The organism is Pseudogracilibacillus sp. SO10305, assembly GCF_037072005.1.
GTDB lineage: Bacteria > Bacillota > Bacilli > Bacillales > Amphibacillaceae > Pseudogracilibacillus > Pseudogracilibacillus intestinigallinarum.
Genome location: NZ_JAXHDE010000018.1, coordinates 1 through 57,671 on the forward strand (window position 1 = coordinate 1; position 57,671 = coordinate 57,671).

54 protein-coding genes and 2 riboswitches (1 of these 56 running past the window's edge) are annotated in these 57,671 nt (G+C 34.0%); of the genes, 32 read left to right on the plus strand and 22 right to left on the minus strand.

All coding sequences use genetic code 11. The features are described from left to right. Nucleotides 1-538: hypothetical protein (locus tag SPD45_RS12555; RefSeq protein WP_336268120.1), on the plus strand; the 538-nt coding region annotated here is incomplete at its 5' end. Nucleotides 539-553: 15 nt separating this feature from the next. Then, a complete protein-coding gene (locus tag SPD45_RS12560) occupies nucleotides 554-1,765 on the plus strand; it encodes an LptM family lipoprotein (protein WP_336268121.1) in 1,212 nt (403 codons plus the stop codon). A gap of 1,434 nt (nucleotides 1,766-3,199) precedes the next feature. On the opposite strand, the gene SPD45_RS12565 is transcribed toward SPD45_RS12560, so the two are convergent. After that, nucleotides 3,200-3,778 carry a hypothetical protein gene (locus tag SPD45_RS12565; protein WP_336268122.1) on the minus strand — a complete coding sequence of 193 codons (579 nt, stop codon included), beginning with the start codon at nucleotides 3,776-3,778 and terminating at the stop codon, nucleotides 3,200-3,202. Nucleotides 3,779-4,615: 837 nt separating this feature from the next. On the opposite strand from SPD45_RS12565, the gene SPD45_RS12570 reads away from it, so the two are divergent. From SPD45_RS12570 to SPD45_RS12595, 6 genes are all read left to right on the plus strand, one after another. Continuing rightward, nucleotides 4,616-5,593 carry a hypothetical protein gene (locus SPD45_RS12570; protein ID WP_336268123.1) on the plus strand — a complete coding sequence of 326 codons (978 nt, stop codon included), beginning with the start codon at nucleotides 4,616-4,618 and terminating at the stop codon, nucleotides 5,591-5,593. Between the two features lie 62 nt (nucleotides 5,594-5,655). Further along, nucleotides 5,656-7,146, plus strand: a complete 1,491-nt coding sequence (locus SPD45_RS12575; protein WP_336268124.1) for a sodium:solute symporter family protein — start codon at nucleotides 5,656-5,658, stop codon at nucleotides 7,144-7,146. After that, nucleotides 7,147-7,500 carry a hypothetical protein gene (locus SPD45_RS12580; protein ID WP_336268125.1) on the plus strand — a complete coding sequence of 118 codons (354 nt, stop codon included), beginning with the start codon at nucleotides 7,147-7,149 and terminating at the stop codon, nucleotides 7,498-7,500. 92 nt (nucleotides 7,501-7,592) lie between these two features. After that, on the plus strand, nucleotides 7,593-8,264 hold the full coding sequence (locus tag SPD45_RS12585; protein WP_336268126.1) for a GntR family transcriptional regulator: 672 nt from the start codon (nucleotides 7,593-7,595) through the stop codon (nucleotides 8,262-8,264). Between the two features lie 77 nt (nucleotides 8,265-8,341). Then, nucleotides 8,342-9,553 (plus strand): CaiB/BaiF CoA transferase family protein, encoded by a 1,212-nt coding sequence (locus SPD45_RS12590; RefSeq protein ID WP_336268127.1) that lies wholly within the window; start codon nucleotides 8,342-8,344, stop codon nucleotides 9,551-9,553. Between the two features lie 31 nt (nucleotides 9,554-9,584). Then, complete coding sequence (locus tag SPD45_RS12595; protein WP_336268128.1) at nucleotides 9,585-10,490, plus strand: hydroxymethylglutaryl-CoA lyase; 906 nt, start codon at nucleotides 9,585-9,587, stop codon at nucleotides 10,488-10,490. 1,058 nt (nucleotides 10,491-11,548) lie between these two features. Here the strand turns inward: SPD45_RS12595 and SPD45_RS12600 are convergent. The 3 genes from SPD45_RS12600 to SPD45_RS12610 all read right to left on the minus strand — a co-directional run bounded on the left by SPD45_RS12600 (nucleotide 11,549) and on the right by SPD45_RS12610 (nucleotide 15,386). After that, nucleotides 11,549-12,688 (minus strand): M20/M25/M40 family metallo-hydrolase, encoded by a 1,140-nt coding sequence (locus tag SPD45_RS12600; protein ID WP_336268129.1) that lies wholly within the window; start codon nucleotides 12,686-12,688, stop codon nucleotides 11,549-11,551. Between the two features lie 2 nt (nucleotides 12,689-12,690). Then, nucleotides 12,691-13,932, minus strand: coding sequence for a M20/M25/M40 family metallo-hydrolase (locus tag SPD45_RS12605; protein ID WP_336268130.1), 1,242 nt, complete (start codon nucleotides 13,930-13,932; stop codon nucleotides 12,691-12,693). Nucleotides 13,933-14,000: 68 nt separating this feature from the next. Continuing rightward, a complete protein-coding gene (locus tag SPD45_RS12610; RefSeq protein ID WP_336268131.1) occupies nucleotides 14,001-15,386 on the minus strand; it encodes a YfcC family protein in 1,386 nt (461 codons plus the stop codon). A 466-nt stretch (nucleotides 15,387-15,852) separates the two neighbouring features. On the opposite strand from SPD45_RS12610, the gene SPD45_RS12615 reads away from it, so the two are divergent. Together SPD45_RS12615 and SPD45_RS12620 are read left to right on the plus strand one after the other, a co-directional pair. Then, a complete protein-coding gene (locus tag SPD45_RS12615; RefSeq protein WP_336268132.1) occupies nucleotides 15,853-17,163 on the plus strand; it encodes a hypothetical protein in 1,311 nt (436 codons plus the stop codon). 170 nt (nucleotides 17,164-17,333) lie between these two features. Next, complete coding sequence (locus SPD45_RS12620; RefSeq protein WP_336268133.1) at nucleotides 17,334-17,525, plus strand: hypothetical protein; 192 nt, start codon at nucleotides 17,334-17,336, stop codon at nucleotides 17,523-17,525. Between the two features lie 142 nt (nucleotides 17,526-17,667). Here SPD45_RS12620 and SPD45_RS12625 read toward each other — a convergent pair whose 3' ends face one another. Next, nucleotides 17,668-17,958 carry a hypothetical protein gene (locus SPD45_RS12625; protein ID WP_336268134.1) on the minus strand — a complete coding sequence of 97 codons (291 nt, stop codon included), beginning with the start codon at nucleotides 17,956-17,958 and terminating at the stop codon, nucleotides 17,668-17,670. Nucleotides 17,959-18,285: 327 nt separating this feature from the next. Further along, entirely contained in the window at nucleotides 18,286-18,597 is a 312-nt protein-coding gene (locus tag SPD45_RS12630) for a hypothetical protein (RefSeq protein WP_336268135.1), read from the minus strand. A 457-nt stretch (nucleotides 18,598-19,054) separates the two neighbouring features. Here SPD45_RS12630 and SPD45_RS12635 point away from each other — a divergent pair, with 457 nt between their 5' ends. The 8 genes from SPD45_RS12635 to SPD45_RS12670 all read left to right on the plus strand — a co-directional run bounded on the left by SPD45_RS12635 (nucleotide 19,055) and on the right by SPD45_RS12670 (nucleotide 27,732). Continuing rightward, the gene (locus SPD45_RS12635; RefSeq protein ID WP_336268136.1) at nucleotides 19,055-19,858 is read left to right on the plus strand and encodes an ABC transporter ATP-binding protein; all 804 of its coding nucleotides are present in this window, start codon (nucleotides 19,055-19,057) and stop codon (nucleotides 19,856-19,858) included. Nucleotides 19,859-19,933: 75 nt separating this feature from the next. Beyond that, the gene (locus SPD45_RS12640; RefSeq protein ID WP_336268137.1) at nucleotides 19,934-20,965 is read left to right on the plus strand and encodes a FecCD family ABC transporter permease; all 1,032 of its coding nucleotides are present in this window, start codon (nucleotides 19,934-19,936) and stop codon (nucleotides 20,963-20,965) included. A gap of 53 nt (nucleotides 20,966-21,018) precedes the next feature. Next, nucleotides 21,019-21,993: a FecCD family ABC transporter permease gene (locus SPD45_RS12645; protein WP_442962034.1), complete on the plus strand. Its 975-nt coding sequence runs from the start codon at nucleotides 21,019-21,021 to the stop codon at nucleotides 21,991-21,993. Between the two features lie 24 nt (nucleotides 21,994-22,017). Then, nucleotides 22,018-22,974: an iron-hydroxamate ABC transporter substrate-binding protein gene (locus SPD45_RS12650; protein WP_336268139.1), complete on the plus strand. Its 957-nt coding sequence runs from the start codon at nucleotides 22,018-22,020 to the stop codon at nucleotides 22,972-22,974. A 14-nt stretch (nucleotides 22,975-22,988) separates the two neighbouring features. Then, a complete protein-coding gene (locus tag SPD45_RS12655; RefSeq protein WP_336268140.1) occupies nucleotides 22,989-23,774 on the plus strand; it encodes an ABC transporter substrate-binding protein in 786 nt (261 codons plus the stop codon). 65 nt (nucleotides 23,775-23,839) lie between these two features. Further along, nucleotides 23,840-24,898, plus strand: coding sequence for an NAD(P)/FAD-dependent oxidoreductase (locus SPD45_RS12660; RefSeq protein ID WP_336268141.1), 1,059 nt, complete (start codon nucleotides 23,840-23,842; stop codon nucleotides 24,896-24,898). A gap of 124 nt (nucleotides 24,899-25,022) precedes the next feature. Continuing rightward, nucleotides 25,023-25,769: an amidohydrolase family protein gene (locus SPD45_RS12665; protein ID WP_336268142.1), complete on the plus strand. Its 747-nt coding sequence runs from the start codon at nucleotides 25,023-25,025 to the stop codon at nucleotides 25,767-25,769. A gap of 82 nt (nucleotides 25,770-25,851) precedes the next feature. Further along, nucleotides 25,852-27,732 carry an ABC-F family ATP-binding cassette domain-containing protein gene (locus SPD45_RS12670; RefSeq protein WP_336268143.1) on the plus strand — a complete coding sequence of 627 codons (1,881 nt, stop codon included), beginning with the start codon at nucleotides 25,852-25,854 and terminating at the stop codon, nucleotides 27,730-27,732. 67 nt (nucleotides 27,733-27,799) lie between these two features. Here SPD45_RS12670 and SPD45_RS12675 read toward each other — a convergent pair whose 3' ends face one another. From SPD45_RS12675 to SPD45_RS12695, 5 genes are all read right to left on the minus strand, one after another. After that, complete coding sequence (locus SPD45_RS12675; RefSeq protein WP_336268144.1) at nucleotides 27,800-27,943, minus strand: hypothetical protein; 144 nt, start codon at nucleotides 27,941-27,943, stop codon at nucleotides 27,800-27,802. Nucleotides 27,944-28,132: 189 nt separating this feature from the next. Then, entirely contained in the window at nucleotides 28,133-29,095 is a 963-nt protein-coding gene (locus SPD45_RS12680) for an aromatic acid exporter family protein (protein WP_336268145.1), read from the minus strand. A 344-nt stretch (nucleotides 29,096-29,439) separates the two neighbouring features. Then, nucleotides 29,440-29,754 (minus strand): DMT family transporter, encoded by a 315-nt coding sequence (locus SPD45_RS12685; protein WP_336268146.1) that lies wholly within the window; start codon nucleotides 29,752-29,754, stop codon nucleotides 29,440-29,442. Continuing rightward, nucleotides 29,754-30,095: a DMT family transporter gene (locus SPD45_RS12690; protein ID WP_336268147.1), complete on the minus strand. Its 342-nt coding sequence runs from the start codon at nucleotides 30,093-30,095 to the stop codon at nucleotides 29,754-29,756. Before SPD45_RS12690 ends, SPD45_RS12685 begins: the two co-directional genes overlap by 1 nt. 67 nt (nucleotides 30,096-30,162) lie before the next feature. Next, nucleotides 30,163-30,261, minus strand: a riboswitch (guanidine-I (ykkC/yxkD leader). 109 nt (nucleotides 30,262-30,370) lie between these two features. Continuing rightward, on the minus strand, nucleotides 30,371-31,303 hold the full coding sequence (locus tag SPD45_RS12695; protein ID WP_336268148.1) for a prenyltransferase: 933 nt from the start codon (nucleotides 31,301-31,303) through the stop codon (nucleotides 30,371-30,373). 380 nt (nucleotides 31,304-31,683) lie between these two features. On the opposite strand from SPD45_RS12695, the gene SPD45_RS12700 reads away from it, so the two are divergent. The 3 genes from SPD45_RS12700 to SPD45_RS12710 all read left to right on the plus strand — a co-directional run bounded on the left by SPD45_RS12700 (nucleotide 31,684) and on the right by SPD45_RS12710 (nucleotide 35,134). Next, nucleotides 31,684-32,910, plus strand: coding sequence for a DUF418 domain-containing protein (locus tag SPD45_RS12700; RefSeq protein ID WP_336268149.1), 1,227 nt, complete (start codon nucleotides 31,684-31,686; stop codon nucleotides 32,908-32,910). 51 nt (nucleotides 32,911-32,961) lie between these two features. Next, on the plus strand, nucleotides 32,962-33,327 hold the full coding sequence (locus SPD45_RS12705) for a hypothetical protein (RefSeq protein ID WP_336268150.1): 366 nt from the start codon (nucleotides 32,962-32,964) through the stop codon (nucleotides 33,325-33,327). A 67-nt stretch (nucleotides 33,328-33,394) separates the two neighbouring features. After that, a complete protein-coding gene (locus tag SPD45_RS12710; protein ID WP_442962035.1) occupies nucleotides 33,395-35,134 on the plus strand; it encodes an ABC transporter ATP-binding protein in 1,740 nt (579 codons plus the stop codon). A gap of 59 nt (nucleotides 35,135-35,193) precedes the next feature. Here the strand turns inward: SPD45_RS12710 and SPD45_RS12715 are convergent, their stop codons facing one another. After that, nucleotides 35,194-36,387: an MFS transporter gene (locus SPD45_RS12715; protein WP_336268152.1), complete on the minus strand. Its 1,194-nt coding sequence runs from the start codon at nucleotides 36,385-36,387 to the stop codon at nucleotides 35,194-35,196. Nucleotides 36,388-37,088: 701 nt separating this feature from the next. Here SPD45_RS12715 and SPD45_RS12720 point away from each other — a divergent pair. The 3 genes from SPD45_RS12720 (at nucleotide 37,089) to panF (ending at nucleotide 40,030) form a co-directional block, all read left to right on the plus strand. Next, on the plus strand, nucleotides 37,089-38,108 hold the full coding sequence (locus tag SPD45_RS12720) for a YecA family protein (protein ID WP_336268153.1): 1,020 nt from the start codon (nucleotides 37,089-37,091) through the stop codon (nucleotides 38,106-38,108). A gap of 174 nt (nucleotides 38,109-38,282) precedes the next feature. Continuing rightward, complete coding sequence (locus tag SPD45_RS12725; RefSeq protein WP_336268154.1) at nucleotides 38,283-38,570, plus strand: YhdT family protein; 288 nt, start codon at nucleotides 38,283-38,285, stop codon at nucleotides 38,568-38,570. Continuing rightward, nucleotides 38,567-40,030: a sodium/pantothenate symporter gene (gene panF, locus SPD45_RS12730; protein ID WP_336268155.1), complete on the plus strand. Its 1,464-nt coding sequence runs from the start codon at nucleotides 38,567-38,569 to the stop codon at nucleotides 40,028-40,030. Before SPD45_RS12725 ends, panF begins: the two co-directional genes overlap by 4 nt. 56 nt (nucleotides 40,031-40,086) lie before the next feature. Here the strand turns inward: panF and SPD45_RS12735 are convergent, their stop codons facing one another. The 4 genes from SPD45_RS12735 to SPD45_RS12750 form a co-directional block, all read right to left on the minus strand. Next, nucleotides 40,087-40,803, minus strand: a complete 717-nt coding sequence (locus tag SPD45_RS12735) for an FAD-dependent oxidoreductase (protein WP_336268156.1) — start codon at nucleotides 40,801-40,803, stop codon at nucleotides 40,087-40,089. 143 nt (nucleotides 40,804-40,946) lie between these two features. Further along, nucleotides 40,947-41,723 carry a sulfite exporter TauE/SafE family protein gene (locus SPD45_RS12740; protein WP_336268157.1) on the minus strand — a complete coding sequence of 259 codons (777 nt, stop codon included), beginning with the start codon at nucleotides 41,721-41,723 and terminating at the stop codon, nucleotides 40,947-40,949. Next, nucleotides 41,723-43,084: an MBL fold metallo-hydrolase gene (locus SPD45_RS12745; RefSeq protein ID WP_336268158.1), complete on the minus strand. Its 1,362-nt coding sequence runs from the start codon at nucleotides 43,082-43,084 to the stop codon at nucleotides 41,723-41,725. Before SPD45_RS12745 ends, SPD45_RS12740 begins: the two co-directional genes overlap by 1 nt. 20 nt (nucleotides 43,085-43,104) lie before the next feature. Further along, the gene (locus SPD45_RS12750; RefSeq protein ID WP_336268159.1) at nucleotides 43,105-44,160 is read right to left on the minus strand and encodes a DsrE/DsrF/DrsH-like family protein; all 1,056 of its coding nucleotides are present in this window, start codon (nucleotides 44,158-44,160) and stop codon (nucleotides 43,105-43,107) included. Nucleotides 44,161-44,366: 206 nt separating this feature from the next. On the opposite strand from SPD45_RS12750, the gene pdxK reads away from it, so the two are divergent. The 3 genes from pdxK (at nucleotide 44,367) to SPD45_RS12765 (ending at nucleotide 46,241) form a co-directional block, all read left to right on the plus strand. Continuing rightward, nucleotides 44,367-45,185, plus strand: coding sequence for a pyridoxine/pyridoxal/pyridoxamine kinase (gene pdxK, locus SPD45_RS12755; RefSeq protein WP_336268160.1), 819 nt, complete (start codon nucleotides 44,367-44,369; stop codon nucleotides 45,183-45,185). A 209-nt stretch (nucleotides 45,186-45,394) separates the two neighbouring features. Beyond that, nucleotides 45,395-45,715: a PadR family transcriptional regulator gene (locus SPD45_RS12760; protein WP_336268161.1), complete on the plus strand. Its 321-nt coding sequence runs from the start codon at nucleotides 45,395-45,397 to the stop codon at nucleotides 45,713-45,715. After that, nucleotides 45,702-46,241: a DUF2812 domain-containing protein gene (locus SPD45_RS12765; RefSeq protein ID WP_336268162.1), complete on the plus strand. Its 540-nt coding sequence runs from the start codon at nucleotides 45,702-45,704 to the stop codon at nucleotides 46,239-46,241. Before SPD45_RS12760 ends, SPD45_RS12765 begins: the two co-directional genes overlap by 14 nt. Before the next feature lie 41 nt (nucleotides 46,242-46,282). Here the strand turns inward: SPD45_RS12765 and SPD45_RS12770 are convergent, their stop codons facing one another. The 3 genes from SPD45_RS12770 to fdhF form a co-directional block, all read right to left on the minus strand. Further along, nucleotides 46,283-46,762 (minus strand): GAF domain-containing protein, encoded by a 480-nt coding sequence (locus SPD45_RS12770; RefSeq protein ID WP_336268163.1) that lies wholly within the window; start codon nucleotides 46,760-46,762, stop codon nucleotides 46,283-46,285. Nucleotides 46,763-47,017: 255 nt separating this feature from the next. Further along, nucleotides 47,018-47,497, minus strand: a complete 480-nt coding sequence (locus SPD45_RS12775) for a DUF1641 domain-containing protein (protein ID WP_336268164.1) — start codon at nucleotides 47,495-47,497, stop codon at nucleotides 47,018-47,020. A 15-nt stretch (nucleotides 47,498-47,512) separates the two neighbouring features. Further along, nucleotides 47,513-50,452, minus strand: coding sequence for a formate dehydrogenase subunit alpha (gene fdhF / locus SPD45_RS12780; RefSeq protein ID WP_336268165.1), 2,940 nt, complete (start codon nucleotides 50,450-50,452; stop codon nucleotides 47,513-47,515). Nucleotides 50,453-50,662: 210 nt separating this feature from the next. Here fdhF and SPD45_RS12785 point away from each other — a divergent pair, with 210 nt between their 5' ends. Then, nucleotides 50,663-51,028, plus strand: coding sequence for a hypothetical protein (locus SPD45_RS12785; RefSeq protein ID WP_336268166.1), 366 nt, complete (start codon nucleotides 50,663-50,665; stop codon nucleotides 51,026-51,028). A 36-nt stretch (nucleotides 51,029-51,064) separates the two neighbouring features. Here SPD45_RS12785 and SPD45_RS12790 read toward each other — a convergent pair whose 3' ends face one another. From SPD45_RS12790 to SPD45_RS12800, 3 genes are read right to left on the minus strand one after another with little or no spacing between them, the layout of a single operon-like run. Then, the gene (locus SPD45_RS12790) at nucleotides 51,065-51,901 is read right to left on the minus strand and encodes a MetQ/NlpA family ABC transporter substrate-binding protein (RefSeq protein ID WP_336268167.1); all 837 of its coding nucleotides are present in this window, start codon (nucleotides 51,899-51,901) and stop codon (nucleotides 51,065-51,067) included. Nucleotides 51,902-51,919: 18 nt separating this feature from the next. Continuing rightward, nucleotides 51,920-52,591, minus strand: coding sequence for a methionine ABC transporter permease (locus tag SPD45_RS12795; protein WP_336268173.1), 672 nt, complete (start codon nucleotides 52,589-52,591; stop codon nucleotides 51,920-51,922). Continuing rightward, nucleotides 52,581-53,594, minus strand: coding sequence for a methionine ABC transporter ATP-binding protein (locus tag SPD45_RS12800; RefSeq protein WP_336268168.1), 1,014 nt, complete (start codon nucleotides 53,592-53,594; stop codon nucleotides 52,581-52,583). Before SPD45_RS12800 ends, SPD45_RS12795 begins: the two co-directional genes overlap by 11 nt. Before the next feature lie 70 nt (nucleotides 53,595-53,664). Then, nucleotides 53,665-53,768: riboswitch (SAM riboswitch) on the minus strand. Between the two features lie 163 nt (nucleotides 53,769-53,931). Here SPD45_RS12800 and SPD45_RS12805 point away from each other — a divergent pair. The 4 genes from SPD45_RS12805 to SPD45_RS12820 form a co-directional block, all read left to right on the plus strand. Further along, nucleotides 53,932-55,095 (plus strand): pyridoxal phosphate-dependent aminotransferase, encoded by a 1,164-nt coding sequence (locus SPD45_RS12805; RefSeq protein ID WP_336268169.1) that lies wholly within the window; start codon nucleotides 53,932-53,934, stop codon nucleotides 55,093-55,095. Nucleotides 55,096-55,149: 54 nt separating this feature from the next. After that, nucleotides 55,150-55,665, plus strand: a complete 516-nt coding sequence (locus SPD45_RS12810) for a cyclase family protein (RefSeq protein WP_336268170.1) — start codon at nucleotides 55,150-55,152, stop codon at nucleotides 55,663-55,665. A 222-nt stretch (nucleotides 55,666-55,887) separates the two neighbouring features. After that, nucleotides 55,888-56,391 carry a sigma-70 family RNA polymerase sigma factor gene (locus SPD45_RS12815; RefSeq protein WP_336268171.1) on the plus strand — a complete coding sequence of 168 codons (504 nt, stop codon included), beginning with the start codon at nucleotides 55,888-55,890 and terminating at the stop codon, nucleotides 56,389-56,391. Further along, on the plus strand, nucleotides 56,392-57,671 hold the 5' portion of the coding sequence (locus tag SPD45_RS12820; RefSeq protein WP_336268172.1) for a DUF4179 domain-containing protein. 43 nt of this gene lie beyond the right edge of the window; only the first 1,280 of its 1,323 coding nucleotides appear in the window; it begins with the start codon at nucleotides 56,392-56,394; its stop codon lies off the right edge, out of view. It begins immediately after the preceding gene.

Sequence of the window (57,671 nt, forward strand, 5' to 3'; positions counted from 1 at the left end):
TGATAGTTCGGATGAAAAAGAAACGGATACTTCTAATGAGAAAACTGAAACAGAAGAGACTTCAAGTGGTTCTGATCAAGATCAAGGTACTGAAAATGAAGATGCGGTATATGAGATTGGTGAAACTGTCGATGTAGAAAGTTATGAATGGGAAGTTCCTTACCAAGTGACGGTTAAATCAGTAGATGTTACTAGAGAGTACAATGGTGAAGATATTACTGAATATGTTGCAAATGCACAAGATACGAATAATTTTTTTGTAGCGGATACTGTTATAAAGAATACAAGCGATGAACCAATTGTACCTGGAGAGTACATTACTCCAAGACTTGGGGTTGATATGAATGGTAACGGCGAAAATTTTGTTTTTGAGTTATCTGAAGAAAAGCTTTCAAAAGAAATTGCGCCTGGTGAAGAAGTTGAATTAGATTTTGTGTTTCTAGAAAATTTAGCTCATGCTGATAGTGAAGGAAATTTCTACTTGCATTTTGAAGGATTCACGGATAACCAAAAATCTTATGTAGTACCAACTAAATAATAAGGAGTAAACATCATGAAAAAATTATTAAGCTTATTATGTGTCATGGGTTTATCATTCTTATTAGTTGCGTGTGGTGATAAAGCTGATGAGAAGTTAACTTCTTATAAGGAAGCGGTTCTAAATGAAGATTCATCAGCACTTATTTCACTAGTAGAAATGGAGGATGAAGAGCTCACAGAGGATGAAGCTGAGGCGTATTTTAAACTTATCAACGAAATGTATTCTAAGGAAGAATTTACTGAGCTTGTTGATAAGGAAATAGAACGAATGGAAGCTAAAGCAAAGTCCGGTGAAATTAAACCAGATTCTGATCTTGGATTTGAATTCTTACTAATTGAAAATGACGGTGAAGTAGAGTTAGAGATTCCGAGATATAAGATTGGTCTAGATTTACCTTCAAGCACTTATCAAATTACTGCTGGAGTAAATGACTTAACAGTAGAAAATCCACATGGTAATAACTATCAAGAAATTGGCGTGTATGTTCCTGGTATATATGAAATTAAAGGAACAGCAACAAAAGATACTGTTGAAGGAGACTACAGTATTTCTATTGACTTTACAAAACCAAAAAATGAACGTGCGTCTATAGACGGTAATATTTATAGCTTTAGAATTGATCAGGGTTATTCAAATACTACAATCAAAAAAGTATTTGTTAACGGTGAAGAAGTATCAAAAAATGAAAATGATATGTATAGTGTAAAACTAGATAATAATATGCCAACGATTAAAGCTTTAGTAGATTATCAAGGTAATGAAGTAGAGTCTGAAGAGGTAAAACAAGAACTCAAATATGTTGGTGTGAACAGTGTTCCTTTAGAAATTGATGAATCTAAAATTAAAGATTCAGAGGAAGATAATCTGGCCGAAAAAAGAGTAAATAATACAGTAACTCATTTGTTTGATAGTAGTGCAACTGTACTTTCACTCACAGAAGCTGATGCAGCTGTTAAAAAAGCGTTAATTAAGAATGATTTTGCGGATAATGATGTACATGCAGAGTATGAGAAGTTGATAGATAAGTATGCAGAAAAAGGTGCGAAGTTTGAATTCTCAGTACCAAAGTCTACGAAAGTAGGAAATGATAAGGATGATTTCACATATGAAGTGGAATCTGAATTAACGAAAGATGGTAAAACTGTCGATACTCTGAAATTTGAAATGGAATTTGTGAAAAAGAATGATAAGATGTTAATTAAATCTGTAAAAGAATTAAATTAATGAAAAATAAGCAGGTAGTTCAAATGTTCGATAGAATTACCTGCTTATTTTTATATAAACATTAATGTTATGTTTTTAAAAATATAATCAACAAATAAAAATTAAATGCTTAGAAGGTCAAATGAAAATGACTGCTAAAGAAAAATTGATAGAAAATTACTTGGAAAAACGAATAACGACTGAAAAATATTTTGATAATTATGTGCGGATATGGCGTGAGTTATAAGAGGAGGATAGAAAATTTAATAAGGAGAAGGAACAATTTAATGATTTAGGAGAGGTTGTTGATCGATACACTCTTTTTGCGGAAGATGTGATAAAATACGATTCCGTTTATTTTAGTGGGGAAGCTGTAGGCAGAACAGCTAAGAAGGTGTATGGTATTATTTTAAAAAAACTACGCATATGATATTTAGTTTGATATTATGTAATATTGAGCCGTTTCCACAAACGCAAGCTATAGCCGACATATTTCCACATACGAGCATTTTGTTAAAATTCGCAAATACATCAATTGTATCAACTCGTCCCATGTGGAGTTGGTGGCGTTACTAACACGTATAGATGAATAAGCATATTGATATTTGCATGTTCTTACGTTAAAATGTATATAGATAGTAAAAGAGAAGCGCACAAACGCTCCTTTTTGCAACCATAGCCGTACAGGCGGTGGTTGTCACAAGTTTATTTGCGGGAACCACCTTTTTGCTTGCTACAGTGCGTTAGGTGGTTTTCTCGTTTTTAAAAAGAATTTTGTGAAAAATGTACGCACTAATTGTGCGAATGAACCCTCTGAAAATATCCTTTAAAAATTCGAAGAACATTTCCATGATTATCACCTCCTTTCCTTATAGAAAAGAAAAGGTAACAAGTGACAACCATCCCCCCATATAACTTTAGCTACATCCCAATATTAACATTATTTCAGATTAAATGAACTTCTTTTTTACATCTAAATAAGGGAAATAGAAAGTGGAATATAGAGAAATAAACTAGGTAAGTTTAATTGTTATGAGTAACGCTTTATTTACAAGATGGCATGTAATTTTAATGGTCACCCTTTCGGATGCGGGCAACAGAAGAATAATAAAAAGTGAATCTGGTAATGTATAATTATTTATTTTGGGATGGTCAAAATTTAATTATATAATGATTCACTTTTCATTTGCGAAATATAATCATTCTCATTCTATAGGATACAAATTATATTCCCATTGATGTATGCATTCTTCTAGCATGTAATACGCTCGTTTGTAATTTGGAAGAATACGGAACACTGCTGTGTGGGAGCTTCTTCAACACTTTCATTCATTACGTCCATCCATATTTGATCTGCTTTGGGATCATAACGTTTTGTCAGTAGATTTCCATTTATAGTGATTATTTGATTTTTTCTGAATTCTTTTCCTCATTCATGAACGTTTTAATAGATTCTTACTTATTTTCTAATTTAAATAATGATTGTAACGGATTTAAATGTATATCTTTTGGCCCTTCCCGAGTAAAGAAACGGACGGTGTTTGCAGAAAGCCATTCCTCATTTCCTAAACCGAAAACACCTTCAGCATCGTTACTAGACAAATAATCTCGAACCATGATTGTAATTGATTGGTCGTTAAGTCTCTTGCCAATAAAACCGAACTTTGTTTTATAAACATTGTAAAAATAAGTTGTTTCCCCTAATGTAGCATGTCGATACTCGATTACTACTGATTGTTTTCTATAAGGATTATCAATTTCAGTATAACTATAATCTTGTAACAGTAAGATAAAACTATAGAACAACATGACAGGTATACTAATGAATAAAATAGAAGCTATCACAATAACTGTCCATACTTTAGAAAGTTTTGATTTAATGAGGATTATAATAATCATTACAATATTTATAACCAAAGGGAGTATATATCCTGTAGGTTTTAAAAATAGTAGAACATACCCTGTCAAATGCATGATGACAAGGATGAAGTTCATGATCCCTAAAGTGACGAGCATCCATTTTTCTTTTATCATAAGGTTCTCCATTCCCATTAATCTTTGTGAAATAATTTAATCATTTCTTCAACAACAATTGACCTGCTTGTTGTGTAAATTAATTTCATTATAAATGAAAGCTCAGTTACACATCAATCTTTATTACAAATTGCTAAAAAGATTGAACGCTTATTTTTCGTAATTAGTAAAATGTTTATAAAAGGGATTCTCAAATGTAAGTGAAACAAATATTGCCTAATAATATACTACTATAAATCTTATAGCAAAAGAAAGACAGTGCAAGATATTCATTGAAATAAATGTCGAATGAAAACTTGGTTGACAGAAAACTTTGCATAAGCGATTTAGCTGTTTCTAAATCAGAAACAGAAGTTGTTTAATGGAAAACAAAGTAAGCTTAAATCAATTGCATTAATAGTTAACATAAACGGCGAATTTATAAAATATTAATTTAGGAATTTTTTTGAGAATGAAAAAGCCGACTTCATTAAGGTTTATTAACTTCATATCAGTAATAGTATTACTACCGTTTTTTATATCAGGTGTGTTGTTAATATAATAGTTTTTTAAGTGACTTTATCAATAACTGTAATATTTTAAATTTTCGAAATATATTGACAATCATACCACTTCAAAGTATACTTTAATTCTGATAACTGTTAACAGTAAACATAATGAAATCAGATAATTCAGTCAAATTATATTGAGCTTAATTTATGGAATGGAGGAGTTTTAGTGCAATAAATTTTTATTCTATAGGAGGAGACAAAATCCTATAGACTCTACTTTAACTATTAAAATATTTATTTTTAAAGGGGAGTCGATAATAGTGAAAATCTGAGAGGAAGTGAATAGTTGAAAAAGGAAAATGATATGAATGTAATTAAATTACAAGATATGGGTTCCTTTTATATAGGAGGTCAAAAAATTACATTTACTGATAAAGAAGTAAGAGAAGTAATAATGACACCAGGTGGAGAACCGGTGAAGTTTGATTTAAACAATTCCTTTCATGTAGGTAATATGTATGTTCAATATTATATACCTTTGGAAATATGTAGTAAGTTTCCTTTATTACTTTGGCATGGCGGGGGATTGACTGGAGCTGTTTATGAGTCTACTCCAGATGGACGGAAAGGATGGCTTTCTTATTTTCTTACAAAAGGATGGATGGTTTACAATTCTGATGCAGTAGAACGAGGAAGGGCTGGATGGCTTCCATATCATTCAATTTTTTCTAAAGAACCATTACTTTTTCCAGAGTATTATCCATATAAGCTTTGGAGAATAGGTGAAGATGATTATGACAATGGGAATTGTACGCCTTATAAACATAGTAAATTTCCAATTGAACATTATGATAATTTAATCAAACAATTAGTCCCATCATGGATTGATTCTCATGAATCATCAATTAATGCTTATAAGGAATTAATCAAAAGAAATAATAGTAGTATCATTATTGCACATTCTCAAGGAGCTACATACGCATTTAAGGTAGCCGAGGAACTTCCTGATCAAATTAAAGCGATTATTGCTATTGAGCCAGGTATGGGAGGGGATCTTAAAAATGCAAAAAAATTAAAAAATATACCAATTCTAGCATTGTACGGAGATAATATTAAAAAAAGTGAACGATGGACAAAAATACTAAATCGTACAAAGGAATACTATGATGCTATTGAAAAGTCGGGTGGGAGTGTAGATGTTGTCATGTTACCGGACGAAGGTTTTAGAGGTAACTCTCATTTGATGATGATGGATAAGAATAATATGGAGATTGCAGAATATATTCAAAAATGGATTGAAAATCAATCCTTTATTAGTCAATAATCAGATAATGTAAAAAAAGAAACATGAGAAAACTATTATAAAATACAGTAAGGAGAAAGAGTATGAGTAGCATTATTTTAATTGTAACAGCCATCTATTTTCTTTTAATGTTAATTATTGGATTTTGGGCACAAAAAAAGACAACTTCATCTAAGGAATTTCTTGTAGCTGGTCAATCTTTGGGTTTTTTCGTTATGGCAATTGCAACATTTTCTTCAATTCAGAGTGGATGGGGAATGTTTGGCACAACCGGGACCGTATATGGATGGGGAATTCAAGCAATATTAACAGCTGCAATTTTAGCACCTCTTGGTTTTTTGTTAGCATGGGTCTTACTAGGTACAAAACTTCGAAAAATTGCAGACAAGCATCAAATTTATTCTGTACCGGATATTATTCGAGTTCGCTATGGTAATCGTGCTGCGCATATTACTGTTTCAATTGCAATGTTTATTGGTGCTGTTGGATATATGACGACACAGGTAGCAGCAACAGGGTTAATTATGTCGTTATTATTTGATATTTCTTTTAATGCTGGAGCTTGGATAGGAGCGGGCATTGTAGCTATATATACAATTGCAGGTGGGATGATAGCTGCAATATGGACAGATATGATTCAAGGTGTAATGATGATCGTAATGTCTATTGTTGTTTTCTTTATTGCCATGTCTAATGTAGGAGGTTGGGGAAATATGCTCAACACTTTATATACACATGATCCTGCCTTAGTATCTGTAATGGGTGTTATGCCATTAACTTGGGTGTTTAGTAATACTATTATGATAACATTTGGAATTGCTGGTCAACCACAAATGATCACTAAATTTCTTATGTTAAAAGATGTAAAAGAACTACGTTGGGGAGCTCTTGTAACAGGTATTGCATATTCAATTACGACTTTTTTTGCACTTGGTGTTGGTCTGTCTATGAGAGCTATGGTAATTGATGGAAAATTTGCAGAACTTCCAGATTATGATTCTGCTACCACTGCGTTTTTTGGGTCAGCAGATATTATTGCTCCTGTTGCAGCTGGCTTGGCCCTTGTTACTTTATTAGCAGCAATCATGTCTAGTGCTAGTAGTTTTATAACTATTGGTGCTTCTGCAATTATGAGAGATTTAGCTTCAGGATTAAATATCACAGTGAAGCGGGAGTTATTGTGGGGACGATTTTATTCTGCAATTGTTGTATTATGTTCACTTTTATTTGCGCTATATTTGGATCAAATAATATATCTTATGGGAGCATTTGGGTGGGCCGCTTTTGCTGCCGCTACATTTGGCCCAATTATATTAGGGATTTATTGGAGACGAGCAACAGGAATTGCTGCATTTTTGTCAATGTTTTTTGGGCTTTTATTTAACTTCATTTTGACAGTGATGACTTCTAAAGGATACATTACTACTCCAGATTATTTCTTTACGGGAGGAATAACGTTTGTTATAGGGGTATTAGTATTTATCATTGTATCTTATATGACTGAATCAAAAAAAGATCAGGAAAAGTTCGATAATCTTTATTTTGCGGAAAAAAATACAAAGGAGGCCCCTTAATTGAAGTTTAATAAAATAGATATATATATAAATATAATTGCTTTAATTTTTATTATGATGTTAATAGGTATGTTATTCAATATTTGGCAGTTAGTATTTTATACTATACCCTTACTTTCTATAGTTTTAATGTATCTTGGGGAAACCGATGAAATAAAACGTTTATTCTCGATGATCACATTACTAAGTTTCTCAGTCATTACAATGACAGTATTTATATGGGCTGGGAGTGGAATGACCCGTTTAGATGCAACATTTGGTGGCTTTTCGGTTGGTTCAGGTGTATTTATTTATATAATATGGCCTTTAATGACAGTTAGTGGAATTGTATACGCAATCATTCGGAAAGCATAATAATAAAATACAAGAATTGAGGTAAGTCTAATTGCATTTATACCTGATTGACGATATTATAATGCTAAATGGATAAATAAGGATGACAAATAATGAGGATTGTAAAATCAGAACCTTTATATAATCAGGTATATGAAGTTATTCGCCAAGATATTTTAAGTGGTAAAATTGGATATGGGGAACGTATTAATGAAGTGAAAATATCACAAGATTTAAGTGTGAGCCGAGGACCGGTTAGAGAAGCGGTGAGTAGATTAGAGCAAGAAGGATTACTCGAAAGGGACGAAAAAAATTATCTACATGTTTATAAGCCTAATGTACAAGACTTGGCTGATATTTATCAGTGTAGAATGATATTAGAGTCTTTTGCTGCAAAATTAGCCGCGAAAAATATGATGGAGAAAGATTTAAAACTTTTACGTAAACTATTAGAAAAATCAAGTGAATTAATTAATATTGAAACAACGAATGATAGTATTACAGCGCAGTTTTTAGATATAAATAGTGAATTTCATCATATTATAGTACATGCCAGCATGAATAGAAGACTCATAGGTCAGATTGATCAGTTAAGAAGTTTAATAAGACTGTACCGTAAATTTAATATTCATAATCAAGAAAGGCGTGAAATTGCACATAATCAACATTTAGAAATATACAGTGCATTAAAAGAGAGAAACGCATTACTTGTTTGTGAACTAATGAAAAAACATATTATATATGATATGGAAAGTTTAAAAAGAATGTTTCTAAAAGAAAATTAATCATATTTATTTAAAATATTATGTATATTTTTTAGTGTTAACAGTTGACAGTTGACTTTTAATGAGGAGGCGTGTAAATGTTTAATGAACATACAAAAGAATTATTACAAGGATTAAAGGTATTAGAGTTAGGTACTTTAATCGCCGGCCCGTTTGCAGGAAGAATATTCTCTGACTTTGGGGCGGAAGTAATTAAGGTAGAAAACCCCAATACAGGTGATCCAATTAGAAAATGGCGGCTTATGCATGAAAACACTTCATTGTGGTGGTATGTACAGGCTAGAAATAAGAAATCTATTACTTTAAATTTAAAGACTAAAGAAGGACAAGAAATTATTAAAGAATTGGCCAAAGAAACAGATATTATTATTGAAAATTTTAGACCTGGAAAATTAGAAGAGTGGGGAATTGGATATGAGGATCTTAAAGCATTTAATCCAAAAATTATAATGGTCAGAATTTCAGGTTATGGACAAGATGGTCCTTATAGTAAAAAACCAGGTTTTGGAAGTATAGGGGAATCTTTTGGAGGGATAAGAGAAATCACTGGATATCCGGATCGACCACCAACACGAGTTGGAATCAGTTTAGGGGATTCTGTGACGTCCCTATACGCGGTAATTAGTTCTATGATGGCAATCTATCATCGAGATGTTATTGGAACAAATAAAGGTCAATTGATTGACTGTGCTTTATATGAGGCTGTTTTTAGTTTAATGGAGAGCATCGTTCCAGAATACGATTATTATAAACATATAAGGACAAGAACTGGAAGTACATTACCTGGAATAGTTCCTTCTAATACGTATCAATGTAGAGACGGGAAGTATATTGTTATTGGTGGAAATGGAGACAGTATATTTAAACGATTAATGAATGCAATTGGTTATCCACAAATTGCAGAAGATTCGAATTATGCAACAAATGACCTACGAGCTTCAAAAGCTGAATATCTCGATGGTATTATAAATGATTGGACACTACAACATAGTTTAAAAGAAGCTAATGAAATATTAGATCAATTTGATGTTCCAAACGGACCAATTTATAATATAGCTGATATTATGAATGATGTTCATTATCAAGCAAGAGAAATGATTGAAAATGTTAGAATAGATGGATTAGGATCATTAAAAATGCCTGGTATAATGCCTAAATTTTCTGAAACTCCTGGAAGAATTAAATGGGCTGGTCCGAAATTAGGACAACACAATCAAGAGATTTATCAAGATATACTCCAGTACTCTGATGAAAAAATAAAACAATTAAAAGAAACTGGTATTATTTAATTGGGAAAATATAAAAGGAGGTAAAAGATAAATGACCATTAAAATTCAGGAAGTTATTACGCGAGACGGTTTTCAAATGGAGAAGAAGTTTATTCCAACAGAAACAAAGATTAAGTTAATTGATGAGTTAAGTGAATGTGGTTTCTCAAAAATTGAAATTACATCCTTTGTTTCACCAAAAGTAGTGCCACAGCTTAGTGATGCGGATATAGTGGCTCAGGCTATTAAACGAAATAAAGATGTGAGTTATGTTGCTTTAGTTGCTAACTTAAAAGGGGCGGAACGTGCAATTGATGCAAATATAGATGAAATTAACCTTGTCATGTCAGCAAGTGCTACACATAATATGAAAAATGTTAATCAATTACATGAACAATCACTTGATGGGTTTAGGAATATTATGAAATTGATAAAAGGTTCAGCGATAAAAGTTAACGGGTCTATTGCAACTAGTTTTGGTTGTCCATTTGAAGGCTCTATCTCGGAAGAATTAATTTTAAGAATTATTGATGATTATTTGGAAATGGGTATGAATAGTATCACTCTAGCAGATACAACTGGAATGGCAAATCCTGTTCAAGTTAAAAGGCTTGTAAATAAAGTAAAATTGGAAATTGATGAAATTCCATTATCACTCCATTTTCACAATACCCGTGGAATGGGGCTTGCAAATGTGTTAGCAGCAATAGAGGCAGGAGCTTCACAATTTGATAGTTCATTAGGAGGTTTGGGCGGTTGTCCATTTGCTCCAGGAGCAACCGGTAATATTTGTACAGAAGATTTAGTTCATATGCTTGATCAAATGGGTATAAATAATAGTGCGAACCTTGATCGTCTTATTAATATATCAAAAAAGTTACCTAATATTGTTGGAAGAAACGATTTACCAGGTCAGGTTGTAAAGTCCGGAAAAATAACAGATTTGCATGAATTTTAAAGTATAGAATAAACGTTAATATAAATCATCCCACTGCCACTATTTTATGATTGAAAATGAAAACAAGTGAATTTCCTTTTGAAAAATCATTCGAGATCCATTTAGATTTATAGATTTTACTATCTCTCAGCATTTAAAACAAATCGATTCAGAAAAAGTATAAGTCTATTGCTCTTATTGTCAAGAATTTAAAGTTTTTGAAAGACATTTTCTGCCCACTTATGTGTTGTTGCAATAACAAACATTTTATTGGAAAGAGTTTTTGAATTAGTTGGCAATGAAAATATCTCGATGATACGAATAACAGTGTTTTTTCAAAGATGAGAAACGAAAAAGTCATATGATCAAAACATTCATAATTAAGAAGTGATGATATAATGTAATCCAATTGATTATTATAGCATTTCATCGGAAAAGAGTTCATAACTAATTGTTTGTATACTTACCGTTTCATGCAGTTGAGCATGAAGCAATAATGAAACAAAAAGGGATATAAACAATTTCTTCGTTTAATAGTCTGGTGGAGAATGTTAAATAAATGATGAATTATCGGAATAACCATTGTAAAAATGTATTATTTTGGATTTGGATGGTTCACTACTTACTCATCCGTTATAAAGGAATTTTTATTATTCTAAAATTAAATACGAATTACTTTGAAAATGATTAATATTCACACTTAATTAATGTAACGCTAATGGTTCGATTTATAATTTTATCTAAATTTCTTGAATACTAATTGTCGAGCACTAGTTACGAATATAATTTCACATTTATAAATTAAAAGAGAAATTGCTTAGTGTGAAGGTAATTGAATTGTGACTTCACACTAAGCAAAATTTACAATTTGTCATATGTCTGTTATCCCGTTAAAATAATGATAGCAGTTAGGATAGTAACAAGACAATGTATTATATAGATAGTAGTAATGATGAATACACTAAGGTTTTACAGTTCCTGTAGAAATTGCAAAAATCGAGTTAATAATGGAATTACTTTTGATATATAATATTATCCTAGCATTAATATTTTAGTTTTCATCATTTAAAGGATTATTTCTATTCTTCCACGACATATTGTAATAATAAGGATAATGCTATACTCATTCCATTAGGAATACTATTGAGATCTACCCATTCTTCCCTTGTATGTGCACCGGATCCGATAATTGTTCCAATAGTATTTGCTAATATTCCTCGTGATAAAGGAATGTTAGCATCTGTTGAAAAGGGGCGTTGATCTATTGGACCATCATAATACCTTTTAATAATATCAATATTTTTTTCTGTCCATTGTTTAAAATTCTTTTCGTCAAACTCTCCTTTACCAGGTCTAATTCCCAATGTATCTATAGAAATCTTTTTACCTCTTTTTTCAAAGTTAGAGATTATTTGGTGAAATTTCTCTTCCATGATAGATAAACATTTTTGGCTAGAGGAGCGATATTCATAAAGTATTGTAGCTTTTTCAGCAATAGAATTTACGGTACTTCCTCCTTGGATATGACCTACATTAAATGTTGTTTTTTCTTCAGTTGGAACTGTAATATTATATAAATCTTGTATAAGTGATACCATCGTATAAATTGCATTGTCTTTACCAAAATCTAAATAAGAATGTCCTCCATCTTCATGAACAGATATTTTATAACGATAAGATCCAACTGGAACACTAGTACACTGGGACATATAACCATCGAATGAATAAAACTCATTAATTCTGTCTCCAAAGTTTTTAAAAATTGTTTTACAGCCCTCTAAATTACCAAGACCTTCTTCACAAGAATTAGCAATAATAAGTATGCCTTTGTTTAATTGGGGTCTATTTTGTAAAATAAATTTCGCAGACATCATTAGATTAACTAAATTAGCAGTATCGTCTCCGATTCCAGGGGCATAAAGTATATTATCTTCTCTTCTCATTGGTAATTCATCACTATCATCGAATACTATATCAGTATGAGCCATAAAGCAAACTATTTCTTTATGTTTATCACAATCAATAGCACAAATTGTATTTTTAGCTTCGTCTATCCAAACATCATTTCCACCTTGTTTAATAAACCATTGCTTACAAAATTCTGCTCGTTTTTCCTCATGATAGCTTGGTGCAGGTATTTTACCTAATTCCTCCAAAAGAGAAATAGCTTCTTGTTTATGTTCATCCACAAAATTTTTGATTATTTGTTCTTGTATCATTATTAATCACCTATCTCATTTTTTAACTTTTTGTTATCCGTATTTATCATTGGTTCTATATAATTTTCTAATCCCGCCAATCCCAGTATTAAAATTAAATCCCTTTGTGGGGCAAGAAATGCATTCGTAGGTTTAAACCATTCATCAGTTGTATGAACCTTTCCTTCCTCTCCTCCACGACCTATTGTAATTGCAGGAATACCCATGTTAATTGGTATATTGGCATCCGTACTACTTTCATTTCTAAGCTCCGGCTCAATACCAATAACATTCGCCGCTTCCCATGCAGCTTTTACGATGATAGAATCTTGCGATTGTGTTCCAGCTGGACGATTTCCTTTCATTTCAATTTCAGCAATTACTTCTTCTTTACTATCCCATTTTTTATTTTCATTTTTAACTTCTTGTTTCACTGCATTTTTCAATTCATTAGTTAAGCGGGTTAATTCCTCCTCGCAATCGGAACGTATATCAACCAACATCGAGGCTGATTCAGAAATAGTGTTAACAGATGTCCCACCTTCAATTATCCCGACATTGAATGTTGTCTTAGGGATTTTTGGTACTTGAAATTGAGAAATCGTATTAATAACACGACCCATTGCATGTATTGGGTTCGGTAAACCAAAGTCGGCGAAACTATGTCCCCCTGGACCTTTAAACGTTATTTGATATCGGTGACTACCAGTTGCAGTATAAACAATCCCTCCAGGTACTGGATTATCAATTGAAATGAATGCATCTATCGAATGATTTGAATTTCCAAATATATATTTAACTCCTTTTAAATCACCTAGACCTTCTTCACATACGTTTGCGCAAAAAATAATATTCCCTATAGGTTGAATATTCAGTTTTTTCATAGTTCTTGCAATAGTGATTAATTCAGCAACCCCTCTAGTATCATCATTAATTCCAGGACAATAATACACGTCGTCTTTTTTCTTTATTGTTAAATCAGTTTCAATAGGAAACACCGTATCTGTGTGAGCTGCGATCATAATTGTGGGACCATTTCCACTTCCTGGAATTGTCCCCATAACATTCGATACTTTATCAATTTTCACATTTTCTAAACCAATCTCTTCAAACTTTTCTTTGACATAATAAGCACGTTTTTCTTCATGATGAGAAGGTGCTGGAATTTCACAGAGTTCTAATTGTTCTTGCAGAGTTTTGTTGTCTTGCTCTTTTATAAATTGAAGTGCATTTATAATGTTTTCATTATTTAATAATTTTTTCATGTTTAATTTCCTTTCTATTATGAAGTAAACCCCTTAGACTTGATGTTATGGAACGAATTTGTGATTATTTAATATCCAATCATATGTGCAATGATGAGTATGATAGAAGCAATCGCGTACCATATCAATACTAATTTCCAAATAAATTTTAGCCATATTTGATAAGGAACTTTTGATAATACTAAAAATGCCATTAATGCTGCAGAATGTGGAAATATAAGATTTGTAAATCCATCTCCATAATTAAGGGCTAATATAGCCGTTTCAGGAGACATTCCAACAATATCGGCTACTGGAAGCATTACTGGCATTGTAACAACTGCCTGTCCACTACCAGAAGTGATAAAAAAGTTAATTACAGTGTGCATTAATAACATACCTGGTGCCTGTAAAAATGTTGGGATATAATTCATGCCTGATGATACAAAATGTACAACTGTATCTAAAATATTACCATTAGTAAGAATGATAGAAATAGTCCTAGCAAGGGATATTAAAATAATTGCTCGAACTACTAATTTACCTCCATCAATAAAATGATTACACATTTCGTTTAAACTCATTCCATAGATAATTGCGCCAAGTAGACCCAATACTAAAAAGAATGCTGACATTTCTTGGAATCCCCAACTAAGTTTAGTAGCTCCATAAACTAAAATTATTAATGATACAGTAAAAACAGATAAAACAGCTATATGTCGTTTTGTTAATTTCTCTTCATGATCTTGAATATCCTCTGAAGTCACACTTGGTTTTATTCCATAAACGTAACTGTAAGTTGGATCTGCTTTTACTTTTTTCGCATAGCTTAATAAATATGCGATTGTTGCAGCCGTAATGGCAAAAAATCCAATTAATCGAAAGCCAAAACCGTGAAATAATGGAAGTCCCGCTAATTCGTTAGCTATACCCGTAGTAGATGGATTTAACATACCAGCGATTGGCCCCATTGATGCTGCTAAACATACCATAGCCACACCAACTATTTCGTCATACCCTAATTGATAAGATAATAGTAGAGCTACTGGTACAAATGCAATAAATGGGTTATATCCCATTGGAGAACTGAGAACAGCAATAACAAACATAATTAATGCTACCGCCATCGATTGTCGCTTACCAAATTTTCTTATAACTGTACTTGTTAAAGCACGTAATGAACCAGTAGCCATAATGATTTGCATAGATCCAGTAAAAATAAGTATCGCGAATACTAAATTACTTGAATCATAAAAACCTTGTACTAGTAGCATTGGTATTTCCCAGAATGGTACTGGGGAACCTTGTACATAATTAAAGATATCTGGGTTAACAACCTCGATACCACTTTCTGTATTCGTTCGATCATATTCTCCAGCTGGAATAATGTAGGTTAGAATACAAGCTATTACCGCCATTGTGACTATAATTATAAATTCATGAGGAAATGACCATTTTTTCTTTTTTTCTAACATATTTTATCCTCCTTAGTGTATAAATAATTGAATGAAACTTTTTTGTTAGTCTTATTTCCTCACCACTCCTTTTTAAAATAATCTTAGCGATACTTTGTAAGCGCTTAATTTTTGTTTGTTAATTTGCTTTGTGGTTTTCGTATAATAGTAATCCCACATTACAATTAACTTTATAAAAAACAAACGATTACCTTTGATAAGAAGATAAAGGTCAATCCCTTAAGTATCATATCAATATATCAATTGCATTTAAGACTAACATAAAGACATGTCGTTTATGTAGAATAACATATGATTTGTTCTAATTCAACAACTTTCTGAATATTTCCTTATTTTCCCTATTACAATATAGATCGGCCAAGTATCTTCATAATTCTATCAAGGTAAAATTTTCAGTTTTATATTATAATAAAGTTAACTTCTTTTTTTGTATTACATTAATGAAGAATAAAAGGGAGGGGATTTTTTGTACAGGATTGGAATAATTTATGGGGCTAATTCTATTAAGTGGATAAAGAAAATCAAATATATAATGGATAATTGTGAATTAATTTTTTTACCTTTTAAACAATATAGTGAGCTAGAAAAACTTTATATGAAACACACGGCTCTTTTAGATGGCGTGATGTTTAGTGGTCCTACACCTTATTTATTATTAAAAAACAAACTTGGATATTTTCATATTCCAACTGATTATTTTGTTTTAGAAGAACACAATTTTTATAAAAGATTAACTAGTATTCTAATCAATGATAAAACTTTCCGTTTAAACAGAACTTTTTGTGATATTACAACTGAGGAAAACAAATTCATGGGTCTTGGAGATATTCTTACAGAGGATGAATTCCCATACGTATTCAAAAATAGATTGGAGAACATGGGACAAGAGGATCTTTATGAGAAAATACTAGCACATATTAAATATTTGTTGCATACAGACAAAATAGATTTAATCATTACAGGGTCTAACAACCTGGCAAAGTTACTTGATGAGGAAGAAATCAAACACATCACTATCCACCCTTCAGCTGATAGCATGGTCCGACAACTTGATTTATTAATACAAAACATTAAATTACATCAACTGGAGGAAAGACAGTTGGCTGTAGGTAAAGTTAAATTAGTTGATGAATTAAACAATAATCATTTTAATTATATATCGCTAAATAATGCCCTTCTAGAGTTTAATCAGCAATTTAATAACTTATTATTAATTAACCCGGATAAATTTGATTTTGAGATTCTGATAACTATTCAATCATTACGAGATATAACAAATAATTTCACAAGCTGTCAGTTATCTAGTTATCTAAAGAATGAACTTCCTTTCAACGTGAAAGTTAGTTGGGGAGTTAATTCTGAATTAAACTACTCAAGAATGGACGCTTTAGATGCAATGAAACGTGTTATGGAAAATAATAATGAAGAGAATGTAATACTGAAATACTTTGGGGAATACATTGCCCTTAATGAAATACCAACAACAAATTCACCTGATTTTATTAGTAATAAAGTCTATCAACTTAGTGACTTTTTAGGAGTTTCTTCAGAACAATTTAAAGAAATTTTGTCTATTAAGCAAAATATAATTACTGCTAAAATTATAGCTGAAAAGTTAAATCTTACAACAAGAAGTGCTAATAGACTCCTAAATAAGTTAGCGAGAAAAAAAGCAGTTGTTGAAATAACTAATGAAAACTATACAGTTGGAAGACCTGAAAGGAAATTCCAATTAACAATTGAAAATCTAATTAGGGAAATCGATAAGATAAATTGAAATTCATACGTATAGTAGATGTAATAATATACGAGGTTACAATTAACTAGATAGATTTATTAAGGTTATATACATTTGATACAACTCTCGAGCAATACGAATTAACATTAGATAAAGCTGAGCTCATTGAAGGGGAATTAGAAGGTGAGAAAAGTACGAGAAATGGATATATGTTACTGGATGTCACAGTGAAAAACACCACAGATGAAACTTTGGATGTAGAGGAACTTATGTATTCGATGAAAGTAACAGATGATTTAGATTATACCGGTTTTCAAGATCATTTGGATGTATATGATACGGTGGAAGTTTTTGTTCGTTATACAGAATTATGGTTATATTACATAGGTAGCACGAAATAAATCCATTTATTCTCGCATGTTTGGATGTAAGAACGGACATTGTGAGTAGAAGCAGGAAAGACGGTTGTCACAATTAAACGTCATGTGATAACCGTTTTTCTTTTTTACTAAGCTAGCTTAAAAACATTTTCTAAGGCACATATTACAGCGCTTTATTTCTTTTCCATTCAAGTAGTAAAGGACTTATGTTAAGAATGATTGAGAGGATGGTTATTATCCATAATGTTTTTTCCATTGTCGGTACTACATCTTCTAATGCGGCCCAATCTCCTGTTTTTACCCAATCAGAGACCATTTTATACTGTGCAATAACTGTTAAAACAGTAAAAGATAAAGCTGTTGCCATTGCCACTCGGTAATTTTTACTTGTAGCATACATAAAGAGATTAATAAAAGTTGCTATTATAGTAATAAATCCGAACGTAAGCCACATATGTATTGCTCCTTTCAAGTAATTTTAATAATGAATTGTTTAACTATGTCTTTTGCTTTTCCAATATTCAACTGAAAGTACCTTGGTGAACAAAAGCGGAAAAACGAATAGGATGATAGATGTAACAAAGGCTTCGTAACTATATAGTATGTAAAATGATTTTTAAAGTTAAGGAAATTAATATAAAAAGATAAGAAAAAATTGTATTGATCAACGATTCCTATCAATTTATTTTGAAACTAGTATATAAACTTTTGGATAAAATACAAGAGTATTTTGTAACATGAATGCCTCCTTAGAAATCGTAAATTCTACACAATAATGATACTATCCCCACCACATTGCTAATACAAATAAAGACCAAAAAGTAACGAAAAAGCCGATAAAAACATTGGTAAGCAATAAAATGGTATATATTTTTGGATTTACTTTTTGTTTGGCTAATAGAATAGTATTTAGTACAAATGAAATAATAAACAAACTAATACTTATGATTGTTACGACGATTAGCGTTTTAAATGGATCTTTATAAAATAAGTGATCAGAAAAATAGTAAGCAATATCTTGCGCAAACCAACCTAAAAAGGTTGCTAATAATATAATAACAATGAGAATGAGCGACATGATATTTCTTTTCATAAATTTCCCCCCCAACGTATGCATCAAAAAGGTTTCGATTGTTATAAAATTGTACTTCTCAGATGAAAATATCATCATACAAATTCCATATATGACGAAACAATTTGTTTCCCAAAATCATATACGTTAAAAGGGCTGTATGTCAATGTATAAAAATATCATCATATATGTTTACATACAGAAAAACTTCTAAAGGCTTTTCTTCATCGTTTATTAAAACTTTTAGAACATTACTGACATTTAGTTCCTATTGACAAATATATAAGATAATTTTATGATTGAATTTACTGAGAATGATTCTCAATATTATTTAAATTATCATGTACTAGGTCTATTAATGGGATAGATTTATTTTCAACACTTTAAAAAATACCATTACATTATAAACAAGAAGATAGTTCGTTCATTCGAAATACTTTTTGAATTTCAACTGTTTTAAAAATAAAGGAGTGTCCGTATGGGAGCATTTAATGTGGAACAAGTGGCGGTAGGCTACTCAAATATGTTAATTATTGATGAATTAAGTGTGACGATTCCAAAGGGAGAGATTACGACGATTATTGGACCAAATGGTTGTGGTAAATCGACGTTACTAAAGGCTATCTCGAGAATTCTTAAAATGAAAAATGGTTCAGTCTTTTTAGATGGAAAAGATATTCATCGATTAGGAACGAAGGAAGTGGCAAAAAAATTAGCTATTTTACCACAAACGGCCGAAGCACCTGGTGGCTTAACAGTGTATGAACTTGTTTCATATGGTCGTTTTCCACATCAAAAAAGTTTCGTATCACTTAAACGAGAGGATTATGAATATATCAATTGGGCAATCGATGTGACAGGATTAAATGAATTGAAAGATCGGTCAATAGATGCGTTATCAGGTGGTCAAAGACAGCGGGTTTGGATTGCGATGGCACTTGCACAAGATACGGAAATTTTAATTTTGGATGAACCAACAACGTACTTAGACATGGCACATCAGCTTGATATTTTATTACTTTTACAAAAACTGAATCGTGAGGAAGGAAGAACGATTGTTATGGTACTGCATGATTTAAATCATGCGTCACGCTTTTCTCATTATTTAATTGCGATGCGTGATGGTACTTTAATTACGGAAGGAGTGCCAGAAGAAGTGATGACATGTCATCACTTACAGAAAATATTTCATATAGAGGCAAGTTTAGCTACTTGTCCATTTAGTGCAAATCCGATTTGCTTATCTTACCAATTGTGTAAGGAATCAAATGTTATGCAATAAGTTGTTGTATGTGATGGATGTGTGTGCAGTTCAACGTAGTAATAATTAACTTATTTGCTTTGAAGGAGGAAGAGAATGATTGTGTCATCACATTTGTCAGTCTCTAAACAACATCGTCCTCTAAGAGCGATGGTCATTTTAATAGTAGGTCTTGTCGGATTAATTTTAGCTATCGGATTATCGATTTCATTAGGAGCAGCAAATATCCAGTTAACTACCGTTTGGACTGCGGTATTTCATCATGATCCAACATTAACGACACATCAAATTATTTGGGAAATTCGCTTACCACGAGTATTAGGTGCTGCAATGGTAGGGGCTTGTTTTGCAGTAGCTGGTGCTTTAATGCAAGGTATGACACGGAATCCATTAGCAGACTCAGGGTTGTTAGGTATCAATGCTGGCGCTGCATGTATGCTTGCGATTTGTTTTGCTTTTTGGCCAAGTTTACCTTATATGTATTTGATTTTGTATGCATTTTTAGGTGCTGGTGTAGGTGCATTTATTGTATATGGTGTCGGTTCTATGTCGAGAAGTGGTTTAACACCAATGCGACTCGTCCTTGCTGGTGCAGCTGTAAGTGCTTTACTTGGTGCATTAAGTGAAGGAATTGCCTTATATTTTCAAATTGGTCAAGATTTAGCTTTTTGGTATGCAGGTGGTGTTTCAGGAACAACATGGATGCATCTGAAGGTGATGGCACCATGGTTGCTTGCTGCAATGGTAGGGGCGATGTTTTTATCTCGTTCAATTACATTGCTCAGTCTCGGAGAGGAAGTATCTATTGGTTTAGGCCAGCGAACGAAAACGATTAAAATAATCGGCATGTTATTCGTGCTTGTTTTAGCGGGTGCGGCAGTTTCAGTTGTTGGGGCGGTTGGATTTGTTGGATTAATTGTTCCACATGTTGCCCGTTTTTTAGTAGGTCATGATTATCGGTGGATTATTCCATGTTCCATTATTTATGGTGGACTATTAGTCGTTCTCGCTGATTTAGCTGCAAGAATGATTCATCCACCTTATGAAACTCCAATTGGTGCACTTATTGCAGTTATAGGTGTTCCTTTCTTCCTTTATCTTGCCAGAAAAGGAGGAAAAGAAATATGAAACGATACATGACAAATACGCAGAGAAAGGCCCAGCTAAGAAATAGGACTGTCATGATCAGTCTTTTTCTGTTCATTGTTTTCGTATTTGTTATTAGCATGAATACTGGATTTATTAAATTATCACCGTTAGAACTTTTTTATACACTATTCGGATTTGGAACGAGTGAGCAAGCGTTAATTTTATTTGAATTTCGTTTACCGAGAATTGTATTATCCATTCTTGTTGGGATGGGATTGGCAGTATCTGGAGCGATACTTCAAGGGATTACGAGAAATGCATTAGCAGACCCTGGAATTTTAGGAATAAATGCTGGTGCAGGGTTAATGGTAATGTTATATATTTCCTTCTTTCCTTCGATGAATAATACACCCATATTTATTTTACCAGTTTTAGCTTTTATTGGTGCGACTGCTGCAGCAGCATGCATTTACTTATTGTCTTATAAAAAAGATGAAGGTATTTCTCCTGTGCGTTTATTATTAACAGGAGTTGCAATCGCAGCAGGCATTAGTTCCATTATGATTATTTTAACTTTACGTCTTAGTCCAGAAAGTTATCAATTTGTGGCAACGTGGTTAGCTGGTAGTATTTGGGGTTCAAATTGGAAATTTGTCTTAGCATTACTACCTTGGATCGTTATTTTAATTATATTTGTCTATATAAAAGCAAATGTATTAAATATATTGAATTTAGGCGATGTAACAGCAGTAGGATTAGGAGCTTCTATTGAAAAAGAGCGTCGATTATTATTACTAGCTGCAGTTGGTTTAGCAGGGGCAAGTGTATCTGTTAGTGGTGGTATAGGTTTTGTTGGGTTAATTGGACCTCATTTAGCGCGACAATTAGTTGGAGCAAGACATCAAATACTCATCCCAACATCTGCACTTGTTGGTGGTTTATTAGTGTTAGTTGCCGATACAATTGGACGATGGATTTTACAACCTTCGGAAATTCCAGCAGGGATTATAGTGGCGATAATTGGTGCACCATATTTTCTTTATTTATTAACTCGTTTAGAAGATTAAATATAAAAATTGGAGAGAAAAACAATGCTAATTTCAAGAAAAGTACTCGTGAGTTTTTTTTCATTCTTATTTATATTAGTTGGCTGTCAGGACAATGTGTCGGAAGATGATTCGAAAGAAACTAATGATAATAAAGTAGATGAGCATGTCCTAACAGATGCAATGGGGAATGAAGTTACAATTCCAGCAAATCCTGATCGTGTCATTGCCTCTTATTTAGAAGATTATTTGCTTGCACTTGGGATAACTCCTATAGCACAGTGGGCAATTCATGATGGTGCATCTATTCAAGATTATTTACAGAAAGATTTAAAAGATGTACCGACAATCCCTTATGATTTACCTTTTGAAGTTGTTACAAGTTTTTCACCTGATTTATTAATTATGAGTAGTGCAGATATGGTAGAAGGAGAAAAATATGAACAATACTCAAAAATTGCACCGACATATGTGTTGGATTTGGAAAACAATAGTGATTGGCGTGAAAAGTTATTAAAAATTGGAGAGGTTTTCGACAAGAAAGAAGAGGCGGAACAAGTATTAGTTACTTATGATGGAAAAGTAAAAGAATCCAAAGAACTATTGAAAGAATCTATGGGGAATCCGTCAGTGGCTGCAATTTGGTTAGTGAATAATACTTTCTTTATTGTCAGTGATAAAGTATCTAGTGGTGTAGTATTATACGATGATTTAGGACTGGAAAAACCGAATGTTGTAGAAGAAATCTCTACTACTGCAACAGATAATTGGTCAGAAATTTCTTTAGAGAAATTAGCAGAGTTAGATGCAGATCATCTATTCTTAGTAAATAGTGATAAAGGAAACGGGGCAAAAATGTTAGAAGACCCAATATGGCAAGATATTCCGGCTGTAAAAAAGGACCAAATTTATGAATATGAAGCAGACTCTGCTTGGCTTTATTCAGGGCCAATTGCTAATACACAAATCATTGATGATGTAATGACATCACTGATTAAATAAGGAGATCTTATGACATGAAAAAACATATATTCATTGTATTTGCGATGTTTATTATACTTGCGGCATGTAGTAGTGCGACGACAGAAAACATAGGAAAGTCGGATGATACAACAGAAGAAACGAGAGTGTTTGAGACAGTAAATGGAGAAATTGAGATACCAAATAAACCGAAGCGGATAGTGACAGATTTTTATGGTGGAGAATTGCTTACAGTCGGAGCAAATGTGGTAGGGGTTGAACCGACTGCTTTTGATCATCCTTTTATTCAGGATAAATTAGAAGAAACGGTACAATTATTTGCCGATTTAACTGGAAACAAAGAGGAAGGGAAGGCGTTTTTAAGTAAATTTGCGGCTAAGGCAGAAGAAGGACGGGAAAAATTAAAAGAGGTCATCAATGAAAATGATACATTTGGAATTTACGAATTAACAGATAAAGGGGATATATGGATTTTTGGAGATAATGCTGGACGAGGAGGACAAGCACTATACAATGCATTACAACTGGAAATGCCCCATAAAAATGAGAACAACGACCAAACCCTTCAGTTGTCTATGGAAGTATTGCCGGAATATGCGGCTGACTATATGTTTTTAACAACTTATGACCCTGAAAATAGAGGAGAAGCATTAGAAGAATTAAAAGCTTCATCCATTTGGCAAGGGTTGGATGCTACGAAAAACGAACGGATTTTTTACAACGATTTTGATACGTTTTATAGATACGACCCAATTGCAGTATATGAACAAATCGATTTATTTGTAGAGATGATACTTGAAAGTAATCAAGTTACAGAATAAATTTCGTACATGTTTGTAGTTTATTGTGATGGATTAAAAATATAGATGATAAAGGGGCAAATATAATGGATACGGAACAATTATATGATGTGACGATTATTGGTGGTGGACCAGCAGGACTTTTTGCTGCTTTTTATAGTGGTTTAAGGGAAATGAAAACAAAGATAATTGAGTATCAACCGAACTTGGGTGGGAAGGTACATGTATATCCAGAGAAGTTGATATGGGATATAGGCGGCATACCACCAATAACTGGGAATGAATTTATTGATCATGTTGTCCAACAAGGATTAACTTTTGATCCAACAGTGTTATTAGGTGAAAAAGTGACGTCATTAGATAAAAATGAGGCAAATCATTTTGTGATCAATACGGTATCTGGTCATACACATTATTCAAAAACAGTTGTGTTAGCAATTGGTAGTGGCATTTTAACCCCGACAAAATTAGATATTGTAGGCGCAGAACGTTTTGAGGTATCAAATTTACAATATACCGTACCATCATTAGCTCGTTTTAAAGATAAGGTGGTGCTTATTTCAGGCGGTGGAAATTCTGCTGTCGATTGGGCCAATGAATTAGAACCGATAGCGAAAAAAGTTTATTTAATTTATCGTAAAGACTTATTAAAAGGACATGAAGCGGAAGTGTCAAAATTATCCGATAGTAGTGTTGAATGTTTATTAAACACATCTATTCAACAGTTAATTGCAGCAAAAGATAAGGAAACAATTGAAAAAGTAGAATTAATAAATAATGAAAATGGTCAAACAACGCTTCTTTCAGTTGATGAGGTCGTCATCAACCATGGTTTTAAAATGGATCATCATCTTATTCAAAATAGTCCATTACAAATCGACATGGCAAATGAATATGGGGTTGAAGGGTCATCGATGAGTGAAACATCAATTGAGGGATTATACGCAGTTGGCGATATATTGCATCATAACGGTAAATTACATCTCATAGCCGGAGCATTTCAAGATGCAGCAAATGCAATTAATAAAGCAAAACAATATATAACACCACATGCAAACGAACAAGCAATGGTTTCTTCACATAATGAGCGATTCAAAGAGAAAAATCGTAAATTAGTCAGATATTTACACAAACAAGCAGAATAACGGTAACTGAATTGAAAAGGATAGAAGAAATTGCAAAATTATTTATAGAAAATTCGTCATTTTAAAATGATTATTTATATTTCTGTTATATTAGTTGTATAGAACAGAAAAGGGGAGAACGTTCATGATAATATTTGATGCACATTTTCATATTATCGACTTTGACTTTCCTATAAAGGAAAATCAGGGTTATATGCCACCAAGTTATGTTGTAGAAGATTATCAAACAGAAGTGAAGGATTTGAATGTCCGTGGGGGAGCAATTGTATCCGGTTCTTTCCAAGGATTTGATCAAGGGTATTTATTAAAGGCATTAGAACAACTCGGTCCAACTTATTGTGGAGTGACACAAGTTCCTTCAACTATAACAGATGAAGAAATTATCGAACTAAATAATAAAGGTGTGAAAGCTTTACGTTTTAACATAAAACGTGGTGGTTCGGAAGATATATCAAAACTCGATTATTTTGCCAGAAGAGTATACGACTTAGTAGGCTGGCATAGCGAGCTTTATATAGATGCAAAAAACTTACCGGAAATGGTGTCAACGATTGAAAAATTACCTGACATTTCGATAGATCATTTAGGCTTATCAGAGGAAGGATTGCCACATGTATTAAAGTTAGTTGATCAAGGCGTTCGTGTAAAGGCAACAGGATTTGGTAGAGTAGAATTACATGTAAAAAATGCGTTACAGCAAATTTATGATACGAATCCCGATGCATTAATGTTTGGAACGGATTTGCCGTCTACACGAGCGAAAAGGCGATTTGAACGAGCAGATATTGAACTGATACAATCTATATTCGATGAAAAAGCAACCGATAAAATATTATATACTAATGCGCAAAATTGGTATTTTAATGAGTGAGAAATGATCTTAACAGTATATGTTTTCGAAATTTACAGGACTCCCGTATAATGGAAGTATATAACTAAAAGGATGGATCCGAATGTTAAGACTAGAAAACATTAGTAAATCACATGGAGAAAAATTACTTTTTTCCAATCTACATACAATCATTCGTGAAAATGACCGCATCGGTTTAATTGGACCAAATGGAACGGGAAAATCGACTTTATTAAAAATAATTGCTGGTCAAGAAACAGCGGATGATGGAGAACTTATTCATGCAAAAGATTTTACTGTCGCTTATTTACCACAAGAGGAACGAATGGAAGAAGATAAGACAGTAATCGATTATATTTTTCAAAGTGAAGTTCCAATGATGCGACTAATTCGATCATACGAACAAATTAGTCTCTCCTTAGAACAGAATCCTCAAGATGAGAATATCCAACAACAGCTGTTGCGTTTACAAGAACAAATGGATGCAGAAAATGCTTGGGATGCACAAACAGTCGTACAAACAGTTTTATCAAAGTTAGGGATTACATTTTATAATAAAAATGTGCAACATTTATCAGGAGGACAGAAAAAGCGAGTCGCACTAGCAAAAGCTTTAATTGAGCCGGCAGATTTGCTTATATTAGATGAACCGACAAACCATTTAGATAATGTAACAATCCAATGGTTAGAGCAATTTTTAGCGAATTATCGAGGAGCATTACTAATTGTGACACATGATCGTTATTTTTCAAATCGTGTGACGAATTATATTTATGAATTAGATCATGGTCAGTTGTATACGTATGAAGGGAATTATGAGACCTTCGTTGAAAAGAAAATGATTCGGCAAGAAGAAGAACGGATTGCAGAGCAAAAACATAAAAATCGTCTGAGAAATGAAATGGAATGGCTAAAACGCGGTGCCCGTGCTCGTTCGACGAAACAACGTGCACGTATTGAACGAATTCAACAAATGCAAGAGCGTACATTTCATAAGGGTGACGAACAGATTGAAATCCAAGTTGGTGCATCTAAATTAGGATCAAAAGTAATCGAACTGGAAAATGTGTCGAAAAAAATAAATGAAAGAACTTTATGGGAAAGCTTTTCTTTTATCGTTACACCGGATAGTAGGATCGGTATTATTGGTCCGAATGGTGCTGGGAAATCTACGTTATTAGATGTGCTTGCCGGACGATTAAAGGTTGATAGTGGTACGGTAACAATCGGTGAAACAGTTAAAATCGGTTATTACAAACAAGGAGAAGAAGAGCTTGACCCTAATATGCGAATTATTGAATATATTAAAGAAGTAGCAGAGGTTATTACGACAGTTGATGGGGTTCAAATTACGGCTGAGCAAATGTTAGAACGATTTCTCTTTTCTCGTTACCAACAATGGGGCTATATAAAAAGCTTATCTGGTGGAGAGCGAAGAAGACTCTATTTATTAAAGATTTTAATGACCGAACCGAATGTGTTACTTCTCGATGAGCCGACAAATGACTTAGATATTCAAACATTAACTATTTTAGAAGAATATATCGAACAGTTTCCAGGCGTCGTGATGACGGTATCTCATGATCGTTTTTTTCTAGATAGAATTGCTGATATGCTATTAGTTGTAGATGGAAAAGGCGCAATCGATATTGTGTATGGAAATTACACAGATTATATGGAGAAGACGGTCGAAGAAACGCGTGAATTAAAACAGAAACAGAAGGAGCAGAAAGAGAAAACTCCAATACCAAAAAAGAAAAAACTATCCTATTTGGAACAAAAAGAATGGGAAAGTATAGAAGATGAAATTGCGGCACTTGAAGCTGAAGCAGAAGCAATTGAAGCGGCGATTAATGAGGCTGGGAATGACATTGAAAAAGTGCAACAATTATATGAAGCCCAACAGGAAAAAGAGCAAGAGATGGAAGAGAAAATGGAACGTTGGGAAGAATTATCCTTGCTTGTTGAAGCATTAGAAGAATAGACAATATTATACGTTTTATCTAGACGTATAGATGAAAAAACATCTCTATATAATGGGAGATGTTTTTTTATTGTACTTGTTTATTTTCTAATAAGAAAAATTCAAATCTTTGTTCACGTAAAATAAGTATCGCTTCATTTACGCCTTCAGCTGTTTCATTTGTTGGTTGATTTATATTTAATAAGGCAATAGAGTCTAGTTCTGCTTGCAATAAAGCAGGTATTACTTGTTCTGATGAATAGGTTGCCCACCATCACCAAGAATATTATAATGGACGACCGTATATTCTAATGTTTCTTCTTATGACTGTGTAAACAAAATAAAAAGCAAAGACTTATAAATGCGTACATACGACTCATCGTGACTTCTTTCCTCCAGTTGCTTATGTAAACGTCTCTACTTACGCATTTTCCTTTAATAAAGTATAAATGGAAATAGTTTCATATAAAATAATTAATTCATTTGGTAATAAAGATGAACTAAATGTTTCTTGTTCATGGTCACTTCGCCAAAAACTATTCATTAATTGATGTAGTTCTTCCATTTGTGTAATTTTGTCTATAGATGTTTCTTCTAAAAAGTAAATTGCTAATTCATTCATACCGGTTTGTACGAGTCTTTTTTGTTCAGGTGAAAAAGCGGTATGTTCCAGCGAGATTCCGGCGATATTGTGTAAATGATAGTGAATTAATTCGATATGTTCCAATGTTTCTAAGAAGTGTTTTTGTTCCACATCACTTTTTTCTATAAAAGGTCGATAATTTGCTTCATTTACTTCATATAAAATAAATTGTTTCGTTTTATCTATTAAGTTTTTAATTGAAGAGATTTGTTCGTTCATCATTGTTTTATGTTCATATGCTTGTAATGCATGTCCAATCGATTTGTATATTTGTTGTAAATTTTGTTCAATAATTTTTTGATAGTTTGGTGGAAAAATGAACATATTTACAAGAGTTGAGACAATTAGACCAATGGAGGTTGTCCCTAATCGAATGAAAAATGCCATCATATAATTGTCGTGAATTACTTCAATCATTGCAACAGAAGTTATGGTTGCAACGAGTAATCCAGCATGCAAATTTAAACGATAACAAGTAATGATAGTTAAAGTTGCTGCCAGTGTGTACGTAATCGCTGTGTTTCCAAACAACGATATAAAAAGTACGGCATAAAAAGACCCTATCGCAGAAGCGGGGAAACGGATGATACCTTTTTGAATGGAATCTTTAACGGTTGGCTCTAACGTAACGATTGCTGTTATAACGGCAAATACGGGTGGCCAATGAAGCCAAATACATATAAATGCAGTCACACATACTGCGACAGCGGTTTTTACGATGCGGTGTCCAGGTAAACGCACTACTCATTCCCACCTTTTTGTCTGTATCTATTATAATAGTAACATAAAGCATGAAGTTGAATTCTTTATTGATCATAGAATTTCCATTTTAGATGGTCATAATAACTTTCAAGGGATATAACTTATTATGTAAAAATAAGTTTCCACTTTTTCGAAATAAATTTACGACAGAAGCGTATCTATTGCTATATTATAGCAAAGCAAACATACATATATCTATCATGAGTAGGTAGATTTATTTTGTTTCATGGACACATGTTTATAAGGGGATAATATGCCCATGAAACTTAGAAACGAGCGGAAGGAATTACCATATTGACGTTTGTATATGATCGTCCTATTTTTTATGCAATTAATTTTAAACCAATCGCAGAGCCGAGTATAAGCGTGATACATAATAATCTTTTCCAATTTTTTGACTCGCCGTAAAAGAACATGCCAATGAAAGAACTACCAATAACACTAATACCTGTCCAAATGGCATAACCAGTTCCCATTGGGATTGTTTGCAGTGAATAACTAAGAAGACCGAGAGCGAAACCTAATCCAAAAATGATGAAAAAAAGTGTTCGCCAATTTCGCCTCATAGAGTATTGATTAATCATTGTGACGGCAAAAGTTTCTAAAAGCCCAGCTATCAATAAAGTGAACCAAGCCATTAATGATCACCTCCAGTTGATGTTTCATTATCTGTAATTAGTTTTATGCCGATAACGCCTACTAACAATGTGAAAATGAGGAAGATCTTCATCCATTTGAAAGCTTCCCCAAAAAATATAATTTCTGCGATGACAGTTCCACTAGCACCTAATCCTACGAAAACAGTGTATACTGTTCCTGCCGGAAGTACTTGTGCTACCTGAATCATCAAATAATTGCTAACAATAATTAAAGTAATCGTCACAATCCAAGTCCAAACATTAAAAGCATGTGCTAAACCAATGACCCATAAAACTTCTAAAAATGCAGCAATTATTAATTTAATCCAATTCGTATCCAACAGTCATTCCTCCATTCAATCATTTTTGGTAAATAAAAAAAGCCTAGGAGTAACTGATTAAACAGTTATCTCCCAGGCTTTTATCCCTCCGTGACATAGCGATTGCTATGAGTTTTCTCTCGGTCCAGGCCAAACAATCATTTGCGGAACCCTAGAAAACTTTTACATATGAAATTATGTGTAAGATGAATTCATTATATTATAGCACATATAATCATGGATGAAACTACTTAATGGAAAGAATATTGGAATATTCCATTTAGCATTATAAATTTTCATGAAACAAAAATACCGAGCCATATAGCAATAATGAAGGCAAAGAAGAGAAATAGCTTTTCGGTTTTTGTTATGTCATCTACATCATCTATGTTCATTTTTATTGTCAGATATACACTATAAATGAAAAGAATTCCTACTCCGATTCCAGCTAACGGTCTTGTAAATGCTATCCAAACGGCTAAAATCCCGATGAACATGAAATATAAAATAGCAGGTGCTTTAGCAGCTTGGCTACCGAAGATATCTTCCGACCATACGACAGATGTACGTTTGACAGGTTGTGCTTTTCGGTCGGCATGACGATCTGGAATATGATGGACCATAACCCAAGCCATACACCATATGGCGTTGACTAGAGCATTTTGCCAAGCCCATAGTGGTATGTGGTCAAGTAAAATCCAAGGTGCCGCAACCCCTAATAATAACATCGTTGGGAATAAACTAAACCATTCTCCAATAAAAGGATAATAGGCTAATTGGAATGGTTTTAATGAATAAGATACAGCACCCCATATTCCAACTAATGTAAGGATGGCAAACTTGGAATAATCGAGAAAAATGAATAAACCTGTCATAAGTAATAAAAAGATACTAACAGTAATCCCTAATTTGGTTAACGATTGTACAGACATTGTTTTTGTCTGTAGTACGCGACTTCCCCCTGAAAGAACACCGGGGCTAAGCTCGTCCGTTCCAGTATGATAATCAGTCAGATCATTTAAAGTATGTGTCAACAGCCCATGTGTTAATAACGTTCCCATTAATAAAATAAATGCAACACCGATAATAGTCATATTCGAAACAGAATAATGAAATATGAGCGGTAGGACAGTTGATAAAATTGCTGCGACACTAGAAAACACCACTGCTATGATTCTTAATAACATTGCAATTCCTTTCATACTTATTGCCTGTTGACTCGGTATCATTTTAATCATCCATTCGATTACTTATTAATTTCTTTGTTTCCATAGTATGGCTGGTATTCACATCATTTATAACGGAGGGATCTAATTTTAATGGCAAGTTTTAATTGTATAGTTCAATCAAATGCAATATTTATGTCAAAAAAATTGCAGCCAACCTATTTTAAAAATAGAATCGGAGCTTTGTAGATGTTACAATAAATGAATATTAAGATGAATCTTTATTCTTCATAAAATTGTTATGTACAGAAAACATCGATAGTTTATTATTAATCGTATTATATTCAATAAACCTTTCCTAGTAGTTGAAGGATAAGGTTTTTCGTCATAAACTTAAAAGAAAATAAATTTACACATTAATTTACGTGAAAAGGAGGAATATTTTGAAAAAATATTTGTCAGAATCATCTCCTATATCTTCAAATGAACGAATTATTTCTTTAGATATTATTAGAGGTTTTGCATTGTTTGGGATTTTATTAGTAAATATGCCGCTATTTCAAACGCCAAAATTAGTGGAAGAGTTGTATATGATTTCACCTGAATTAAGCGGTATAGATCAATTTGCAAGAATAATTTTAGATGTGTTTGTGGAGACGAAGTTTTTTGCAATTTTTTCTATATTGTTTGGAATAGGATTTTATATTTTTATGCAACGAGCTGAAGAAAAAAGCGCATTTTATTATCGGTTATATTCACGGAGATTAATTGCATTAGGTGTATTCGGCTTTTTGCATCTATTCTTTTTCTGGTATGGAGACATCTTGTTGCGGTATGCTCTAGCAGGTTTCTTTTTAATATTCTTTTATAAAAGAAAGGAAAAAACAATCTTCATTTGGATTTTGTCCTTTGTATGCTTGCTCTTTGGATTACTTTTGTTCAGTTTTTTTTCCTCAACGGAAGCGATGGAGCAACAAATAAGTATTCTGCAAATGGAAGGTGCCTCAAAGGTAGTAGAGGCAATTGATATTTATAATAATGGCAGTTATACGGAATGGTTGTCCTATCGTTTTACAGATGAAGTAATTCCTGTATTAATCAATATGCCATTTTCTATTATTACTCCATTGTTTTATTTTTTAATCGGTTTATATATAGCGAAAAAAGGAATTTTGACTGATTTTCATACGCATAAGCAGTTTGTTAAACGTGTATGGTTGATTAGTTTATTAGTAAGTATTCCATTAAGTGTAGGGATCATTCTTTTTCACTTAAACGTTATAGATGTAGGAATGCTAAACGATCAAATAGTAGAAGTTCTTTTACTTGCTAGTGGATTAAGCTTGTCATTCTTTTATATAGCAACAATTTTTTTACTACTTGAAAAAGAAAAATGGAAAAGAATATTGCATCCATTCCATTATGTCGGGAAAATGGCATTAACTAATTATATCATGCAAACATTCATAGGTGTCGGTATTTTTACGGGATTGGGGCTGTTTGGAGAATTACATGTATGGTTAGGAATAGTGATTAGTTTCCTCGTATTCCCACTTCAAATCCTTTTCAGTTACCTATGGTTGCAATATTTCAGATTTGGTCCGTTAGAATGGATATGGCGCTCCATCACTTATGGTCAATTACAATCGATAAGAATAAATAAATCATAATTATTTATTCTTATCGAATGTTAATGAGTAATGTGAAAATAAATCTATGGGTTGCAAGAATGCGGCCTGAAGTTGCAAGAATGTGGTCCAAAGTTGCAAGAATGCACCCCGAAGTTGCAAGAATACACCCCAAAGTTGCAAGAATACGGCCCAAAGTTGCAAGAATACACCCCGAAGTTGCAAGAATGCGTCCTGAAGTTGCAAGAATACGGCCCAAAGTTGCAAGAATACACCCCAAAGTTGCAAGAATACGGCCCAAAGTTGCAAGAATACGGCCCAAAGTTGCAAGAATACACCCCAAAGTTGCAAGAATACGGCCCAAAGTTGCAAGAATACACCCCAAAGTTGCAAGAATACACCCCAAAGTTGCAAGAATACGGCCCGAAGTCGCAAGAATACACCCCAAAGTTGCAATAACTAGCTAATTAATTTTATTTCGTTGATAATAAATAGTGGGAACAATCTACAAAGAAATGGAGTATGTATATTGAAAACAGATACGAAAAAATCGAATAATTTTATACAACTGATTAAAGATACGAAACCATCTATTTGGATGATTTCGATTGCAGTTTTTTTAAGTGTTATCAACACATTAGTTGGTTTAGTCATTCCTTTAGTTACGAAAACACTTGTAGATACATTATCGTTTACAAATATTGATTATCGAATAATTTTGCTATTAATTGTGGCATTTGTCGGTCAAGCAGTTGCAGGTGGTGTGTCCGTTTATTTATTAAGTGTCATCGGTCAACATATCGTCGCACAATTAAGGGTTCGATTATGGGATAAATTAATTGTGCTTCCTGTAGCGTTTTATGACAAGTTTCGGTCCAATGAAATGGTAAGTCGAATGATTAATGATACGGCTGTTTTAAAAGGACTTATTACAGATCATTTGATCAGTTTTTTCACCGGTATGATTTCTATGGTCGGTGCAATCATTATTTTATTATTCATTGATTGGCAAATGACGCTTGTTTTATTTATTGCTGTACCGCTAATGGTTTTTATTTTAATTCCTTTAGGAAGGAAAATGCGGACGATATCTCGAGAGTTACAGCATCATACAGCACAATTTACCGCTTATATTAGTCAAATATTAGGGGATATCCGATTAGTGAAAGTATCCAATGCAGAAAAGAATGAGCGTGTAAATGCAAGGGAAGAGATAGATGTTTTATTTCAATTCGGTAAAAAAGAAGGGAAAGTACAAGCATTAGTTGCACCACTCGTTTCCTTTGTCATGATGTCCTTGCTCGTTGTTATTATCGGTTATGGAGGAATGCGAGTCGCAACAGGCGATATTACACCAGGTGGGCTTGTTGCATTCATTTTATACATGTTCCAAATTATGTTGCCATTAGCACAATTCTCAAGATTCTTTACAGAGTTACAAAAAGCAAAAGGTGCAACAGAACGAATTATGATGATTTTAGAAGAACCGGTTGAATTATTAACAGATGGAAAAGAACAATTTCATATAAATCAGCCGATTACAATAAAAAATGTTTCTTTTGCTTATGAAACGACGGAAGAAATTTTACAAAATATATCCTTTACTGCACATCCTGGCACAGTGACAGCAATTGTGGGACCGAGTGGAAGTGGAAAAACAACATTATTTTCACTGTTGGAAAGGTTCTATGATCCAACGGAAGGTGATATATATTTAGGGGAGGATTCGCTTCGTACATTATCTTTAACGATATGGAGGAAGCAAATTGGTTATGTATCACAGGAAAACCCGATTATTGCAGGAACTATTTTAGAAAATATTACTTTTGGGCTTGAAGAAGTTCCATCTAAAGAAAAAATAGAAGAAGCATTACAAATGGCGTATGCAAAAGAGTTTGTCTATGAATTACCAGATGGTATCGAAACAGAAGTTGGGGAGAGAGGTATTAAGTTATCTGGTGGACAAAGACAACGAATTGGCATAGCTAGGGCACTGCTGCGTGATCCACAAATACTTATGTTAGATGAGGCGACATCAAGTTTAGATTCCAAGTCAGAAATTGAAGTTCAAAAGGCGTTAGATAATTTAATGAAAGGGCGCACGACATTTGTTATTGCCCACCGTTTATCAACCATTATGGATGCTCATCATATTATCTTTTTAGATAAAGGTGTAATTACTGGGAATGGAACACATGAAGAATTAATGAAATCACATGTATTGTATAAGGAATTTACAAAACAACAATTAAAATTAGATATGTAGATGAATTTAAATAAAAAAGAACATTTTAGTATAATTTTGTACTAAAATGTTCTTTTATTTTAATGTTTAAAAAATGCAAAGCTACCATCTTCGCTTTCGTGTTTTACCCATGTTATCAACATTAATATACCTGTCATGATGAGTAAAGAACTTGTGACAAAGAAAATAGATGCCATCCCATAAGAAGCGGCAAGTAACCCACCTAATGCAGGTCCAATCATATTTCCTAAAAAGCGCAAGCTCGTATTATATCCAAGTACTTCACCTTGCATAGATAATGGTGCTTCTAAGCGAATATACGCGATTCTTGTCGGAACAATTCCACCAATTGCAATCCCAAGAATGAATCGTAAGAAAATTAATTGATATATATTTGTTACGAATGCCCCAGGGAAATACGCGATTCCTGCAAGTAATAATAAACTTATTAATATTTTTGTATGTCCATACTTATCCCCAAGTTTTCCCCAATATCTCGCTAAAAATAAACTACCAAGACCAGCGACTGAGAAAGTTAAACCGGAATAAAATGCAATATTTTCTGGACCGTTAATTTCAATCACATATAATGATAAAATAGGTTGAATACTAAAGTGTGCAACTTGCACTAATGTAGAAGTTAACATCACTATTAACAAGACTGGATGTCCGATAATATGTTGTATCACTTCTTTTGAGGAGTAAGAACGTCTATCTTTGACGTCCGAGATTTTCAATTGTAATTCCTTTATGCCAAATTTGACGATAAAGGCAGATAAGAAGATTGATATGGAGACTAATTGAAACGTTGCTCCGTAACCGATATTATCTGCAATGACTCCACCAAATAGTGGTCCCATTAGCGTACCCGTTACACTCGCCGTTTGTAATGTACCTAAAACTTTTCCTGCTGTTTTTTTTGGTGTTTGTGTCGAAATAAACGCTTGTGACATTGGGATGAAACCTGTAAATATTCCCATGAAAAAACGTAACATAAATAATTGAAAAATCGATGTTGCAAACCCCATTAATAAGACAGATAAACCTAAACCAGTTGCCGATATAATTAAAATATTTTTACGACCATATTTATCCCCAATTTTTCCCCATATAGGTGAAAAAATAAATGCAGTCACGAATGTTACCCCAAAGATTAATCCGGACCATGTTTGCACATAACTTTCTGTAAAATTTCCAAGTGACTCAATATACAACGAAATAAACGGGAGAATCATCGTCATACTACTCGCAATAAAAAAGTTCGCAAACCACATTATTGTGACATTCCGACGTACTACATTCTCTTGATATACGATAAATAAACACTTCTCTCTTTTTTATTTTCTATATATAGTATAACGGATCTACCTTGCAATCGTAAGTTATCTGCTCATAAACATTGTTATGGCGCAGTTTTTGGAAACGCTATCCTCTATACGTAATATAGATGAAAGTGCTTCACGATGTTCATGATTTGAACATCTTTTTCTAGCCATTGCTCATACATTTCTTTTACAGACAACCCAATGTTTTCTCAATTGGTTAGTATCATATATAACATGTAATTGGAAAATGTGTATCTTACTTGTTCGCCAAATTCATTCGTATACCAGTGCATACGTACTTCCATCGAATCTACTCGTTTTGGATTTTTAGCAGATACAGTTGTAACAATCGAAGGATTAATTAATTCATTTAATTTAAATTTCATTTGTTCGCAAAATATTTGGTCCAAATCCAAATAAGGAACAGGCACTAAGTGAAGCAATAATGCCTAGACTAATGATTACTTTACTCCAACTTTTCAATTAAATCCCTCCAATCGCAATATTGTATTTTAAGACTTGAGACTGTTCCTACATCACGAATACTGGTATTATTAATAATTATAGATTATTTTACAGACAAATGTTGAGAAAATAAAAGAAATCTATCATAATAGACGAGGATATATTAGTAGTATGAGGTGATTGTAGTGAGAAAGATAGGACGTAATGAGCCATGTCCTTGTGGAAGTGGATTAAAATATAAAAAGTGCTGCTTGAAGAAAAATGTTATTCCATTCAGTCCTGAACAGTTAGATGAACAACTAATCGATCTATCTACAGAAATGATCGAGTATGGTTTAAAGTCATATAAAGATAAAATTAATGAAGCATTAACTAAATATGGAAATATGTATGGCATCGGTGAAAAAACAGAAGATAAAGATCATTTTATTGCTTTGAGCTTGCCATGGATTTTAATTCATGAACGAATGATAGACGGTCAAACGATTTATGAGCAATTTGTAAATGAAAAAATGGATACAATCAAGCATGATACGATTAAAAAAGCATTGCATAATTGGAAAGATGCTAGTTCATCTTTTTATGAAATAGTGAGTATAGAAAATAAAGAAAAAAATTATATTAGCATTCAAAACGTCTTGACAGAAAAAGAGCATACGATTCAAATTAAGGGGATTACAGAGGAAAACATCGGAAACTTTATCGTTGGAACATTGCTTCAAGCTGTAGAAGCAGATCATTTTCTATATGCATCTATTGGACTTCCAGCAGAGATGAAAGATTGGATAGGGGAACAGAAGAACGATAATAACGTAACTGGAGCACATATGAACGAGCATTATATTCGGTTAGTTGCATCGTTTATTCAACCGCCTATGGAAAAGGTAATTTGGGAAGAACCAATTTACGAAACGGTTGCAAGTGAGTTCGTATCGAATATGGAGGCGAAAGGGACGGACAAAGAAATGATTGAAAAAGTCGTTTCATTCTGGCATTATTATAGTTCCAAACATCGTCCGGTTATTCGAAAAGAAGCAGGGTACATAGCTGCACTAGATTATTTACTGCATCAAGGTTTTGCCAAAGATGATAGTGTCACACAAAAAGGACTAGCGGAAACGTATGGGGTTTCTAGTACGACGATTTCAGGACACTTCCATAAATTTGTAGCCGAAATGGAAGTATCGAGTGAAGAGAAAGTTTAAATAGCTAGGAAGCTTATTACTACCCTTTCTAAAATGATAGAAAGGGTAGTTTTTATGCTGAAATTTAAAATTATGATAGTTTCTTTCGTGAAGATTTTGTATAATGACACATATACGAAAAAATGATTCATGATTCAGTAAACTTATATTGAAAAAGTGAAAGGGGTTACTCTTGTGAATAAAGGAAAAAGACAAGACCCACGTTTTAAAATTGCCCATCGGGAGGCAATCATCGGTTGTATATTAGCGATTATAAATTTCGCTTGGTGGTATGGATTTGCATATGGGTTAGGGTCAAAACCACCTGAACAATATACGTATATATTAGGATTTCCGGCATGGATTTTTTTCAGCCTTATTTTAGGCACACTTTTAATGATTGTCCTTGTATGGATTGTCGTAAAGTACGTATTAACAGACATTCCATTAGATGATGAAGAAAATGGGGTGGACGATAAATGAACTGGATCGTTATCACGCCGTTGTTTTTATTTTTAGTTATTATATTTTTAATCGGCATTTGGTCCAACCGAAAACTAGGAAAAGCAGATTCATTTGTAAATGATTATTTTTTAGGAAGTAGAGAATTTGGTGGCTTAATGCTTGCGATGACGATGGTAGCTACATATGGTAGTGCATCTAGCTTTTTAGGTGGACCAGGAGCTGCATATACGAAAGGTTTTGGTTGGGTTTTACTTGCGATGACACAAGTGGCAACAGGTTATTTTGTGCTTTTAGTGTTAGGGAAAAAATTCGCAATCGTTGCCCGAAGGTTTCATGCTGTCACATTGATTGATTTTTTAAAAGAACGATATAAAAGCTCTGTAATTGTAATCATTTCAGCAATAAGTATTATTGTATTTTTATTCTCTGCAATGGCAGCGCAATGGGTTGGTGGAGCTTATTTAATTCAGTCGTTAACGAATTTAAGTTACATTTCAGCATTATTTATTTTTACGGTTTCTGTATTAGTATATGTCGTTGTCGGAGGATTTCGGGCAGTCGTTATAACGGATGCAGTACAAGGAATCATCATGGTCGGTGGAACTATTATGCTGCTTATAGCGGTTATTATTGCTGGTGGTGGCTTATCGAATTTATTCGCCGATTTAGTAGCAATTAACCCAAATTTAATTACTCCATTTGGAGAAGATGGAAATTTAACCTCTGCTTATGTATCTTCTTATTGGATTTTAGTAGGGGTAGGGGTAATTGGATTGCCACAAATTGCTGTTCGTGCTATGGCGTATAAAGATTCGAAAGCGATGCACCGCGCCATTTTAATCGGGACTATTGTTGTCGGGATTATCATGTTAGGGATGCATTTAATCGGAGTGTTTGCTCGTCCAGTGTTACCAGGAATTGACGTAGCAGATCAAGTTATTCCACTCGTTGCATTAGAAGTACTCCCACCATGGTTAGCTGGGGTATTACTAGCAGCACCGATGGCAGCTATTATGTCGACAGTAGATTCTTTGCTTATTTTAGTGAGTTCCTCTGTCGTGAAAGATGTATATTTAAATTACATCAAACCGAAAGCATCAGAAAAAGAAATTAAAAGAGTTAGTGTTGCGGTGACAGCAATAATAGGGATAGTTGCTTTTATTTTAGCAATTAGTCCACCAGATTTACTCATCTTTTTAAATTTATTTGCATTTGGTGGGTTAGAAGCGGCATTTATTTGGCCGATTGTATTTGGGCTGTATTGGAAATATGCGAACAAACATGGCGCAATTGCTTCTATGCTCGTTGGAATTATCTCGTATATTGCCATTTATCAATATAATAGTATGTATGGAGATTTACTAGGTGTACATGCTGTAACGATTCCAGTAGCATTATCGTTTGTTGTATTTATTGTTGTTAGTTTATTGTTTAAAACAGATGCATATGAATTTCCGTCCACAACAAATCCAAAATAAAAGAACCTCCATACGAGTGTATTTCAATAGTTACTCGTATAGAGGTTTTTTCTATCTTATAATGTTTTATTTACAGGTAAAAACTCTTCCCGAATCGATTCACGTTTGTCGAGCATAATTTGCGTTGGCTTAATTCCTTGTTCCATGAGAACATCTATATTTTGTCTTAAAAATTCGTCACTACCAACTACATAAAAAACACCATCTTTATCTTCTGCTAATTGTTTCACTGCTTCATAGTATGTTGGGCGATTATCAACGAAAGAGGCAGTGAAGTTTTTTTCCTTATTCGTTTCGAAAATAGACGGAAATAAATAATCTTTCGTCGAATCAATATTCAATGAATGAACATGTGTAATATCATCTTGTTGGTCAAAATAATGTAAGACGAGTGGTCTAAATGTTGCAAGACCGACACCAGATGAAAGTAAATAAATATTTTTATTTTCACGTCTTAATGGTACATTACAATGTGTTTTAAAAAGAGCAACTTCATCGCCGATTTTATGTTCTTTTAAAAATGCTTTGTATTCAGAACACTGTTCTTTTATTCGTGTAGTAATGCCGATGGAGTTTTCATCAGGTAATGTACTAATCGACATATGACGAACGAGTCCGCGATTCGGTTTTTCTCCTTCATTAAATCCTTTTAATCCCATATGTGTAAAGGAACCTTCTTCCCATGTAAATCCTTCAGGTAATTGTAAATAAAATGTTTTAACTTCAGGTGTCTCGTCGATGATTTTATGAATTTTTGTCCAATGTATTTGCATGGCACATTCCTCCAATATTTTAATTATCCGACTCTCTATTACTCACTATACATTAATTGATAATCATTATCAATTAAATGGTTTATATGCGGATAGAATAAAGGGAGGAAATATATAATTTTTTCAGGATTCTATTATAGATTTTATAAAATTTCTAGCCATATTTTTGTTGCAGTTGCTAGGATAAGGATGGCTAGCATCCATTCTAATATTTTTGTGTTCGTCTTTTGTCCAATTTTCGCTCCGAGTGGGGCAGCGATGAGACTAGCGATAATCATAATGAGAGCTGGTCCATATAAAATTTGTCCAGTAATAATTTTTCCAAATGTAGCACCGATAGACGAAATAAAAGTAATGGCTAAACTCGTTGCAATCGTTACACGTGTTGGAATTTTTAAGATGACGAGCATGATTGGAACTAGAATAAATGCACCTGCAGCACCGACGATCCCCGCTGCTGTACCAGTTATAAACGCTAAAGTAGCGGCTAGGGGACCATTGAATTTCAATGTACTCCCACGTACAAAAGGCACTTCCTTTTTAGGCATAAACATCATGACCACAGCAACTGTTGCTAATATAGCATAAATAATATTTATTTGAAGTTCTGTTAAAAACTTTGACCCGTAGCCACCGAGTAAACTACCTAATAAAATACCACTACCCATATAGAGAATTAGTTTTTTGTGTAAATAACCACTATTTTTATATGCGAATACACCTGCAAGCGTGGCGAAAAATACTTGAATTGCACTTATACCTGCCACTTCATGTGCAGTAAATGTCATAAGCCCAAAATAGGCTGGAATATATAATAACATCGGATACTTAATGATAGAGCCACCGATTCCAATCATTCCGGAGATGAAGGAACCGATGAATCCGATAAGAAAGATAACGACGATAAAAGAAAAAGTCATTATTTCATTACTGTACTAATGCCATTATATCCGGAAAGTACGTTGATAACATTGTTATAACCTAATTTTTTTAGTGCACTGATTGCAATCGCTGAGCGAACACCTGACTGACAGTGAACGTAAAGCGGTGTTTCTTTTGGAAATGGAATCGTGCTATTTAATAGGTGACCATAATGAATATGTGTTGCTTTTTGTACATTGGCGACTTTATGTTCTGCTGTTGTTCGAACGTCGAGTATATTTATTTCTTTGTATATTTCTTTAAATTGTTCTGGTGTAATATGTTCATATGCGTCATCGAAAATGGCTTCTGCCTCTTGGATAGGAATAATACGTTCTAATTGATCGAACCCAATCGATGCGAGGTCTTTTTGAATTTCTACTGCATCAGCAGGGTTCGCAATGACGGTCATCGGTACATCATATTGAACGAACCAACCAGCATATTGTACAAATGTATCATTGTACGGAATATTAATCGACCCGTTTTTGAATCCTTTAGCAAAATCTTCTTTCGTTCGTAAGTCTAAAATTTGTCCAGTAAATTTTTCAGGTATACCGATATCGAGTTCTTTCACTTCAAATAATGGGAGCCCAATTTTATTTACTTTTTTCATTTGTGCAAAATATAATGGTGGTTCAGGTTGGTCACTCGTTAATTCGTCTATGAATCTTTTGCGGTCTTTTATTTGGAATGCCCAGTTATTATGGCGTTCATATCCTAATGTTGATAATGGCACAGCACCGAGCGATTTCCCACATGCACTACCAGCACCATGTCCTGGCCAAATTTGTAAAAAGTCAGGAAAATCATTTAGTTTTTGAATGGAATCAAACATGGCGTTTGCACCTTCTTCTGTCGTACCTTCCATTTTCGCTGCTTCCTCTAATAAATCAGGTCGGCCAATATCCCCAACGAAAATAAAATCCCCAGTAAACATCCCCATCGGTTCGGAACTACCGCCACCATGATCCGTTAGAATAAAGGATATACTTTCCGGGGTATGTCCTGGTGTATGCATTACTTTTAGCTCGACATGCCCAATATGAATGGAGTCACCATCTTTTAAGAATACTGTGTCAGAAGGCATATTTTTATATTTCCAGTTTTCATCTCCTTCATCTGAGATGAATAATGTTGCCCCAAATCGGCGTGCGGCATCGCGTAAACCAGAAGCAAAGTCTGCATGAATATGCGTTTCTGTTGCATGTGTAATTGTAAATCCTTCACGCTTTGCTACTTCTTCATATTCATCCAGTACTCGCTTCGGGTCAATAATAATTGCTTCATTTGTTTTTTGACAACCTACCATATAAGATGTTTGTGCTAGTTTTTGATCGTAAAATTGTTGGAAAAACATTGTATCTACTCCTTTAATTTTTATATAAATAAATTTAAATTACTATGTTCTGTATCACCTAAATAAGAACCGACACCACCAATTTCTACAGATGGTAAAAGCTCATGACGATCGATCGCCATTACGTCCATACTCATCGTACATGCGACAATTTTGACTCCAAGCTCTTCTGCTTTATGAATCATTTCTGTCAATGCATCTACTTTTTTGTTTTTCATTACTTTTTGAATCATTTTTGGTCCAAGTCCGAACATATTCATTTTAGAAATCGGCAAATTTTCCGGAGAGTTCGGCATCATTTTGCTAAACACTTTATCTAAACCAGACTTCTTAATCTTTGGTGCGTGTGGATTTTTAATAATATTTAATCCCCAAAATGTAAAGAACATCGTAACTTCTTTCCCCAGCGATTTCGCACCAGTAGCGATAATAAAAGAAGCGAGTGCCTTATCTAAATCACCACTGAAAACGACCATAGTGGCACCGTCTTTCGTTTCAACAAGTGGCTGTGATGTTGATTGTTGCTGATTTTTTTGCAAAATGACGACGACTTTATCTGTTTGTTGTTCATTTTTTAGCACGGTATGGCCCGTTTTCTTAGCCCAAGCTTCAATATCAGCACAGAATCCAAAATCTGTTACCGTTATTTCCATCTGTTCGCCTATAGATAAAGTATTCATGACCTCATTTACTTTTAATAATGGGCCAGGGCATTGTAGACCACTTGCTTCAATTTTTATTCGGTTTGGATCAATTTGTGTTGACACTTCATTTTGTACGTATTTCCCTGCATAAGCTTCTATCCCGCCAGTTAAATTGATTGCATCATATCCACAGCTAGTTAAAAAGTCGGCAGCTTGTTTACTCCGATTCCCACTTCTGCAATACACATAAATCGTCTTGTTTTTCGGGATATCTTCTAATCTATCAGGAATATCATGGACCGAAATTAATGTACTATTAGCAAGATGTTTTAATTCATATTCAAAATCCTCCCTTACATCTAAAAGATAGATATTTTTTGCCATCAACGGTTCAATGTCATTGATGTGCATGTCATTTGTCGTTTTACTCATTGAATTCTCCCTTTCTATTATACCTATAGGGGTATAATAACCTACTAAGACACATTTGTCAAATACATAGGGGGGTATAATGGAGTTTGAGTTAATTTTTATAAATCGTAGTTATCCTATGGTAAATATCGAAATATACTTTATAATGAAAATATATACATTTTATAGGCGATACTTTATTGGCTATTTAGGAGGAAATAACAATCATGACAATGCAAAAGACGTTAACACTAGCTGGTTCAGATTCTAGTGGTGGAGCAGGAATTCAAGCAGATCTAAAAACATTCCAGGAGCATCATGTATATGGGATGACTGCATTAACATCTATCGTAACGATGGATCCAAATAATAATTGGGCACATGGAGTCACACCTATTGATGTACATGTTGTGGAGCAACAATTAAACACAATTTTATCAGTTGGAATCGATGCGATGAAAACAGGTATGCTCGGTTCTGTAGAAATAATTGAAGTAGGAGCAAAAAAAATAGACGAATATGAAATTGGACATGTCGTCATTGACCCTGTGATGGTATGTAAAGGGGAAGACGAAGTGTTACAACCTGAAAATACGGTTGCAATGCGTGAATTATTATTACCACGTGCTACGATCGTTACACCTAATTTATTTGAAGCTGGGCAACTCGCCGAAACAGGATCAATTCGAACGATTGATGAGATGAAAAATGCGGCAGAAAAAATTATTGCATTAGGTACACAAAATGTCGTAATTAAAGGTGGCGTTGGTGTGGAGGATGACCAAGCAGTCGACCTATTTTATGATGGGAAAGAATTTGTATTATTAACATCAGACAAACTTGATACGACGTTCAATCACGGAGCTGGTTGTACTTTTGCAGCAGCAATTACAGCAAACCTTGCAAAAGGTAAAACTGTAAAAGAATCAGTCGAACAAGCGAAACAATTCGTAACAGCAGCAATTAAGCACGGTTGGAAATTGAATGAATATGTTGGACCTGTTCGTCATGGTGCAATAAATGAATTTGAAGAAGTAGGAAAGTAAGCATAAAAATGACAGAAAAGCGATATAATTCGTTTCTCTGTCATTTTTTATTTGGAGAAAAAGCTTATATCGCATATTAACCAGACGGGTATTTGTACCATATCTAAAAAAGTGTAGAAAATTTTATTGACAACTATATCGTTTGACGATATACTTAATTTAGTGTATCGGTTGACGATATAACGTTAGATGATATAAGGGGCGATAAAGTGAAAACACCGTTAACAGAAGGGGTATACTATATTTTATTATCACTATATGAACCGAGGCATGGCTATGGCATCATGCAATATGTTTCGAACATTAGTAATGGGCGTGTCGAACTTGGGGCTGGAACATTATATGGTGCACTAAAATCCTTAGTTGAAAAAAAGTGGATTGAACAATTGGATGGAGACGGAAGAAGAAAGGAATATATCATTACCGAATTAGGCGAAAAGGCGGTCCATCTTGAAATTTCTCGTTTAGAGGAACTATATCATAATGGTCGGACGATTATAAAAGGAGGGAAAGAAAGTGACATTAGTTAAATATCGGTTTATGTTAGATTATGAGAAGGAAGAACGTTGGATTAATGAAATGAGTGCACAAGGTTGGCATTTGAAAAAGTTTTGCCTCGGTCGATTTGTTTTTGAAAGAGAAGAACAAGTAGAATATACTTATCGAAATGAGTATGTTATCGATATGAAAAAGGTAGAGAAAGAAGAATATAAATCTTTATTGGAAGATAGTGGGGCCGAAATTGTTCATGAATCTTTCGGATGGATATATGTCCGAAAATTAGCGAGTGAAGGACCATTTGAAATATTTTCAGATAGTGCATCAAAAATTACATATTACAACAAAGTCCAAAACATAATCATGACATTATTCGGGATTAATATTTTCATGTTTTTTCTAAATGCTATTTTATTTAGCCAACATGATCCATTTAATGGCCTTAATTTTACTGTTGGAATCATCAATGGTATTGTTGCGCTCGTATTATTAATTCCAATAAAGCATATTAAGCGATCCAAAAAAGAATTAGAACGAGAGCAATTATTTTATGAATAATGGAGCGCGATAGGAGGAATTCCTCCTATCACGGAAAAATTTTATATTTGTTTCATCAATGTACCGACAAATTTTTCTAAATATGTTTCATCGATTTTGTCGAATCGATTATAATTTGGGCTGTCTATATCAAGAACCCCAATGACTTCATCATTTTTAATCATTGGAATAACAATTTCTGATTTACTTTGTGGATCACATGCAATATGTCCAGGGAATTCATGAACATTTTCAATGAGCATCGTTATTTTTTGTTCAACGGCTGTACCGCAAACACCGCGTCCAGATGGAATACGGATACATGCTGGTAGTCCTTGGAAAGGTCCTAAAACTAATTCATTTTCTTTCCATAAATAAAACCCAACCCAATTAATGTCATCTAAAAATTGATTTAATAATGCAGAAGCATTCGATAAGTTCGCAATCATATCTTGTTCTCCAGTGATGAGAGCCTCTAATTGTTGAGTAACTGTTTCATAATTTTCTTCGCGCGTGCCTGTATATAAAGTTTGTGCAAACATACATCATACTCCTATCCATCTTATTTTCTTAATCATATCAAAATTGAACAAAACAATACATTGTTACGTTTGTAACTACATATAAAAAACGCCTGTATACTCCATACAGGCGTTTATCTTTGAAACTCATCTCATGGAGTTTCTCTCATTTGTGGCGAAGAATCATGTGTTCACATTCACATATCAAGCATTCTTCGACTTACACAAAGCAGCTCATCGCTCGATTATTATACCATGAAATGATAGGAATTACGATTATTCTTTTAACTCTTTTCCCATTCCTTTTAGAAAATGAAGCCCGAAACCTACTGCACGATTAATATCAGGATCATTTAAAGACCGCATTAAATCAAAGAGTTTTATCTTTTGTTCGGTGTCTACAAACTCATGGCCTTCTTTTAGTCCGGAAACAACCCCATGAACGACATTTTTTGTTTGATCTGGGTCAGCTTCCATCATTGCGCCTGTTGCTCCAATAATTGTATTTAAAAGGTTTGTAACAGGTTCCTTTGTCACTTGTTCGAGCCCAATTTTAGCGATATCTTCTTTTGCTAATAACATTGCTTTCAATGCATCTAATGCACCAATTGTCCTTAGTTCTCCAACAATATCTAATAATTGATCTAAACTTTCTTCATTATTTGCAAATTTTTCTTTTAAATTGTCTAATTTTGCATCGATTTGTTGTTCTTTCGTTAATGTAGGTCGACGAATTTCGCGAATCGGTTCTGCCATGGAAAAATACCCTCCTTAATTTTTTGTCGTTAAATGAACATAACCGGGACGATTCCATTTACGTTCTACTTCGACCCCTTTTTGTGGGTTCCGTTTTTTATTTCGATGATTCGTTTTAGGAAGTGGAGATGCTCCATTTTTCGATAATACTTCCATTTTTACTTTCGTTTGTTTATATGCAGGTGTGTTTGTTCGGCCATCATAAATTGGTCCCGTTAAAAAGTTAATGGCAGACTCTTTGCTTACAGAGTTCATTGGTAAAAATAATTCGTTCTTTTGCACGCGGTCTGTTACGAGTGCAGGTAATCGAACAGTTCCAAATGGTGATGTAAGACGGACGATTGCACCAGATGAAAATTCACGTTCCTTCGCAAGTTGTGGCGATACTTCCACAAAGATTTCAGGTACTTTTTCTTGAATTCCATCAGATTTGTTTGTTAAGTTACCTTCATGAAAATGTTCTAACATCCGGCCATTATTAATATGCAAGTCGAACTCATCTTCAAAATCATGTGGTTCTACCCAGTGTGATAATGCAAAACGTGCTTTTTTATCGGAAAAATTAAAGCCGTCTTTATATAATAACGGAGTGTGTTTTCCGTCAAGGCTTCCCCATAAAAAGCTTCCCCAATCTTCTAAAATATTATAGTTTGCTTGGGAAAAAATAGGTGAAAGTGATGCCATCTCGTCGAAAATATCACTTGGATGTGCATAGTTCCAATTTGCACCTAAATGGTTAGCAATTTCTTGTAAGATCCACCAATCTGGTTTTGCATCACCCAATGTAGGCATTACTTGATAAAGTCTTTGCACACGTCGTTCTGTATTTGTAAAGGTTCCTTCTTTTTCTAATGATGGAGCGGCAGGTAAGATAACGTCTGCGTATTGTGCTGTGCGAGAGAAAAAGACATCTTGTACGACAAAGAAATCTAGTTTTGATAATATTTTATCGACGTGATTTGCATCGGCGTCTACTAATGCCATATCTTCACCCATTAAATACATTGCATGCATTTTTCCTTCATCGATGGAGCGAAGCATTTGAATGTTGTCTAATCCAGGTTTGTCATCAATTTTCACACTGTATGCTTGCTCGAATTTTTCACGAGCATGATTTTCTGTTACATGTTGATACCCTGGTAGCCATGCTGGAAGTGTACCCATATCACATGCTCCTTGTACGTTATTATGTCCACGTAGTGGGTAAGAACCGGCACCTTCACGTCGATAGTTTCCTGTTGCAAGCAATAGATTTGAAATTGCCGCAGATGTGTCAGAACCACCTGTATTTTGTGTAACACCCATTCCCCATAAGATGCATGTGCCATCAGCATCACGGATCATTTCCGATATTTCAATTAATGTAGCCTCGGGAATGCCTGTTTGCTCTTCGGCATATTGTAATGTATATGTTTCTAGTAATTCTTTTAATTCATCAAAATAATGTACGTTTTCTTGAATAAATTCGTTGTCATGCCATCCTTGTTGTATCATATAATTCGTTATCGCCATGATCCATACTTGGTCTGTTCCTTGTTTTGGTCGAATAAAGACATCTGAACGTTCGGCCATTTCATTTTTTCTTAAATCTGATACGATCAACTTTTGACCGTGTAATTTGTTCGCACGTTTTACACGTGTCGCTAAAACAGGGTGTGCTTCTGCAGGATTCGCACCAATTATGATGACAAGACCTGCTTTTGCTATGTCTTTAATCGTTCCGGCATCGCCCCCCATCCCAACTGTTCGCATTAATCCATCTGTTGCAGGGGATTGACAATAACGAGAACAATTATCGACATTATTCGTTTCAAATAGTTGGCGGGCAAGTTTTTGCATGAGGTAGTTTTCTTCGTTTGTCACTTTGGAAGAGGAAATAAAACCAACACCATCTTTTCCGTGTTTTTCTTTCACTTCACGAAGCTTTTTGGCAACGAGAGATAATGCTTCCTCCCAGCTCGCTTCTTCAAAGGCACCGTTTTTCCGAATGAGTGGGGTAGTAATTCTTTCTTCTGAGTTCACAAAATCCCATCCAAATTTTCCTTTTACACATGTAGATACCGCATTTACTGGTCCTTCACTTGGCTGTACTTTTAAAATTTCTCTTCCTTTTGTCCATACTTCAAACGTACATCCCACTCCGCAAAACGTACATACTGTTTTCGTTTTCTTCGTACGTGTTTCCCGCATTTTCGCTTCTGCATCTGATACGGCCATAATGCTACTATATCCTGGTTCCACATCTTTCACGAGGTCGATCATCGGATTTAGCATATCTGGTTTTAAACCAGTCATAAAACCAGCATTACCGAGCATTGATTTTTCCATTAAAGCATTACAAGGACAGACAGACACACATTGTCCACAGCTAACGCAAGATGATTCGTTGATTGACACACCTTCATCCCATATGACACGGGGACGATCTGCTTCCCAATCAATAGATAGTGTCTCATTTACTTGTAAACTTTGACATACTTCTACACAACGTCCACAAGCAATACATTGGTTTGGATCATATCGATAGAAAGGGTGTGACATGTCTACTTCGCTTTCATCGACTTTTGGTGTGTAAGGATATTTTTGATGTTCAATTCCCATTTCCTTTACCGTATTATGTAATGTACAATCCCCATTGTTATTGTCACAAACCGTACAATATAATGAATGGTTTTCTAAAATACGATCCATCGCTTCTGTTTGCGCAACTTTAGCACTGTTTGATTGTAATTGTATGTTCATATTTTTCGTTAATGGGGTAGAACATGCTCGTACAAGCTCTCCATCCACTTCGACGATACATGTATCACAAGTTTGTACAGGATCTACTAATGGATTATAACAAACTTGTGGGTGAGCAATTTTTTCTTTGTTTAATAGTTGAATTATCGTTTTTTCATCAGTTACTTCATAAGTTTGATCGTTTATTTTTACCGAAAAAGCAGTTTCTGACATGGTGTAGCCTCCTTTTATAATGAAAAAATCCACTACAAAATTATCCTTCCTCGAAAGCATTCAAATGGATAAAGGTGTAGTGGAGTAGTTTTAGAGCAGGTCGTGTTTTTAATTACAGTTCATATGACTGACAGTGTAAACTATCAACCATCTTTCTCATATTTTACCATGCTCAATCAGAAGATTCAATATGATAAAACGGGTTAGAAGTTGCAAGAATCCGGGTCAAAGTTGCAAGAATACAGGTCAAAGTTGCAAGAATACGTGCCAAAGTTGCAAGAATACGTGCCGAAGTTGCAAGAATGCAGGTCAAAGTTGCAAGAATACGTGCCGAAGTTGCAAGAATGCAGGCCGAAGTTGCAAGAATGCAGGCCGAAGTTGCAAGAATGCAGGCCGAAGTTGCAAGAATGCAGGTCAAAGTTGCAAGAATCCGGGTCAAAGTTGCAAGAATACGTGCTGAAGTTGCAAGAATACGTGCCGAAGTTGCAAGAATCCACCCGAAAGTCGCAAACCCCCCCAAAGCTCCCCAACCAAATCCAAAAGAACATCAAAAAAACGATCAGAACGACTATGTAGTTTTTAGCATAGTGTTCCTGATCGTTTGTAGTTTAATTATTTATCTAGCATCCATGCAGGTTTACCGAAGCCTTCGAACTCTTCGTCGATAACAGCTTCAAATTCATCTGACTCGATTACATCAATGATATCAAGTGCAAATTGTTTATTCGCATCTTCTGCCTTTACTGCAACAATATTTCTAAATTGGTCCGGCATATCTTCTAACGCAATCGCGTCCATTAAATCCATATTTGCTGCAATCGCAAAGTTTCCTGGAACTGCTGCTATATCAGCATCATCGACAGAACGTGGTAATTGACCGGCTTCAATTGGTAAAAACTCTAAATTTTTGTCGTTTTTTGTAATATCTTTTTCAGAAGCTTTTAATGGTTCAACATCTCCATCAATTTCAATTAACCCTAAATCTTCAAATGTAATTAATGTTCTTGCAGCATTAACTGGATCGTTCGGAATTGTAACAGTTGCACCATCTTCAATGTCTTCTACTGATTCATATTTGTTCGAGAAAAGTCCTAATGGAGCAGTCGGTACAACGATTAAATCTTTTAAATCCATATCATTTTCTTCCGCGAAGTTTTCTAAGTAAATTACATGTTGGAATAGGTTTGCATCAATTGATCCGTCATTTAACGCATTGTTCGGTTGTACATAATCACTAAACTCTGTTAATTTCACTTCATACCCTTTTTCTTCTAGGCCAGGAATAATCGCTTTTGTTAACATATCACTGTAAGGACCAGCTGTTGCACCGAAGTGTAATTCCTTTGTTTCATCTACATTGGAAGATCCATTTCCGTCATTATTGCTACCACATGCAGCTAAAATAGCGACGATACTTACTAAAACAATTGTAAAAATCCACTTTTTCATTTTATTTCCCCCTAATAATTAACTTTTATCCACTGCTTTTGCAGCTTTATCTCCAATCCATTGGAAAATTTGTACTAATAGTAATAAAATTACGACCGTTAAAATCATAATCGTATTATCATATCGATAGTAACCAAATCGAATTGCTAAATCACCGATACCTCCACCACCAACGAAACCAGCCATTGCAGAATAAGCAACTAAACTAATTACGGTTAATGTGATACCTTGGATAATACTAGATTTTGCTTCTGGAATTAATACATCTTTAATAATCATCCAAGGTGTTGCACCAACTGCGATTGCTGCTTCAATTACTCCCTTATCAATTTCACGAAGCGATGTTTCCACAATACGTGCAAAGAATGGGATCGCTGCAACAGATAAAGCGACACTTGCAGCAGTAGGCCCAATCGAGTTACCGACGACTAACTTTGTAAATGGTGTGATAGCTACCATTAAAATAATGAACGGGATGGAACGAATGACGTTTACAACAAACCCGAGGACGGACTTTATCGGTTTATTTTCGAGAAATAGTCCTTTATCCGTGACGAATAAAATAATCCCTAATGGTAATCCGATGATGAGCGCAACGAGTAGGGCAATTCCTATCATATAAATCGTTTCTCCAAATGCTTGCGTCATTTCGGGTAACAATTCCATGATGCGATCCATATCAAATAGCATCACGAATCACCTCCACATCTACTAGTTGTGATGACATATAATCGATTGCTTTACCAATTTCAGTATTGTCACCTTTCATTTCCATAACGAACATTCCAAGTGGACGTTCTTGAATATATTCAATTAATCCGTGTAAGAAATTACCTTTTACATCAAATGTTTGAATCATATCAGAAATGACGCTTTCCCCAGCAACTTCTCCACGGAACGTAATTTTAACAATTTGTCCAGTACATTTTTGTAACATTTCTTCTGGTACGTCGATATTTACGACATCTTTAATGAATGTTTTCGTTAATTCATTTTTCGGTGTAGAAAAAATGTCATATACGTTTCCGGATTCAACAACTGATCCATCTTGCATAATCGCCATACGGTCACAAATTTCTTTCACGACATTCATTTCATGAGTAATTAATACGATCGTTATATTTAACTCACGGTTTATTTTTTTTAGTAATTTTAAAATGGATGACGTCGTATTCGGATCGAGAGCAGAAGTAGCTTCGTCACAAAGTAATACAGATGGATCATTCGCCAGTGCACGAGCAATACCGACACGTTGTTTTTGACCACCACTTAGTTGTGCAGGGAAGACATCCTTTTTATCTGCTAAATCTACCATATTTAAAAGTTCTTCGACACGTTTATCAATATCTTTTGCTGGTGTGGCTGCTGCCCGTAGAGCGAATGAGATGTTTTCGGCAACTGTTTTTTGGCTAATTAAATGGAAATGTTGGAAAATCATGCCGATTTTTAAACGTGCTTTACGTAAGTTGTTTGCATCCAAAGACATTAAATCAAGCCCGTCAACTAATATTCGTCCGTCTGTAGGTCTTTCTAGTAAGTTAATGCAGCGTAATAAAGAACTTTTACCTGCCCCAGAATATCCGACAATACCGAAGATTTCTCCTTCGTTAATCGTTAAAGATACATTGTCGACCCCAATGACATCTCTATCCTTCGTTTGATACACTTTTGTTAAATTTTCAATTTGAATCATTGCTAGTCTCCTTTTGCAAAAACATAAAAAAACTTCTTTCACAAATATGAAAGAAGAACTGTTAATTTTCAGCTTATCTTTCAGAAATTTGTACGTTCTGAAGGAATTGGCACCTTCCATAATGGGGTTGCCGGACGTCATAGGGCCTTGTCCCTCGGTCACTCTTGATAAGTTATCGACTTATATAATTGTGAAATTTCATATCATTCAAACTAACATATCTAATGATAGCTACTTTCATTTACTTTGTCAATAATTACTGAAAATTTCTTTCTTTTCGAATTTATATTCTTTATACTTATTGTAGAATGATAGAAATGAAATGAGGAATATTAATATGAAATTATCGAATCGATTACAGAATTTGCCAGCACATTTTTTCTCGCAATTAACAAGAAATGTTCAACAAGCTGTTAGTGAAGGGAGAGATGTTATTAATTTAGGTAGAGGAAATCCTGATAAACCAACTCCGCCACATATCGTAAAGGCATTACAAGATGCAGTAGAAGATCCAGAAACACATGGCTATGCACCATTTCGAGGTACGACGGAATTAAAAGAAGCGATAGCGATATTTTATAAACGTGAATATGGGGTAAATCTAGATCCGGAAACAGAGGTTGCCATTTTATTCGGTTCGAAAGCGGGAGTTGTTGAATTACCATTGGCGATCATGGATTCGGGAGAAGTTCTCTTACTTCCAGACCCAGGTTATCCAGATTATTTATCTGGTGTTGGTCTGGCAGATATACGGTTCGAAACGATGCCATTATTAGAAGAAAATAACTATTATCCTAACTATGATGAAATAGCTGACGATATTAAACGAGATGCAACATTAATGTATTTAAATTATCCAAGTAATCCGACGAGTGCGATAGCTGATGAGCCATTTTTTAATGAGACAGTTCAATTCGCGAAAAAAAATAATATTGCGGTTATGCATGATTTTGCTTATGGTGGGATCGGATTTGATGGAAAAAAACCGGTAAGTTTTTTACAAGCAGAAGGGGCGAAAGATGTCGGAGTGGAAATGTATACGATGTCGAAAACATTCAATATGGCTGGATGGCGTGTCGGATTTGCTTTAGGAAATAAAGAGATTGTCGGTGCAATTAATTTATTACAAGATCATATGTTTATTAATCAATTCCCAGCTGTTCAACGTGCAGCTGCAAAGGCATTATTAGGGGAGCAAACGGCGGCGAAAGACATAGTCGCATTATATGAACATCGTCGTAATGTGTTTATCGAAGCTTGTAAAAAGATCGGGTGGAAAGTCGAAGCACCAAAAGCGTCTTTTTTCGCTTGGTTAAAGGTTCCAAATGGACATACGAGTGAATCATTTACGGATTTGTTGTTGAATGAAGCAAATATTGCTGTTGCTCCAGGTATTGCTTTTGGGGCACATGGAGAAGGGTATGTACGAATTGGGTTATTGGAGGAAGAAAATCGTTTACGTGAAGCGGTAGAACGGATAGGGAAACTGGACTTATTTTAATATAGGTCCAGTTTTTCTACGGATAAAATTCATTTGAAAGAGAGGGGGAGCGGTATGAAAGTAATTGATTTAACAGTGACATTGAACGAAAAAATGGACGTTTATCCTGGAGATCCAGCAGTTACGATTGAAAAAGTCCATACATATGGCAAAAATGGCTGGGAATTAAGGAAGTTAACATTAGGTACGCATACTGGCACACATGTCGATGCGTTTTCGCATATGCATAAAGGAAAAGCAAATTTAGATGAAATGCCGATCGAACGATTTTTTGGAGAAGCACAAGTAGTTCAAATAGATGCACAATGGCCGAGGGAGATAGGCTTATTCTTTACTGCACCATTGGACGAAACATATATAGATAAATTATTGCACGCAAAACCTTCCTTTGTCGGTGGAGAAATGACGGAACGATTAGAAAGAATGTTATTAGCGAACGATATTATTACCTATACAGACCTAATCAATTTAGAAAAAATTCCATTCCATCAAACATTTACATTTTATGGACTACCTTTAAAAATAGAAAAAGGGGACGGATCACCAGTCCGCGCGATCGCTATATTATAAAGGCAATCATTAGCATAGCCGGAGAAGACGGGGAGGATCATTCCTCGTCTTTTTTTATCATTTTTCTTGCTTCAACTTACAAATTGGAACAAATAGAGAAATTTATACAATATAAAGTTAAATAATGGATGATCTAAAAGAGAATTTTTAATGATGTATGAAAAAAATCAAACTTTTTATATAAGTGATCGTCTAATATATAGCAGGTGAAGGGGGAGTCCATTGGAGAAAATTACAAAAAAAGCTATTGCCGGAGATAAAGAGGCATTTATATTGCTTATTGATACAGTAAAAGCTGATATTTATCGCACAGCATTTAGTTACATGAAAACAGAAGAGCTTGCATTAGAAGTAGTACAAGAAGTTACATATCGCGCATTGATTAATATCCATTCAATACGACAACCTGCCTATATTAAAACGTGGTTTATTCGAATTACGATTAATTATTGTAATGATTTAATACGGGAACGAAAAAAAGTGCTGCAATTAGAAGAAACGATGATACCATCAGCTTATGAGAAAGACTTTCTATTATTAGAGATGGAAGAACTATTAGAAAAATTATCTAATCAAGAAAGAGAATGGATAGTTTTAAAATATATTCACGGCATATCTTTTAAAGAAATGGCTGAAGTGTTTCGTACGAATGAAAATACGATGAAAACAAGAGTATATAAAACTTTAGATAAACTACGTCATTTGGCAAAGAAAGGGGAAGTGTAAATGAAACATGAAGATGTAGAAAAGCAACTCGAAAATTATAAAAACAAAATAGAAAACATTTCCATCCCCGAGAAATTGTTAGATGAAGCGATAGAAAAAGGTATGAAGCAACATAAGGAGAGCAAAGTTTCTAAGAAAAAACGCCGTTATTATTTACCAAAATGGACATGGGCAGCTATCATTATTCTTCTTGCTGGATGCGTATGGACAGTTTATTTGATTGATCCAGTATTTTTACGTGGAAATCCTAGTTGGGAATCGGCAATGCAAAATGAATATTATCATGAAATAAATTATACAGAGAAAAAGGAAGGCATTAACTTTACATTACATGGAGTAATGATGGATGAAAAAAACATTGTATCTTTTATAACGATTGAAACAGAAAATAAAGTGGATTATGCCTCCATTGGAAAGATACAATTATTTGATCAACAGGGGAAAGAACTGATTTTTAATGGAAGTTATGGGCCAATAGATGACGATGATGGTACGAAGAAAAAACGTTTTCGTCATACAGTCGATGCACAAATATCATCAGAAGATACGTTGAAAAATGGCTTGCGTATAGAAATGGATGTGCACGTACAAGAAGAGGGGGTGGATGAGAATGTGGAAACATTTTCGGTACCAATTGAGGTTGAGCAGATTAAGTTAGCAAAGAAACAGCAATATGAAGTAAATGAAACAATTGAGATAGACGGTCAAAAAATAACGATTGAAAAAATAGTCATGTATCCAACAAGGGCGGAAGTACATATCGTGTTAGATTCGACTAATACAAAAGATATATTGGATTATACGAATTTACAATTAGAAGATGGAAAAGGGAAGATATGGGGGAAAGTTTCAAATGGCGTAGTAAACATGATGGATGAGAAAGAGCCACATAAAGATATTTTATATTTAGAGAGTAGCTATTTTGAAGTACCAGAACAATTATTTATGACATTGAGCAAAGTGCAAGCAGTGAATAAAAATGAAAGAGAAATTATTTACTCAATGGATGAAGGAAAAATTATTCAAGCGCCTGATAATGGTAAATTAATTGAATCAGTTTTTGTGGAAGATAAATCATTAGTATTTGCTATAAATACTCCATCAGAGGAAGATTTTCCATTTGGAATGTTCAGTCATGTGCTAGATGAGCAAGGGAAGGAATTGGAGTTATATTCTAGTTTCAATTCTATAAGAAATGGAAAAGGATATTATGGGGTAGAATTTAAAGATATTGATACACTAAAAGGGAATATTTACATTCCAGTGCAATATTACCCGAC

What these genes read in the sequence shown, in the direction of transcription:
- SPD45_RS12600 (WP_336268129.1), bottom strand. Translation starts at nt 12,688, where the DNA reads ATGATACAAGAACAAATAATCAAAAATTTTGTGGATGAACATAAACAA.
- SPD45_RS12595 (WP_336268128.1), top strand. Translation starts at nt 9,585, where the DNA reads ATGACCATTAAAATTCAGGAAGTTATTACGCGAGACGGTTTTCAAATG.
- fdhF (WP_336268165.1), bottom strand. Translation starts at nt 50,452, where the DNA reads ATGTCAGAAACTGCTTTTTCGGTAAAAATAAACGATCAAACTTATGAA.
- SPD45_RS12665 (WP_336268142.1), top strand. Translation starts at nt 25,023, where the DNA reads ATGATAATATTTGATGCACATTTTCATATTATCGACTTTGACTTTCCT.
- SPD45_RS12650 (WP_336268139.1), top strand. Translation starts at nt 22,018, where the DNA reads ATGCTAATTTCAAGAAAAGTACTCGTGAGTTTTTTTTCATTCTTATTT.
- SPD45_RS12660 (WP_336268141.1), top strand. Translation starts at nt 23,840, where the DNA reads ATGGATACGGAACAATTATATGATGTGACGATTATTGGTGGTGGACCA.
- SPD45_RS12590 (WP_336268127.1), top strand. Translation starts at nt 8,342, where the DNA reads ATGTTTAATGAACATACAAAAGAATTATTACAAGGATTAAAGGTATTA.
- SPD45_RS12610 (WP_336268131.1), bottom strand. Translation starts at nt 15,386, where the DNA reads ATGTTAGAAAAAAAGAAAAAATGGTCATTTCCTCATGAATTTATAATT.
- SPD45_RS12740 (WP_336268157.1), bottom strand. Translation starts at nt 41,723, where the DNA reads ATGACTTTTTCTTTTATCGTCGTTATCTTTCTTATCGGATTCATCGGT.
- SPD45_RS12560 (WP_336268121.1), top strand. Translation starts at nt 554, where the DNA reads ATGAAAAAATTATTAAGCTTATTATGTGTCATGGGTTTATCATTCTTA.
- SPD45_RS12645 (WP_442962034.1), top strand. Translation starts at nt 21,019, where the DNA reads ATGATCAGTCTTTTTCTGTTCATTGTTTTCGTATTTGTTATTAGCATG.
- SPD45_RS12805 (WP_336268169.1), top strand. Translation starts at nt 53,932, where the DNA reads ATGAAATTATCGAATCGATTACAGAATTTGCCAGCACATTTTTTCTCG.
- SPD45_RS12750 (WP_336268159.1), bottom strand. Translation starts at nt 44,160, where the DNA reads ATGAGTAAAACGACAAATGACATGCACATCAATGACATTGAACCGTTG.
- SPD45_RS12575 (WP_336268124.1), top strand. Translation starts at nt 5,656, where the DNA reads ATGAGTAGCATTATTTTAATTGTAACAGCCATCTATTTTCTTTTAATG.
- SPD45_RS12745 (WP_336268158.1), bottom strand. Translation starts at nt 43,084, where the DNA reads ATGTTTTTCCAACAATTTTACGATCAAAAACTAGCACAAACATCTTAT.
- SPD45_RS12735 (WP_336268156.1), bottom strand. Translation starts at nt 40,803, where the DNA reads ATGCAAATACATTGGACAAAAATTCATAAAATCATCGACGAGACACCT.
- SPD45_RS12635 (WP_336268136.1), top strand. Translation starts at nt 19,055, where the DNA reads ATGGGAGCATTTAATGTGGAACAAGTGGCGGTAGGCTACTCAAATATG.
- SPD45_RS12790 (WP_336268167.1), bottom strand. Translation starts at nt 51,901, where the DNA reads ATGAAAAAGTGGATTTTTACAATTGTTTTAGTAAGTATCGTCGCTATT.
- SPD45_RS12620 (WP_336268133.1), top strand. Translation starts at nt 17,334, where the DNA reads ATGTTACTGGATGTCACAGTGAAAAACACCACAGATGAAACTTTGGAT.
- pdxK (WP_336268160.1), top strand. Translation starts at nt 44,367, where the DNA reads ATGACAATGCAAAAGACGTTAACACTAGCTGGTTCAGATTCTAGTGGT.
- SPD45_RS12715 (WP_336268152.1), bottom strand. Translation starts at nt 36,387, where the DNA reads ATGTGGTTTGCGAACTTTTTTATTGCGAGTAGTATGACGATGATTCTC.
- SPD45_RS12625 (WP_336268134.1), bottom strand. Translation starts at nt 17,958, where the DNA reads ATGTGGCTTACGTTCGGATTTATTACTATAATAGCAACTTTTATTAAT.
- SPD45_RS12585 (WP_336268126.1), top strand. Translation starts at nt 7,593, where the DNA reads ATGAGGATTGTAAAATCAGAACCTTTATATAATCAGGTATATGAAGTT.
- SPD45_RS12795 (WP_336268173.1), bottom strand. Translation starts at nt 52,591, where the DNA reads ATGCTATTTGATATGGATCGCATCATGGAATTGTTACCCGAAATGACG.
- SPD45_RS12770 (WP_336268163.1), bottom strand. Translation starts at nt 46,762, where the DNA reads ATGTTTGCACAAACTTTATATACAGGCACGCGCGAAGAAAATTATGAA.
- SPD45_RS12685 (WP_336268146.1), bottom strand. Translation starts at nt 29,754, where the DNA reads ATGGCTTGGTTCACTTTATTGATAGCTGGGCTTTTAGAAACTTTTGCC.
- SPD45_RS12605 (WP_336268130.1), bottom strand. Translation starts at nt 13,932, where the DNA reads ATGAAAAAATTATTAAATAATGAAAACATTATAAATGCACTTCAATTT.
- SPD45_RS12670 (WP_336268143.1), top strand. Translation starts at nt 25,852, where the DNA reads ATGTTAAGACTAGAAAACATTAGTAAATCACATGGAGAAAAATTACTT.
- SPD45_RS12630 (WP_336268135.1), bottom strand. Translation starts at nt 18,597, where the DNA reads ATGAAAAGAAATATCATGTCGCTCATTCTCATTGTTATTATATTATTA.
- SPD45_RS12810 (WP_336268170.1), top strand. Translation starts at nt 55,150, where the DNA reads ATGAAAGTAATTGATTTAACAGTGACATTGAACGAAAAAATGGACGTT.
- panF (WP_336268155.1), top strand. Translation starts at nt 38,567, where the DNA reads ATGAACTGGATCGTTATCACGCCGTTGTTTTTATTTTTAGTTATTATA.
- SPD45_RS12695 (WP_336268148.1), bottom strand. Translation starts at nt 31,303, where the DNA reads ATGATACCGAGTCAACAGGCAATAAGTATGAAAGGAATTGCAATGTTA.
- SPD45_RS12775 (WP_336268164.1), bottom strand. Translation starts at nt 47,497, where the DNA reads ATGGCAGAACCGATTCGCGAAATTCGTCGACCTACATTAACGAAAGAA.
- SPD45_RS12800 (WP_336268168.1), bottom strand. Translation starts at nt 53,594, where the DNA reads ATGATTCAAATTGAAAATTTAACAAAAGTGTATCAAACGAAGGATAGA.
- SPD45_RS12565 (WP_336268122.1), bottom strand. Translation starts at nt 3,778, where the DNA reads ATGATAAAAGAAAAATGGATGCTCGTCACTTTAGGGATCATGAACTTC.
- SPD45_RS12640 (WP_336268137.1), top strand. Translation starts at nt 19,934, where the DNA reads ATGATTGTGTCATCACATTTGTCAGTCTCTAAACAACATCGTCCTCTA.
- SPD45_RS12655 (WP_336268140.1), top strand. Translation starts at nt 22,989, where the DNA reads ATGAAAAAACATATATTCATTGTATTTGCGATGTTTATTATACTTGCG.